This is a genomic window from Fodinicurvata sediminis DSM 21159 (assembly GCF_000420625.1).
In the GTDB taxonomy this organism is placed as follows: Bacteria; Pseudomonadota; Alphaproteobacteria; order Kiloniellales; family DSM-21159; genus Fodinicurvata; species Fodinicurvata sediminis.
On sequence record NZ_ATVH01000015.1, the window covers coordinates 341025 to 398073 of the forward strand.

Sequence of the window (57049 nt, forward strand, 5' to 3'; positions counted from 1 at the left end):
GGAGCGTGGCTTTCAGCGCCGTGTGGGTTTCGGGCGCAAGCCGGCCCTGGTGAGTGTGGACCTGGCAAACGCCTGGACGCGCCCCGGCAATCCCTTCACCTGTGACCAGGAGAAGATGGACAACGAGATCATTCCCGGCATGCAGAAGCTTCTGAAAGCCTTCCGGGCCAATGGCCTGCCGGTCGTCCATGTTACCACGGCCTACGAGATTACCGATCGAAACGCCGACTTCACGGATATGGGTCTGTGGCACAACAAGATCCCCGTGGAAGCCGTTAACCTGAAGGACGAAGACCTCTGGGCCATCGATAGCCGCATCGCACCGGTCGAGGGCGAGTACACCTTGCTGAAGAAGCGGGCGAGTTCCTTCCATGGAACGGAACTGGCCGGCATCCTGCGCGCCAACAACGTCGACACGATCCTTGTCACGGGTGTTACGGCTTGTGCCTGTGTGCGCCAGACAATCTGTGACGGCATTGCCGATGGCTTCCGGCCCATTGCGGTTCGGGAATGCATTGGTGACCGCGTGCCGGGCGCTGTTGCCTGGAACCTCTTCGACATTGATGCCAAGTTCGGCGATGTTCATTCCGTCGATGAGTGCGTTGACTACCTGAACAAGGTGAATTCCATGAACGCCGCTGCGGAGTGATGGATTAAGGGCGTCTGCTGAACCGCAGGCGTCTGTTCAGGACAGCCCCGAAAACCCCGCGCAAGTCACTTGCGCGGGGTTTTTCTATCGCAGCGCTTCGGGTGAGGGGACCTGTTTGCGGAAGACCTCGGGGGTCAGACCTTCGCGGTCGTGGAAGACGCGGATGAAGTGGGAGAGGTCGCAGAAGCCGGTGGAGGTGGCGATGTCGGTGATCGTCAACTCGGGCTGACGCAGCATGAACTTGGCCTGGGCCAGGCGCATGCGGGTACCGGCTTCGGCCGGGGTCAGGCCCAGGGCCTTGTGGAAGTGGCGTTCCAGCTTGCGGCGGCTGACCTGCAGGCCGCGAGCCAGTTCGGCAATGGTGAGCGGGTCGTCCATGGCCTGCTGCATGCGGATCAGTGCCTTGCGCACCAGCGGGTCGCGCGTGGTCAGCTCCATGGGCAGGCCGGGCTGGGGATTGTCGCCGGTCATGGCCTCGTCGATGATCATGATGTGAAGGCTTTTGCGGGCGGCGGAGCGTCCGATGTGACGATCCACCAGGAAGGCGGCCAGATGGGCCGAACTGGCCCCGCCCGAACAGGTCAGGCGGTCCCGGTCGACAATGAAGATCTGGTCCGAGATGGGGACCAGTCCGTCGAACTGCTCCAGGAAGTCGGCGTGGTGGAACCAGCTGACACAGCAGTGATAGCCCTGCATCAAACCGGCCCGGTGCAGGATGAAGGCGCCGGTGCATACCCCCACCAGCGGGACGCCCAGTTCGGCGGCGCGCCTCAGGTAGGTGACGTACTCGGGATTGAGCTTCTCGATCTCGTCGATCAGGCCACCCACCACGACGATGTAGTCGAAGCGCCGCGGATCCTCCAGGCGCTCGTCCGGCTGGATGGTCACGCCACAGCTGGAGCGCACCGGATTCATCGAGGCCGAGAGCACCTTCCAGCTGCAGTGGATCGGGCGGGAGCGGTCACCTTCGTCGGCCGCCAGGCGCAGGACATCCACGAAGTTGGCAAAGGCGGACAGGGTGAAGCGCCGGGCCAGCACGAAGCCGATGCGCAGGCGCGGTGTCGAGCCGTTCTGCAAAGCTGTGACCTCCGACAGGGTTGACGCAAATATAACGTCATCATGACGCATTAATACAGCCCTCGAAAGGTCTTTCTCTTCAACAATTCCACCTGTTTCGCTCTACGCACGAGGACCTTGCCATGACGCGATTTTCGGCGCTTTCCCTCCTGAAGAACGCCATGACCGGTAACAAGGACTGGGATCCTCAGTGGCCGGATTCCGAACCGAAGCAGGAATACGACGTCATCATCGTCGGGGCCGGCGGGCATGGCCTGGGGGCGGCCTATTACCTGGCCAAGGAGCACGGCATCACCAACGTGGCCGTGCTCGACAAGGGCTGGCTGGGCGGCGGCAACACCGGCCGCAACACCACGATCATTCGATCCAACTATCTCTATGACGAAAGCGCGCGGATGTACGATCACGCGCTGGACCTCTGGGAGGGCCTGAGCCAGGAGCTGAACTACAACGTCATGTTCTCGCAGCGCGGCGTGATGATGCTGGCGCACAATGTGCACGACGTTCAGAGCTTCCAGCGCCATCTGCATTCCAACCGCCTGAACGGGGTGGACAACCAGTGGCTGACCCCGGAAGAGGCCAAGGCCTATTGCCCGCCGCTCGATATTTCCAAGTCCGCACGCTATCCCGTGATGGGCGCGGCCCTGCAACGCCGGGCCGGAACCGCACGCCATGACGCCGTGGCCTGGGGGTATGCCCGCGCAGCGGCGGCACGCGGGGTCGACATCGTGCAGAACTGCCCCGTCACGGCCATCCGCCGTGATTCCAATGGCGCCGTGGAAGGGGTCGAGACGGCGCGTGGCTTCATCAAGGCCAAGAAGGTGGCGGTTTCCGCTGCGGGGCACACATCCGTCCTGATGGATACGGCGGGCGTGCGCCTGCCACTGGAAAGCTTCCCCTTGCAGGCCCTGGTCAGCGAGCCGGTCAAGCCCATCTTCCCCTGTGTGGTCATGTCCAACACGGTGCACGCCTATGTCAGCCAGTCGGACAAGGGCGAGCTTGTGATCGGCGCCGGCACCGACCAGTACACCAGCTATTCCCAGCGGGGCGGACTGCCCCACATACAACACACCGTGGCGGCCGTCTGCGAGGTCTTCCCGATTTTCACGCGCATGCGGATGCTGCGCAAATGGGGCGGCATCGTGGATGTGACGCCCGACCGCTCGCCCATCCTGAACAAGACCCCGGTCCAGGGGCTTTACGTCAACTGCGGCTGGGGGACCGGCGGCTTCAAGGCCACGCCGGGGGCGGCCAATGTCCTGGCCTGGACCGTGGCCAAGGACGAACCGCACCCGATCAATGCCCCCTTCCACCTGGATCGTTTCCGCACAGGACGCCTGATCGACGAGGCCGCGGCCGCGGCCGTGGCCCATTGACGGCGCTGCGCGAAGGAGAGAACCGATGCTGCTGATCCATTGCCCCTACTGCGATGAAGACCTGCCGGAACTGGAGTTCACCTATGCCGGCGAAGCCCATATCGACCGTCCTGCGGATCCCGCCAGCCTGGATGACGAGGCCTGGCGCGACTACCTCTTCATCCGCTCGAACGTGAAGGGCCCGCACTACGAGCGCTGGCGCCACAATCATGGCTGTGCGCGTTTCTTCAATGCCGTGCGGGATACCGTCAGCGACCGCTTCCTGACCACCTACCGGGTGGGTGACCCGCGCCCGGACCTGGCAAGCCTGACCGGAAAGGAGGGCAAGGAATGACGGCCTTTCGTGTTGCAGAGTCCGGACGTGTCCGCCACGACCGCCCCGTCGAGTTCCAGTTCGATGGACGCCGCTATCAGGGACTGGAAGGGGATACCCTGGCCTCGGCCCTGCTGGCCAACGGGGTCCACCTGCTGGGCCGTTCGTTCAAGTATCACCGGCCACGCGGCATCCTGACCGCCGGGTCGGAGGAGCCCAATGCCCTGGTCGGCACACGGCGCGGCCCGGACCGCTACGAGCCCAACACCCGTGCCACGGTGCAGGAGATCTGGGACGGGCTGCAGGCAGAGAGCCAGAACCGCTATCCCAGGCTGTCCTTCGACCTGGGGGCGATCAACGACCGACTCTACATGCTTTTCTCGGCCGGTTTCTACTACAAGACCTTCATGTGGCCGCGCAGCTTCTGGGAACGGGTCTACGAGCCGCTGATCCGCCGGGCCGCCGGCCTGGGCAAGGCGCCCCAGGAACCCGATCCCGATCGCTATGCCGAACGCTACCTGCACAGCGATATCCTGGTGGTGGGCGGTGGCCCGGCCGGTCTGTCGGCGGCGCACAGTGCGGCCAAGGCCGGCGCCAGCGTGGTCCTGGTGGACGAATCCGCCGAGATGGGGGGACACCTGCTGTCCGAGCCCGGCCTGGTCATCGATGGCCAGCCTGCCTGGGACTGGCTGGCCAGCATGCTGGAGGAACTGCGCCACCTGGGCGTGCGCGTCATGTCGCGGACCACGGCCATTGGCTACTATCACCAGAACTTCGTGGCGCTCTGCGAACGCTTGAGCGACCACCTGAAGGAGGCTCCCCCCAACCTTCCGCGCGAGCGCCTGTGGCAGGTCCGCGCCGGACAGGTGGTGCTGGCCCAGGGTGCGCTGGAAAAGCCCCTGGTGTTCGACGGCAACGACCGGCCCGGCATCATGCTGGCCGGGGCGGCTCAGACCTATCTGCACCGCTATGGCGTGCGCGTTGGGGACCGTGTCGTGGTCGCGACTTCGCATGATTCGGCATGGCATGCCGCCTTCGACCTGTCCGATGCCGGCAGCCGCGTGGAGGCCATCGTCGATACGCGGGCCAATCCCTCGGACGCCTTGAAGCAGGCGGCACAAAGCCGTGGCATCCGGGTCCTGGCGGGGCATACGGTCACCGGCACCAGCGGCCGCCTGCGCGTCAATTCGGTGCGGGTGAACCCGGTGAAGGATGGCCGGGTCGGGGCGGCCGAAACGCTTGGCTGTGACAGCCTGCTGATGTCCGGCGGCTGGACACCGTCATTGCACCTCTTCTCGCATACCAAGGGGACCCTGCGCTGGGACGAGGAAAGCGAGGCCTTTCTGCCGGATCAGCAGGCCGAGGCCTGTCACATTACCGGCGCCGGTCGCGGGCTCTGGGGTGTGGAAGCCGCGCTTCAGGACGGTGACCGGCGCGGGGCAGAGGCGGCCGAAGCCGCTGGCCAAAAGCCGGAAAGCGGAGCCTTCCAGGTCGAGCACGATCGCACCGGCAGCGGCGAGACGCATCGCGAACTGCCGAGCGACCGCAAGCCTGGGCGTGCGCGGGCCTTCGTGGACTACCAGAACGACGTGACGGCCAAGGACATACGCCTGGCCGTACGCGAGGGCATGAAGTCCATTGAGCACGTGAAGCGCTACACCACCAACGGCATGGCCACCGACCAGGGCAAGCTGTCGAACATGAACGGCCTGATGATCGCAGCGGATGCCGTGGGCAAGGCGCCGCCCCAGGTGGGCCTCACGACCTTCCGGCCGCCCTATACGCCGACGACCTTCGGCGCCTTTGCCGGCTATCACCGGGGCGACCACTTCGAGGTGGTGCGCAAGACACCCATCGACAGCTGGGCCGAGGAGAACGGAGCGGTTTTCGAGCCGGTTTCTCAATGGCGCCGTGCCTGGTACTTCCCCCGGCAGGGCGAGGACATGGAGGCGGCCGTGGCCCGCGAATGCCTGGCCACGCGCAAGTCGCTGGGCATCTTCGACGCCTCGACCCTCGGCAAGATCGAGGTGGCGGGTCCGGATGCGGTGGAGTTCATGAACCGCATGTACACCAACCCCTGGACGAAGCTGGCACCCGGACGCTGCCGCTATGGCCTGTTGCTGGGCGAGGACGGATTCATTCGCGATGACGGTGTGATCGGGCGCCTGTCAGATGACCTGTTCCATGTCACCACCACTACCGGCGGCGCCGCACGCGTACTGACCATGATGGAGGACTATCTGCAGACCGAGTGGCCGGACCTGAATGTCTGGCTGACCTCGACCACCGAGCAGTGGGCCACCATCGCGCTCAACGGTCCCAATGCGAGGCGTGTTCTGGAACCCTTCGTCGAGGGCCAGGACCTGTCGCCCGAGGCCTTCGTCCACATGTCCGTGGCCGAGTGCAGGGTAGCCGGTTTCCCGGCGCGCCTGTTCCGCCTGAGCTTTACCGGCGAGTTGAGCTTCGAGATCAACGTGCCGGCGCGCTACGGGCGCGACCTCTGGGAAAAGCTCTACGAGGCCGGACAGCAGTTCGACATCTGCCCCTACGGCACGGAGACCATGCACGTGCTGCGCGCCGAGAAGGGCTTCATCATCGTCGGTCAGGACACCGACGGGACGGTGACGCCGGACGATGCCGGCATGAGCTGGGCCGTGGGCAAGAAGAAGACGGACTTCGTCGGCATGCGTTCGCTCAGCCGCCCCGACCTGGTGGCGCCCGGGCGCAAGCAGCTGGTCGGCCTGCTGACCGAGGACGGCTCGGTGCGACTGGATGAGGGCGCACAGGTTGTGGCCGATCCGAACCAGTCGGTGCCCATGGCGATGATCGGGCACGTCAGTTCGTCCTATCACAGCGCCACGCTGGGCCGTTCCATTGCACTGGCCCTTCTGAAGGATGGCCGGAACCTGAAGGGGCAGGAGGTCTATGTTCCGTTGCCCAGCGGCCTGCACAAGGCCCGTGTGACCGACACGGTATTCTATGATCCCGAAGGCGAGCGCCTGAAGGTCTGAGGCGAAGGAGACGGCAGATGAGCAAAGCAAGCAAGATCAACACGGTGCGAGGGCCGGTCCAGCTGGAGGTCATGGAGCCGGTGGCGCGCTTCTCCCTGCGCGTGGGCAAGCAGGGCAGACAACAACTGGGACAGGCCCTGGGCCTGGAGCTGCCGGAGCGCATCGGTATGCGCAGCAGCCAGGGGGGCCGCGAGGCGCTCTGCCTGGGTCCGGACGAGTGGGTGGTTCTGGCGCCCGAGGCCGAGCGTGAGGCGCTTTTCACCGCTGCGCTCGAGGCCTATGCGGAGGTTCCGCATAGCCTGGCGGAGATCAGCGACCGCGAAATCACCCTGCGCCTCGAGGGAGAACGGGCGACGGACCTTCTGACCATTGCCTGTCCGCGCAATCTGGAGCTGATGCCGCCAGGAAGCGGCCGGCGAACCGTCATGGGCGGCATACAGGTCGTGCTCTGGCGCGACGGGCAGGATGCCTACCGCCTGGATGTCTGGCGCTCCTTCTTCGACTACATCCACTCGCTTCTGGAAACCGGGAACCGCGAATTCGCCGCGGAAGCCCAACTGGAAAGCCAGAGTGCCTGAGGCAGAACAGCAGGCCAGTATACGCCTGATGCAGGAGACATGAGATGTTCGAGATGACGGCCCAGCCGGGCCTGACGGACCAGGCCATAGCGGCGGCCATCGACCGGGAACTGGGGCGGCAGCAGAACCAGATCGAACTGATCGCGTCCGAGAATATCGTCTCGCCGGACGTCCTGGCGGCCCAGGGGTCGGTGCTGACCAACAAGTATGCCGAGGGCTACCCGGGCCGCCGCTATTACGGCGGCTGCGAATACGTGGATGAGGTCGAAACCATCGCCCTGGAGCGGGCGCGCCGTCTGTTCGGGGCGGACTACGCGAATGTGCAGCCGCATTCGGGCGCCCAGGCCAACCAGGCGGTCTTCCTGGCTCTGCTGCAGCCGGGTGATCGAATCATGGGCCTGTCGCTGGCCCACGGCGGGCACCTGACCCATGGCTCGCCGGTGACGATGTCCGGGAAATGGTTCGATGTGGTGTCCTATGAAGTGCAGCCGGACAGCCATCTGATCGACATGGCCGAGGTGCGCCGCCAGGCCCTGGAAACCCGGCCGAAGATGATCGTGGCCGGGGCCTCGGCCTACCCGCGGGCCATCGACTTCGCCGCTTTCCGCCGGATTGCGGACGAGGTGGGAGCCTGGCTGATGGTGGACATGGCGCACTACGCCGGGCTTGTCGCCGCCGGGCACTATCCCGACCCGCTGCCCCATGCACACGTGGTGACCTCGACCACGCACAAGACCCTGCGCGGTCCGCGCGGCGGGCTGATCCTCAGCAACGACGTGGAGCTGGGCAAGAAGTTCAACTCGGCGGTCTTCCCGGGGAACCAGGGCGGGCCGTTGATGCATGTGATCGCCGCCAAGGCCGTGGCCTTCGGCGAAGCGCTGGAGCCGTCCTTCCGTGACTACGCACGCCAGGTCATCGACAACGCGCGCGCCCTGGCCCAGGTGCTGCAGCAAGGCGGGCTGGGAATCATTTCCGGGGGCACCGACAGCCACATGGTGCTGGTGGATCTGCGTCCCAAGGGCGTGACCGGCAAGGTGGCCGAGGTGGCCCTGGAGCGCGCCGGCCTGACCTGCAACAAGAACGCGATCCCCTTCGATCCCGAAAAACCCTTCGTGACCTCGGGCATTCGCCTGGGCAGTTCGGCCGGGACCACCCGGGGCTTCGGGGAAGCGGAATTCCGCAAGGTGGGCGCGTTGATCCTGAAGGTCCTGGACGCCCAGGGCGGGGGTGAGGAGACAGCCGTCGAACAGGAAGCCGCCGTGCTGGCTGAGGTCCAGGCGCTCTGCCGCGCCCATCCCATCTACGCTCCATCGGGAGGATGATCCCATGTTCCTGTCGGTCAGCGATATCTTCAAGATCGGCATCGGGCCCTCGTCCTCGCACACCATGGGACCGATGACGGCCGCCGCAGGTTTCGTGGAAACCCTGAAAGAGGCCGGACTGCCTGGCGGTGAGGCCGTCCATCTGCAGGTGCGGCTGCACGGCTCGCTGGCCTTCACCGGCAAGGGACATGCGACCGACCGGGCGGTGATCCTGGGGCTGTGCGGACTGACACCCGATCGACTGGATCCCGATGAGGCCGAGGTCCTCGAGGCCCGGGTTTACGAGACCGAGACCGTGACACCGCCCGGGCTGCCCGCCATGGCCTTCGACCCGGTGAACGACCTGGTGTTCGACTATGGCCCACCCCTGCCCGGACACGCCAATGGCTTGGTCATGCGGGCCCTGAACAAGGACGGCACGGTCCTGCTGGAACGGACATACTACTCCGTGGGGGGCGGCTTCGTGCTGACCGAAGAGGAGCTGGCGCAGCTGGCCAACAGCGAGGACTCGGCCGTGGGGGAGAGCGAAACGGGCTATCCCTATCCCTTCGAGACCGCGCAGCAGATGTTGAAGATGGCCGCGGATGCCGGCATGACTATCGCCGAGATAAAGCGGATCAATGAGTTGGCCTGTCACCATGATCGCCTGGACGAGAAGCTGGACGCCATCTGGCAGGCCATGGACAGCTGCATCGAGCGGGGCTTGCGCATGGAGGGCGTGCTGCCTGGCGGCCTGAACGTCCGACGACGCGCCAGGGCCATATATGGCCAGTTGACCGCCGAGCGCGGGCGCAATACCGACCAGCCCCATGTGGCCAATGACTGGATGAGCGTCTATGCGATTGCCGTGAACGAGGAGAATGCGGCCGGCGGGCGCGTGGTCACCTCACCCACCAACGGGGCGGCCGGTGTGGTGCCGGCCGTGATCCGCTATTACCGGGATCACTGCATCGGGGCCAGTCACCAGGGCATTCGCGACTTCCTGCTGACCGCAGCGGCCATCGGCGGCCTGATCAAGCACAATGCCTCGATCTCCGGCGCCGAGGTCGGCTGCCAGGGTGAGGTGGGATCTGCATCGGCCATGGCGGCGGCCGGTCTCTGCGCTGCACTGGGCGGCACGAACGAACAGATCGAGAATGCCGCCGAGATCGCCCTGGAGCATCATCTTGGCATGACCTGCGATCCAGCGGGCGGTCTGGTCCAGGTGCCCTGCATCGAGCGCAATGCCCTGGGCGCGATCAAGGCCGTTTCCGCGGCCAGCCTGTCCCTGCGCGGCGACGGGCGTCACTTCATGCCGCTGGATAACTGCATCAAGGTGATGATGCAGACCGGCCAGGACATGAACGAGAAGTACAAGGAAACCTCGACCGGCGGCATCGCCGTGAACCTGGCGGAGTGCTGATCCGGTGCCCGAGGGATGCCGTCAGGCCGCCTTCGTCTTGCCCACGCTGTAGCGGCCGCGCTGCTCAAGCCACAGCAGGGTCAGTTTCATGGCCCCCATGGCGAAGAGAACCAGCAGCATGATGCAGACCGAGAAGGCTGCGGCCTGGGTGGTGAAACCCGCCTGATCCAGGCGCAGCACGGATACGGCGCCCACGCTGAGCGACGGTGTGATCAGGAAGATCACGGCCGACAGCGTCACCATGGAACGCATGAACAGGAAGAAGAAGACGGCGACGAGTGTCGGCAGCATGATGGGCAGGATGGCATCGCGCAGGCCCTGAAGTGGACTGCCCCCCAGGCAGGTCACAGATTCCTCGAGCGATTTGGGCACGGTCCGGATCCCGGCCACCATCGTCAGGAATCCCTGCGAATGGTAGTGGTAGAAATTACAGAAGGCGATCAGCAGCGCCGAGCCATAGAGCGCCCCCATGATGGTCCCGCCGACATTGAAGGACAGGACATAGGACAGGCCGAGCACCAGACCCGGCACCCCCACGGGCACGATGGCCAGAAGGTAGACGGCCTTGGCGGCCGCGCGCGGCAAGCCGCGCTGTGCCAGGACCAGGGCGAACAGCAGCACCACGCCGATCACCGCCGCCTGTGTGGACACCAGCAGGGATGTCCAGAGCGGTGTATAGCCCCCCTGGGTCGTGATGTTGTAGTTGTCCAGGGTCAGGCTCATGCGGTAGGGCCAGAGTTGGACAAAACTGGCATAGACGACCGTCGCGACGACCGCGATCAGGAAGAAGCCGGTGAAATGGGTGACGGTCCCCAGCGGGATATCGCGGGCCGGCAGGAAGTTGCGGCGCACAGGAATGGCGCTGTCCGAGCCGCCGCCGAATTGGCGCTGCGAGGCCACTTTCTCGATATAGAAGGCGACTCCCGTCGGGATCAGCAGGAAGATTCCGATCACCGCGCCCATGCTGAAATTCATCTGCCCCACGACCTGGGCATAGATCTCGGTTGCCAGAACGCGGTAGTCACCGCCGATGACGGCGGCGTTGCCAAAGTCGGTGATGGTCACGGTGAAGACCACGAAAGCCGCGCTCAGCAGGCCGAACTTGGCATTGGGCAAGGTGATGTCGACAAAGCGGCGCCAATTGGAAGCGCCCATCACCATGGCGGCATCGTAATAGCGGACGTCGGAATGCCTGAGCGAGGCCTGGATGATCATCACGGCCTGGGGTAGGGCGTACATGGTGTTCGCGATCACGAGGCCCCAGAGGCCATAGATCTGCATGTCCCAGCCGGTCGCCTGGTTCACCAGGCCATTGCGCCCGAACAGGAACAGCAGGCCCAGGGCCTGGACAAGCGATGGCGCCAGGAGCGGCAGGAGCAGTGCGAGCATGATGATCGCCCGTCCGACGATGGTCGTGCGCTGAAGCATGTAGGCGATGGCAAAGCCCAGCAGGATACTGACCACGGTTGTGATGGAGCTCATCACCAGACTGTTCGCAAGTACCCCAGGTATGTGCGACATGGCGAGGACGCTGGCAAAGTTGCCAAGGCCCAGCGACCCATCGCCCTGCAGAAAGCTGCGGTAAACCACCAGGGCCAGCGGGTAGAGAAAGAAGAGCGCAAGCCCCAGCATCGGCACGATGAAGGAGACCGAATGCAGCAGCCTGGCCTGGATAGCGCTGCCGCGCATGCCGGGGGCTTCCGCCGAATGATGGGAATGAGATGGCGAACTCATGCGCGGACCCAGGCTCCTGCATCCGGCTGTATCTCGAAGCTCACAGGATCGCCTGGCTGAAAGCGGCCATCGCTGTGGACCTCGGAAACCAGCTGCTGGTCATGCCATTCCATCGTGACGCGGCTGATATTGCCAAGGTAGGTGACCTGGGTAACGGTGGCCTCGCCCGTGCTGTCCGGGCGAAGGCCGATCTGCTCCGGGCGCAATGCCAGAAGCTGTGCCTCTGTGCCCTCGGGCTTGTGCGCCAGCAGGTCTGGTGACAGCCGGGCCGCCGTCTGCTCGTCGAGCAGATTGCTGATGCCCACGAAATCGGCCACGAAACGCGTTTGCGGCCGGGCGTAGAGGTCCTGCGGCGTGCCCACCTGTTCGATCCGCCCATCCTGCATGCAGACGATCCTGTCCGCCATGGTCAGGGCTTCTTCCTGGTCATGGGTGACCATGATGGTCGGAATGCCCAGGCGTCGTTGCACATCGCGGATTTCCGTGCGCATTTCCGCGCGCACCCGGGCATCGAGGGCGGACAGCGGTTCGTCGAGCAGCAGAAGGCCGGGATCCACGGCCAGCGCCCGGGCAATGGCGACACGTTGCTGCTGGCCGCCCGACAGTTCATGGGGGTAGCGCTCCGCGAGTTCGGGAAAGCGCACCAGTTCCATCAGCTCGCGCACCTTGGCGTCGACCTTGTCGCGGGGCCATTTTCTGATCTTCAAGCCATAGCCGATATTCTCGGCCACGGTCATGTTCGGAAAGAGGGAATAGGACTGGAAGACGATGCCGAAACCCCTGTGCTGGGCATCGATTTCGCGCAAGTCCCTGTCACCGATTTGCAGACGCCCTGAATCAAAGGGCTCCAGCCCGGCAACGATGCGCAACAGGGTCGTCTTGCCACAGCCGCTGGGCCCCAGAAGGCAGACGAATTCCTCGCTGCCAACCTCCAGGCTGACGTCGTGCAGCGCCTGAAATTGGCCGTAGAACTTCGAGACGTCCTGGATGAGAAGATGCATTGGAAAAGGGTCCTGAAAAAAAGCCCTCCGCAGCCTGGCCGCGGAGGGCATCGTCCGCGCAGGAATTACCTGCCTACGGTATCACGCCATTTGTTGATGATGGACTCACGCTTCTTGCCGGATGCCGCGAAGTCCATGGGGAACAGCACTTCATCCAGATTCTCGGGAAGGTTGGCATCGTCCGCCAGCGGAGAACGGGCAACGCCCGGAATTGTCACGACAGCCTTGTACTCGGAATAGACAGAGGTTGCACTGTCCGAAAGCGTCCAGTCCAGGAAGCGCTTGGCGTCCTCGGCGTTGTCCGTTCCGGCCATCAGGCCATTCGCCTCAAGTTCGTAGCCGGCGTAATCCTCGGGAATGACCATTTCCAGAGGGTAACCCTGGGAGATGCCCTGCATTGCCACGAAGGAAAGGGATGCACCTACAGTGTATTCGCCGACCTGGGCCATGCGGCAGGGGCGCGAGCCGGATGTCGTGTACTGGGCCATGCTCGCATCGAGATCCTCGATCAGTTGCCAGCCCTCTTCTTCGCCGAGGCCTTGGAGAATGGCAGCCACCTGCAGATAGCCGGTGCCTGAAGAGCCCGGGTCCGGCATGACGACTTCGCCCTCGAAAACCGGGTCGGTCAGGTCAGTCCATTTCCGCGGCATCTCGGCGCCGATCTCCTCGAGGCGGGGCTTGTTCACGCAGAAAGCACCCATGTAGCCGACCGGCGCGAACCAGCGATTGTCATCGGCCTTGTACTGATCGCCGAGTTTATCGAGACCGGCTGCCTCGTAAGGTTCCAACTGGTCGCTGATCTGGGGGTCGAGAATGTTCGTCACGGCGAAGCCCCAGAGCACGTCGGCCTGGGGGTTGTCGGCCTCGGCAATCAGGCGTGCGCCCAGGTCGCCTGTCGACAGGCGGAGTGCTTCCACCTCGATGTCGGGCAGGGCTTCCTTGGCCGCTTCCAGATAGGCCGCGACCTCCTCTTCCTCCAAAGCCGTGTAGACGGTGATCGTCCCGGCATGGGCCGTACCGATCATGGCGAGCCCAGTCGCGGCGCCCGCAATCCATTTCAGGTATCGCATTGTCATGAAGATAGCCTCCTTGTTGGTTGGTTATTGATCTTTTCCGAAAACGGTAGCGCATCCCCGTGATTGTGGCAAGATGTGGAAATATGCAAAAAGTGGTCATATGAATCAGAATGAATTGCGAAGGAAACATCTATGCCCCCGAATACGCCGCAGGATGCTGAGGAGTGCCTGGCCGAGACGACGGATTTCGCAGCTGAGCTGGCGCAGCGCGCCGGACGCCTGGCCTTGCAGTACTTTCGCCAGCGGCTGGATATCGAAGTGAAGGGGGACGACAGTCCCGTCACGATTGCCGACAGAGCGGTTGAGCGCCTGTTGCGGACAGGCATTCGCGAACGTTTTCCCGAGCATGCCATTCTTGGCGAGGAATTCGGACAGACGGGCTCGAACGAGGCTTTCACCTGGGTTCTGGACCCCATAGACGGCACGCGCAGCTTCATCACGGGTTGGCCGATCTGGGGAACCCTGGTGTCCCTGTTGCACAATGGCCGGCCGGAGCTGGGCATCATCGAGATGCCGGCGCTTTCCGAGCGCTGGATTGCAGAGCGAACCAGGGGCACGCGGTTCGAGAATGCCTCGGGGGCCACCTCCCGGGCCGTGACCAGCGGTACCAGGACCCTGGCCGAAGCCCGCTTCTATACCACCTCTCTGCTGTTCTTCGAGGGCGAGGCGCGCCAGCGCATAGAGGGCATTGCCCGGGCTGCACATACGGCGCGTTTCGGTGGGGATTGCTATATCTACGGGTTGTTGGCAAGTGGGCACGTCGACCTGGTCATCGAGAACAGGCTGATGCCTTATGATTTCCTGGCCACGGTTCCCGTGGTGGAGGAGGCGGGCGGCATCATCACGGATTGGTCGGGCCGGACCCTCGACGCCGAGTCGGATGGCCGGGTTGTCGCGGCAGCGACGCCCGAACTGCATGCAATCGCACTGAAGATGCTGTCGGCCTGAAGTCCGGCAGCTGTTCCAGGGTCGTGGACGGAAAGTGAGAAGGGAGGTTCTCCATGTGGCAGGAAGAACGGCGTCAGAGGATAAGATCGCGCCTTGCGACCTTTGGGCATGTCTCCGTGGACCAGGCCACGAGCGAGTTCGGCGTGTCGCGCGAGACCATCCGGCGCGACCTGATGGAGATGGAAGCGTATGGAGAGCTGCGGCGCATGCGCGGTGGTGCGATCCCGGTCGAGGAGGAGAGGGAGGCGCCCTACACCGTGCGCAGTTCCGTAAGGGTCAAGGAGAAGCGCTCGATCGCGGCCTGTGCGGCGCGCCTGATCGAGAGCGGGCAGACCCTTTTCCTGGATGCCGGAAGCACCACGGCGATCCTGTCGGAACGCCTGTCCGGCCTGAGCGGGCTGACCGTCATCACCAATTCCCTGAAGGTCGCCAGCAACATGACGGAACACGTGGGCTCGGGAACTCGTTCCAACCGCATCGTGCTCATCGGCGGCGAATTCAATTCCGAGCCGCCAGCCACCTTCGGGGATGTCACCATCAACGAGATCGGGCGCTATCATGCGGACCTGGCGCTGCTTTCCCCTTTTGGCCTGGATGCGGGCAAGGGGGCGACAAGTTTCGATCCGCGTGAGGCCGAAGTGGCTCGAAGCATGATCGCGAACGCAACCCGGACCGCGATCCTGGCGGATCATTCCAAGATGGGCATCGTCAGCCGGATATCCTTTTGCCCGGTGCCGGACATCGCACACCTGGTCGTCGACGCAAGAGCGCTCCAGAAAGCGGGCTTTTCCGCGATAGAGGCTCTGGCGCAAGACGTGATGGTCGGGACGCAATAGGCATTTCCGCCTGCCTGTCCAAATGAAGGGGGCGTGGCCGGCAGCGAGGGCTTACCCTGGGGAGTCACGGAACATGGACCAGTGGCCTGGCCACTCTGACACTCATGGGGGACTTATGAGTATCGCCTTTACCGAACGCGCACCGATCGAAAGCGGGTTTTCCGACGTCTTTCAGCAACAGCTGGCGCCCAAGCTGGAACAGCTGGAGCAGCAACGTCTGGCACACCTGGCCCAGGCAAAACGGCATGCCATGTTTGCCCTGGCCGCCGGGGGGCTTCTTGGCCTGCTGTTCCTGTTCTTCGGCACCTCGTCGTCGGGTGTGGGCGGCACGATAGCCAGTTTCGCCATTCCACTTCTGTTCGGCGCTGTGGGGGCATTCCTGCTCTGGAAGCGGCAGGCGGGAAAATGGAGTGGCTCCGCGGCAGAAAGCGTGATGCCGGCGGTTTGTGATTTCCTGGGCGACATGAGCTATGACCGCGAGGCGCACAAGGGCTTCCCCCTGGAGCGCATGCGCAAACTGGGCGTCATCCCCTCCTTCACCCGTTCCGAGCTCAGCGACCGGCTGGATGGGATCTATCGCAACACGGGCTTCGAGCTTGTCGAGGCGCGTCTGATCAGTGAGAAGAACAAGAGCAGTGGCAACAGCGACAATGACAGCAGCGACCGCTCAAGCCGAACGCTCTTCAAGGGGCTTCTCATGCGCGTGTCCGTACCCGAACCCATCCCCACACGCATCCTGATCGCCCGCGATTACGGTTTCGGCAACAAGCTGGGCGAGCTTCTGGGCGGCAGCTCGGGACGCGGCATGCCAAAGGTGGATACCGGCCACGGGCCCTGCGAGGAGAACTTCGAGGTCTATGCCGCCGACCCCGAGGTCGCGCGCCAGGTCCTGACCCCGGCCTTTCTGGACAATCTGATGAAGATCGCCGAGGCCGAAGGCGGGCGCCACGGGGCAAAAGGCCTGGAAGCCGGCTTCCACGACGAATACTTCTTCATGGCCCTGCGCCGCGACGACGATTTCCTGAAGATGGGGTCACTCACCACACCGGTCGACCAGATCGAGGACGACCTGCACAGCGTCTTCGACGATATCGCCCTGATGCGCCGCATCATCGACAGGCTGCATGGGGATCATCCGGATCAAGGCACGCCTGCGGACGCGGAGAAGGAGATGGCGTGAGTCTGCAACCTAGGCTATCTGTGTGCGCAAGAAAACTTTAGCGAAGTGAAGGTATGAGCTATAGCGTTTTCATTCATCGCGCAGATTCAATTTATGATGATAGGCCAGATGAGCGGTACCAGTTTCCAAGGCAGTATCTTGGAAGAGTAAAGCAAAGTGTTAACGATTGGATTGTTTATCTGGAGCCATCCAAGGTCCCCGGAACCCGTGGCTACTTTGCCATTGCCCGGGTTCAAGAGATCATAGAGGACCCCAAGGCGCCAGATATGTATCTGGCGCTGATCGAGCCAGGTTCTTACTTAGAATTTGCAAATGCGGTTGCATTCAATGATGAGGGTGGCCCCGTAGAACGGGGGCTTTTAAACGAGCATGGACGGCTGTCGGGTCGTGCGCAATCAGCCGTTCGGCCAATATCTCCCCAGGATTTTCTGCGTATCCTGGAGCATGGGCTCAAGGAAGTAGAGCCAACGTTACCGCGCATTGATGCTAATTCCGCGCCATTGGGATTGGAAGATGAGCAGGCGCCATCTGAATTCGCGGTACGGGATCGTGTTCAACAGTTTACAAATAGAGCTGTCCGGGATCGTGTTTTTCGCAAGATTGTAATTCAAGCATACAACGAAAGGTGCGCAATTACAGGCCTGAAGTTCATTAACGGCGGTGGAAGGGCCGAGGTCGATGCCGCACATATTCAACCCGTTCAGCACAATGGTCCGGATATTGTGAATAATGGCATTGCGCTTTCGGGAACAGCGCATTGGATGTTTGACCGTGGTCTTATCAGCTTATCAGACGATTTTGACATCCTCATTTCTCGCCAGGTGAATGACATCGAGAGTGTGCGCTCTTTCATCAGAAAGGACGGTCGTGCCTCTTTGCCATTTCGACCATCAGACCGACCACATGGCCGTTTTCTGAAGTGGCACCGAGAAAACTGCTTCAAGCATTAAGGCGAATGCCAGCTCTGGAAGAATTCAGTCCTTCGTTCCTTGGATCATACCCAAGGATCGCCACAATCGGATCAAGCCCCACCCTTGAAGACGGCTCTCGAAGCACTGACGGCAGAGAGTGAAAGGGTTGCACCCCTTCTCCTTCTTCCAACAGACATAATCCAAGAACCGGCTATCGGGGTTGAAAGAAGTTGAGTTGGCTATGGAACCGGTCGTGACGGACGCATTGGGGTCTACGCTTCGCTCCAACATTGACTCGGGTCATCCAAACGAAGGGTCTATGCCCAAGTCGTAGCTTCCTTTGAGTCTTGGAAGTCGGGAGGGGAGCAGCATACCATGCCCTATACCCAAGCCAGAGGATATCATGGCTACTCTCGAGAAGGTTACCATAGCCTTGATCGCCGAGCAGGCGGAATGTATCCGCGAGGCCGTGGAGGCTGGGGAATATGCTTCCACGAGTGAAGCAATTCGAGACGCTGTGCGAGAATGGCAGGAGCGCCGTGATCTACTCGGTTACACAACCGAAGAATTGCGCTCATTCGTTCAAGAAGGCCTGGAAAGCGGACCGAGCCAGTACGAGTCGATTGATGATGTAAGGATCGAGGGCCGTCGCAGACTGGAGATTGATACATGAAGGCGTTCATAGGACTGCCGCGCTAAGGGGCATTGTCTTGGCCCGCACATCCTTCCTGCTCATGACCGCCTGCCCAGCTTGACGGCTGCTGCCGGAGTTGCCACTTACAAACCTGACAGCTTTCATTCCGATCCTATCCAAACCTAGCGGCTTTCCGAGACCGGCTTTCGCCGTGTCGGGGCCGTAATTTCCGAGAGAGCCCCATGCCTGATACAGTCAACGCCGCGCCCACCGAGACACCCACTGTCATTCGCCGCGAGGACTACAGCGCGCCGGACTATGCCATTGACAGCCTGGCGTTGGAATTCGATCTGGCGCCCGAGGCGACGCGGGTGAAGTCGCGGCTGGCCGTGACGCCGGCGCATGACCAGGCATCGGCTGCCGAGGCGCGGCCGCTGAAGCTGGATGGCGAGGCGCTGAAGCTGCTGTCCATCGCGCTGGACGGGCAGCCGCTCGCCGAGGGCCGGGACTATCATATGGACGACAGCGGCCTGACGGTATCGGCGCCCCCGCAAGGGGCCTTCACGCTGGAAATCGAGACCGAGATCGATCCCAAGGGCAACAGCGAGCTGTCGGGGCTCTATCTCTCCAACGGCGTCTTCTGCACCCAGTGCGAGGCCGAGGGCTTTCGCCGCATCACCTTTTTCCCCGATCGGCCGGACGTGCTGACGCGCTATCACGTGACGATCCGGGGACCCAAGGAGGGCTGCCCCGTGCTGCTGTCCAACGGCAACCTGGCCGACAGCGGCGCCCTGCCGGACGGGCGGCACTATGCGGTCTGGGACGATCCCTTTCCCAAGCCCAGCTATCTCTTCGCGCTGGTGGCCGGCGACCTGGCCTGTCATGCCGACAGCTTCACCACGCGTTCGGGGCGCGAGGTGGCGCTGCGCATCTATGTGGAGCACGGCAAGGAAAGCCGCACCGGCTGGGCCATGGACTCGCTGAAGCGTTCCATGCGCTGGGACGAGACGCGCTTCGGCCTGGAATACGACCTGGACCTGTTCAACATCGTGGCGGTCAGCGACTTCAACATGGGTGCCATGGAGAACAAGTCGCTGAACGTCTTCAACGACAAGTACATCCTGGCCGACCCGGACACGGCCACCGACGGCGACTATGCCGGCATCGAGTCCGTGGTGGCGCACGAATACTTCCACAACTGGACCGGCAACCGCGTGACCTGCCGCGACTGGTTCCAGCTGAGCCTGAAGGAGGGCCTGACGGTCTTCCGCGACCAGGAGTTCTCCTCGGACGTGCGCTCGCGGCCCGTGGAGCGCATCCAGACGGTGCGTGCCCTGCGTGCGCGCCAGTTTCCGGAGGACGCCGGCCCTCTGGCGCATCCGGTGCGCCCGGATTCCTACATCGAGATCAACAACTTCTACACGCCCACGGTCTACGAGAAGGGCGCCGAGGTCATCCGCATGCTGCACAGCCTGCTGGGCGAGGAGGGCTTCCAGGAGGGCATGCGTCTCTACATCGCGCGCCACGACGGGCAGGCGGCGACCTGCGACGACTTCGTGGCCGCCATGGCGGACGCCAACGACGTAGACCTGGAGCAGTTCAAGCTGTGGTATGCGCAGGCGGGAACGCCCGAGCTGCAGGTCGAGGGGCACTACGACAGCGCAGCGGGCGCCTATGAAATGACGGTGCGCCAGCACTGCCCGCCCACACCTGGTCAGCCCGAGAAGAGGCCCATGCAGATCCCCTTCGCGGTGGGCCTGCTAGACGCCCAGGGCCAGGACATTCCCCTGAAGCTGGAAGGCGAGGGTGATGCCGCATCCGCAACCCGCGTGCTGGACCTGCGCCAGGCCGAGCAGCGTTTCCGTTTCCCGGATGTGCCGGAACCGCGGGCCATTTCACTGAACCGCGGCTTCTCGGCGCCTGTGAACCTGAAGAGCGAACAGGGGCCCGTGGAGCTGGCCTTCCTGATGGCGCAGGACGCCGATCCCTTCGCGCGCTGGGAGGCCGGACAACGCTATGCCCTGGACCTGCTGCTGAAAGCGGTGGAAACGATCCAGACGGGCGGTGAACCCGGTTTTGATGACGGCTTTGTCGAGGCCTTCCGCGAGATCCTGCGGGACCCGCAGCTGGACAAGGCCTTCGCAGCCGAAGCGCTGGCCCTGCCCGGTGAAAGCTATATCGGCGAGCAGCTGCGTCCGCTGGACGGGGAGGCCATTCATCAGGCACGCGAAGCCCTGCGCCGGCACCTGGCGGAGGCCCTGGGCGAGGACCTGCAGCAGGTCTATGCCGCCAATGCGGTCACAGAGCCCTACAGCCCGGAAGCCGAACAGGCCGGGCAGCGGGCCCTGCGCAATACCGCCCTGTCCTACCTCTCGGCCCTGGCAAGCGAGCCCGACACGGCCCTGTCGCGCCTGGTCGCGCATTACCACGACGCCGACAACATGACCGACCGCATGGCGGCCCTGCGCCTGCTGGTGGATATCGGCGGCGAGGCTTGCGACACGGCCCTGCAGGACTTCCACGACCGCTATCGCGACGACGACCTGGTGATGGACAAGTGGCTGGCTCTTCAGGCGGTTTCGGCCCGGCCCGACACCCTGGAGCAGGTCCGCGCGCTGGAAGACCATCCCGTCTTCTCGCTGAACCGGCCCAACAAGGTGCGCGCGCTGATCGGCACTTTCGTCTCGGGCAATCCGCTGCGCTATCACGCCGCCGATGGCTCCGGCTATCGCTACCACGCCGATCGCGTGCTGACTCTGGACGGCATCAACGCCCAGATCGCGGCGCGCCTGCTGACGCCCCTGGGGCGCTGGGCCCGCATGGGCGAGGCGCGCCAGGGGATGATGAAGGCCGAACTGGAACGTATTCTGGCCGAGCCGAACCTGTCCCGCGACGTCTACGAGATTGCCTCCAAGTCACTCGAGGGGTGAAGCCGCAGCCATCCGCTGTCCCGGGCACAAGAAATGTGAAAAGAGTCGCTTTGCATGTATTAAAGGATTGCCAGTCTGTGCACGGCATGATCATCTGAGCGAAATATGCGGCATTTTATCGATGCCGGCGGTACGGCCCGCCGACGTTCCGTTTGAGTCATGCCTGTAAAGAGGACCCGGCCGGGGCATCCGCTCCACTTGGTATCCACCCCTATTGGAATGTTGAGGCAGTCTATGGATAATGTGGTGATCCCCGAGGAGGTTCGTCAGCGCGTGGAATACCGGCGCGGCTCCCTGGCAACGATGGAGCGCCTGGACCTGTCGCGCACGGCGCTGCTGGTCATAGACATGCAGAACTTCTACTGGATGAAGGATCTACCGGTGGCCTATGCCCCGGACATGGCAAATATCGTCGATAATGTGAACAGGATTGCCGGGATCTCGCGTGCGCTTGGCGTGCCGGTCTTCTGGCTCCAGCACATGTTCACCGAGGGCTGGCGGAGCTGGTACGAGAAGACGACGAAGGGTGCGGTGGCCCGCGCCCTGATCGAGAACACGACTCCCGGCTCCCACGGTTTCGAGATTCACGATAGCATGGACGTGCAGCCCGGCGACCAGCGTGTTCTGAAGACGCGCTACAGTGCCATGCTGCCCAACTCCTCGGACCTGGACCTGCAGCTGCTGGCGCGTCGGATCGACACGCTGATCATCACCGGCGGCCTGACCAACTGCTGCTGCGAGTCCACGGCCCGCGACGCGATGATGATGGATTACAACGTGTTTTTCATAAGCGATGCCAATGCCTCGCGCTGCGAGGCCCAGCACCAGGCCACACTGTCCAGCATGGTGCAGCTCTTCGCCGATGTGCGCGACACCACCTCCCTGATCGAGATGATGGAGCAGAGCGTAGAGAGCTGTCCCTCCTGATCCGGCGTTCGAGGACGGCCGGACCGCTGTTCCTCAGTCGGCTCGTCCTCTCTGGCACGGCTGATCCGGGTGTGACACTCAGCCCTTCTTCTCGATCATGACCCGGTGCGGGTAGGGGATCGAGATGCCCGATTGGTCGAAGGCCGCCTTCACGTTCTTCAACAGCGCCCAACGTGCCTCCCAGAGGTCTTCCGCGTTGGTCCAGCCACGGAAGGTCAGTTCGATGCCGGATTCCCCCAGGCTGGCCACGCGCACCATGGGTTCGGGTTCCTTCAGGAAACGGCTGTCCTGGCGCGTCAGCTCCAGGACGATCTCCATGGCCCGGTCGACGTCGGCTTCGTAGTCGATCTCGAAGGTGATGTCGCAGCGCCGGGTGGGATAGGCCGAGTAGTTGGTGATGGCCGAGTTCCAGACCTGGCCGTTGGGCACCACGATCTTAACGTTGTCGACGGTGGTCAGTTCGGTCATGAAGAGATTCAGGTCCGTGGCCGTTCCCAGATGGCCGGACAGGTCGACAAAATCCCCGATCTTGAACGGCCGGATGAGGATCAGCATGACGCCAGCGGCAAAGTTGGCCAGGCTGCCCTGAAGCGCCAGGCCGATGGCCAGGGTTGCGGCACCGAGCACGGCGACGAGGCTGGTGGCCTGGAAGCCGAAGAGCTGCAGGACCGCGATCACCACGACCACGAGGATCAGGTAATAGACAATTGCGGCCAGGAAGCCGGCCAGCATGGGATCTATCCGCTTGTTGCGCTTCGGGCTGTTCTTCACGAAGCGTGCGGCCAATCCGGCGATCAGAAAGCCGATGACCAGAAAGACCAGGGCCTTCAGGACATTCAGCGCAAGCACGGCCCAGGGACCGTATTCGGCGGCAAGTGTATCCATGGAACTTCTCCCTACGGGCCCGCTGGCCAAGCCTGGCGCGAGCTGTGAATTCTATGACGGGGCACGACTGTCCCGGCGGCAAGTGTGCCCCAAACAAGGGTATTCCAATCCTCTTTTCCATCAAGGGGTATAAAGGGGAGGTGCTGACAATTCGTGGAAGTCGGGTTGAGCCGCCTGTGCCAGCATCTTTCGAGGGCCCCTACGGGGCCACCTCAAGATGAGGAAATTTTTTATATCAGATAGTTATATAACCACGTCATGCTGAGGTACTCGACCCGAAGGGGCGAGCCTCGAAGCATCCCGGCACAGTCGGGGGTCTTTTGGCACCTGTCCTCAGCGGATGCCGGCGCGCAGGAAGGCCTGCATGAACTGGCGCTGGAACAGCAGGAAGGCGATCAGCAGCGGGGCGATGGACATCAGGGTGGCCGCCGATATAACCACGATGCTGACCCCGCTTTCCGGCGCGGCAAAGAGCGACAGACCGACAGTCAGCGGGCGGGTGTCCGACGAGTTGGTCACGACCAGGGGCCAGAGGAAATTGTTCCAGTGCGTGGCGATGGAGACCATGGCATAGGCCAGGTAGGTCGGCCGGGCGGCGGGCATGTAGACGCGCCAGAGGATGCCCAGCCAGCCGCAGCCCTCGATGCGGGCGGCCTCCTCGAGCTCCTTGGGCACCTGCTTGAAGGCCTGGCGCAGCAGGAAGATGCCGAAGGCACTGGCCATGTAGGGCACGCCGATGCCCAGGATGCTGTCGAACAGGCCCAGGTTCGAGACGATCACGTAGTTCTCGACGATCAGAACCTCGGGCAGGATGAAGAGCTGCATCAGCACCAGGATGAACAGCACTTCGCGTCCGCGGAACTCGAAGCGGGCAAAGGCATAACCGGCCAGCGTGCAGAAGAAGAACTGCCCCAGCAGGATCAGGGTCACCAGGGCAAAGGTATTGAAGAAGTAGCGGATCCAGGGCGCGTCGAACCAAGCCTCGATATAGTTCACCAGGGTGAGCGGTGAGGCCAGGTTGAAACTGAGCGCGTCGCTGGCCGTGTGGAATGAGGCCCAGGCCGCGAAGATCAGCGGGGAAATCCAGACGATGGCCAGCAGCCAGGCTGCGATCGTCTCCAGGCCGCCGTCCTCCTGGAAGAATCCGGCCAGGAAACCCTGGGAAGCGTTCGTCGTCTCCACGTTCATCTGTAGTGGATCCTTCCTTCAAGCCCGCGGAACTGCAGGATTGCCACCAGGCCGAGAACGGCCAGGACAAGGACGGTCAGGGCGGCCGCCATGGGGCGGTCGAAGTACGAGAAGGCGGTTTCCCAGATCCAGTAGAGCAGAAGCTTCGAGGCGTTGTTGGGCCCGCCCTTGGTCAGGATGAAGAGGTGGTCGATCAGCTTCACCGAGTTGATCATGGCGTTGATCATGACGAAGAGGGTCGTCGGCATCAGCAGCGGCAGCACGATGCGGCGCAGATAGGTCCAGCGGCTGGCGCCCTCGATGATGGCCGCCTCGCGCAGGTCCGGAGGTATGGTCTGCAGTGCGGCCAGGTAGAAGATCATGTAGAAGCCGGCTTCCTTCCAGATGGTCACCACGATAATGGCCCAGAGTGCCGTTTCCGGCTGGCCCAGCCAGTTGACAGGCTCGGCCCCGAAGAGCCCCGTGATGCTGTCGATCAGGCCGATGTCCGGTGTGTAGAAGAAGAGCCAAAGATTGGCCGCCGCGATCATGGGCAGCATGGTCGGCGTGAAGTAGGCGATGCGCAGGAAGGTGCGTCCCTGCATCTTCGAGTTCGCCCAGAGCGCCATGCTCAACGCAATCACGATGGACACCGGAATGGTGACGCCGGCGTAGATCAGGTTGTTGGTGGCCACCTGCCAGAAGATAGGATCCTGGAAGAGATAGGTGTAGTTTTCCAGCCCGATGAACTCGGAGGGGTTCCGGCTGGTCTCGCGCGAGAAGAAGCTGCGCCAGAGCGCACTCACCGTCGGCAGGAAGGCAAAGGTGGTCAGCATGATGAGCGCAGGCGCCAACAGCATCCAGCCGTACATCGCCATGCGGCGGCGTTCGTGACGGTCGCTCGAGATCATGCTGCCCCTCGCTGAAATGGATAATTCGGGAAATAGGAAAACCGGCGGCAGCCCCAGGGACTGCCGCCGGAGACTGGTTCCCGGCTTAGCGGTAGGCGCGCAGCAGGCGGTCCGCCTTGGACTGGGCCTGGGACAGGGCTTCCTCGGGCTCGGCGCTGCCGGTCAGGACCGACTGTACCGCATTGTTGAGGGCCTCGCGTACGCGGCCGGTCTCGTAGGTGGACAGCTCGGCCACCGCCACTTCGAGTTGGTCACGGGCCACCAGGGCCTGCGGGAAATCGTCGACGTAGTCCTGCAGGGCCTCGGTCTCGTAGGCCGCCGGCGAGATGCCGACATAACCGGTCTCGATGGACCATTCGGCGGCACGCTCAGGGGCCGTCATGTACTTGATCAGCTCCATGGAGGCGCGCTGCTCTTCCTCGGTCGAGTCCTTGAAGACATAGAAATTGCCGCCGCCGGTGGGCGAGCCCTGGCGTTCGTTGGCCGGCAGCATGGCCACGCCGAAGTCGAAGTCGGCCTCGTTGCGCACGGCGGTGAGGTTGCCGGTGGTGTGCCACATCATGCCGGTCTGGCCTTCCAGAAAGGCCTGGCGCAGCGTACCCCATTCGATGGTTCCACCGGGCATCACGTCGTGCTCGGCCGAGAGATCACGCCAGTAGGCCAGGGCCTCGATGGCTTCCGGCGAATCGAAGTAGACCTCGGTGCCGTTCTCATTCATCAGCTCGATGCCGTTCTGGATGGCAAAGGCCTGGAACATCCAGTAGGGGTAGCCGGTGGAGGGCACCATGACGCCCCAGCGGTCGTCACCGCGCAGGGCCTTGCCGGCCTCGACCATCTCGTCCCAGGTCTCGGGCGGGTCCTCGGGATCGAGCCCGGCTTCCTCGAACATGTCCTTGTTGTAGTAGAGCACGATGGTCGAGCGCTGGAAGGGCACGCCCCATACCTTGTCGTCCACAGTGCCGTTGGACATCAGGGCCGGATAGAAGCTGTCCAGCCATTCCTTTTCCTCTTCGGTCTCGACCAGGTCGTCGAAGGGGACGATCAGGTCCTGCTCGAGCAGTTCATAGACGTCGATGGAGAACATGACCGACAGCTGGGCGGGCTCGCCGGATTCCAGCGCGGAAATGGCGCGCACCCGTGTGTCGTCATAGTTGCCCGCGTAGATGGCGTTGACGGTGATGTCGGGATTTTCTTCCTCGAAGCCCGCGATCATGCCGTCCACCACCTCGGTCAGCGGACCGCCGACGGCAATGGGGTAGTACATGGTCAGTTCGATGTCCTCCGCCGCGGCCGGTGCGGCCAGCCCGGCGGCCAGGACGCTGGCGCCCAGAAGGCCTGTAAGCTGCCTGTTCATGATCTTGATCCTTCCCTTACTCTCGAGTCTGCTTGTTTCGGCCTCACTGCGAGGCCAGTTGACCGACCGGATCGTTTTCGTCCTGACGGTCATGAATGCCAGCAGCCACGGGACCGCGGCTGTCGAGGCGTTGCCCTGTGGTTTCGTCGAAGAGATGCACGTGCTCCGCGTTCCAGGTCAGGCCGACGTTCTGGTGCGCGTCGAAATCGCTCCGTCCAGGAATGCGCGCGATCATGCTGCGTCCGGCGCAGTTGAGATAGATCAGGGTCTCGGCGCCCAGAAACTCGCTGTTCTCGACCTGGGCGCTCAGGCTTTCGGAACTGTCCGGGCCAATGTCCAGATTCTCGGGGCGAACGCCGACGACACAGCTGTCCGGCAGGTTGGTATCCGCCGGCTTCAATGCTTCGGGCAGGATCGTGATGGGGAAGAAGGTCATCGGCGGACTGCCCAGGAAACCGGCGGCGAACAGCGTTGCCGGCTGTTCGTAGAGTTCTTCCGGTGTGCCGATCTGTTCCACGCGCCCCTCGTTCAGCAGGACAATGCGGTCGGCCATACCCATGGCCTCGGTCTGGTCGTGGGTAACGTAGATGACCGTCATGCCCAGATCCTGCTGCAAAGCCCGGATATCCTGGCGCACGGAGTGGCGCAGCTTGGCATCCAGGTTCGACAGTGGCTCGTCCATCAGGCAGAGAGGGTGGTCAGCCACCACGGTGCGCGCCAGCGCGACGCGCTGGCGCTGTCCACCGGACAGTTGTGCCGGCTTGCGGTCCTCGAAGCCCTCCAGGCCCGTCATGCGCAGGGCGCGGGCGAGGCGCTCGGCGCGCTGGGCGGCCGGCATGCGGCGCACCTTCAGGCCGAACTGGATGTTTTCTGCCACCGAGAGGTGCGGGAAGAGCGCATAGGACTGAAACACCATGGACAGGCCGCGCTTGGCCGGCGGCACGGAGGTGACGTCGCGCCCGTCGATCCACAGGCGTCCTTCGCTGGGCATCTCCAGTCCCGCGATCAGGCGCAGCGTCGTGGACTTGCCGCAGCCCGAAGGGCCCAGCAGGACGATGAATTCGCCGCGCTGTATGCTGAGATCAAATTGCCTGAGGCCAACATGGTCGCCCCAGCGCTTGGCCAATCCCTCCAGGCGGAGGAAGGCGTCCGTACTCATTCGGTTGCTGTCTCCCCGGGCCTTGTCGTTATCATGCCACGGAAGCCGCCCAACCGGCCCTGTGGGCCAACTCCCTCGATCGCGGGGATTGTCCACGAGCCGCATGACATCGTCAAGGCGTTGGCGCCTGACTGAAAAGCGGTTGGACCGGGGCGTGCGGAGGACCTGGGAGGGCATTGGAATTAGAAGGTACCGAACTGATGAACTGACGGTCCCTTTCTGGCAGCCCTGCATGACAGGGATGTTTCAGCCCGATGACTCTTCCGTGATGTCACGAAATATGGGCGCAGTGCGTCCTACTCGGCAGCTTCCCGTGCCTGCTTCTCCGCCAGCCTGGCATGCCCCTCGCGGGTCTGCGGCAGCTTGCGCTCCAGCACCTGACTGGCGATGACGGTGCGCAGGATCTGGGCCGTGCCGCCCCCGATGGTGAACATGCGGGCATCGCGACAGATGCGCTCCAGCGGCAGGTTGCGCGAGTAGCCTCGTGCCCCGAAGAACTGCAGGGCGTCATTGGCCACCTTGATGGCCGTTTCCGAGGCAAAGACCTTGGCTTGCGCTGCCAGAAGCTGGTCGGGGAAGGGATCGGCGCCGGCGGCGGCATGGTGGATCATCAGGCGCGCTGCGGTCAGCTGGGTGGACATGTCGGCCAGCATCCACTGCAACCCCTGGAACTCGGCCAGCGGACGGCCGAACTGCTCGCGCTGACCCAGCCAGTCACGGCCCAGCTCGTAGCCGCCCTGGGCCAGGCCGAGCGCTACGGTGGCGGCGCCTACACGTTGGGCATTGTAGGCGTTCATCAACTCGGCGAAGCCGCGCTTGAAGCCCGAGGGTGGCAGCACGACCATCGACTCCGGAACTTCCAGATCCTCGAAGAACACTTCTGTTTCGGGAATGCCGCGCAGGCCCATGGTCGGTTCGCGCTGGCCAATTCGCAGGCCCTCGGCCTCGCCGCGCAGGGCCAGGAAACCGCCAATGCCCTGCTCCTCGCCTTGCTCGTCGAAGACCCGCGCGAAGATCAGGTGCAGGCGCGAGACGCCGCCGCCAGTGATCCAGTGCTTCTTGCCGTTGATGATATAGCTATCGCCGCGCTTGTCGGCGCGCGTGGTCATTTCGGTGGCGGCCGAGCCGGCCTCGGGCTCGGTGATGCAGATGGCCGGCTTGTCGCCCTCCAGAACCAGTCCGGCGGCCAGCTTCTTCTGTTCCTCGCTGCCATAGAGCATGACGGCGGAGATGGCGCCCATGTTGGCCTCGACCGCGATGCGTCCGGTCACGCCGCAGACCTGGGCCATCTGCTCGATGACCAGGCTGGCATCCAGGAAGCTTGCGCCCTGGCCCCCATAGTCTCGGGGAATGGTCATGCCCATGAAGCCGGCCTCGCTCAGGGCCTGAACATTCTCCCAGGGGTAGGCCTCGCTGCGGTCCACCTCGGCTGCCCGGGTTGCAATGACATCGCGGCCCAGTTCACGCGCGCGCTGGGAAAGCGACTGCTGTTCAGGGGTCAGCGCGAACTGTTGGGATTCCGACATTCTGTCCTCCGGTTACTTCGTATGATCCGAAGTGTGATCACCGCTTGCCGGGAAGACAAGGCCCATGGATGAGATCCATATCCGATGGGGTCAGTAGGTAGGGCTGGCAGGAGCGGAAGGGCCGGAACGGCAATGCAGCCGTCGTTGTCTTTAGCTCGTGCATGGTCCCTCTCACGTGCCGTGAGAAGCGCCAGTTTATTGAATTAACACTTATAGATTGTTGTTCATCGAAAGCCTATTGCAATCATGTAGAGTGTGTTATGGTTGTGTCCGCTCTTGATTCCGAAAATTTTTTCCCGGAAAATCAAGATCCACACAGGTTGTTGTGTCCGAAAGAGCCAAGAACAGCCAGGGCCAACACTTCACATTCCAATCATGGAACCACTGGGAGGATACAGGCATGATGAATCGCCTTTTGAGTACAGTTGCTGCTGCCGGACTGCTTGCCTCGGCTGCATCGGCACAGGCGCAGGAGAGTTATGATCTCCAGTTCCAGAGCAGCGACAACTCCGGTACCGCGGCCTTCGAAATCCAGCAGGACTGGGCTGAGAAGGTCGGCGAGATGTCAGATGGCCGGATCAACGTCGAGATGGTGTCGGTCGGCTCGATCGTCGAATACAACGAGACCCTCGATGCCGTGGGCTCGGGCATTCTCGACGGCCATATTACCGACAGTTCCTACTTCACCGGCAAGGACGCCGCCTTTGCGCTGATCGGCAATCCGGTCGGTGCCTATTCCAGCCCGGAGGAACTGCGCTCGTTCTTCAACGATGGCGGCGGGAGTGAACTCTACAACGAAATCCTGGGGCCCTATGGAGTCCACTTCATCGGCCCGGCCGCCCAGCCCGCCGAGGCGGTGCCGTCCACGGTGCCGATCGATTCGGTTGCGGATTTCGAGGGCGTGAAGATGCGTGCCCCCGAGGGCATGGTGCAGTCCGTTTTCGAGTCGGTGGGCGCCTCTCCGGTGAACCTGCCACAGTCGGAGGTCTTCACCTCTCTCGACAAGGGCGTGATCAGTGCAGCGGACGCGACGACCCTGGCCACCAACCATTCCATGGGTCTGCATGACGTTGCCAACCATCCGATCTGGCCCGGCTTCCACTCACTGCCGCTCAACGAGGTCTCCATCAACAAGGAAACCTGGGATTCCATGTCCGAGGAGGACCGTGAAATCCTGAACGAATCAGTCGAGTGGTATGCGCAGGAACTGGCGGATCGCATCAGTGCGCGTGACGAAGAGGTCGCCGAGGAACTGCGCGCGCGTGACGACGTCACCATTCATAGCTGGTCGGAAGAGGAAAAGAAGAAGTTCCGCCAGATTGCCCAAGAGCATTGGCAGTCCTATGCAGAGCGTTCGGAGAATGCCCAGAAGGTCTTCGATACACTGACCGAGCACCTGAAAAACGAGGGTCTTCTCTAAGCTCTGTATTGGTTTAAAACCGAACTTCACCCGAATACCGGGCGGGTCATAGCATGACCCGCCCGTTTTTCCCTTGGGGGAGGGTTCCATGGAAACCGAGGACAAAAGCCGTCAGGATTCCTTCCCGACCCAGGATCCGTTGTCGTCCTATCTGGTGTTTCTGGGTCGGCCCATTTCTGTCGCGTTCCTGCTGATTACCGCCTTTACCTTCTTCGAGGTGGTGATGCGTTATGTCTTCAACATGCCGACCCGCTGGGTGCATGAGACCACCATAGCGCTCTCAGCCGTCTGTTTTGCCTTTGGTGGGGCCTATTGCCTTGCCATCGACAAGCATATCCGCATGATCGTGGTCTACGATTCCGTCAGCCCCAGAGTTCGTCGCTGGCTGGACATCGGCATCTCGATGATCGGCTGCCTGTCCTGCCTGCTCATGGCCTGGGCCTCCTCTGGGCTGGCCTACAAGGCGTTCTATACTCCGACAGGGCAATTCCGGCTCGAAACCACGGGCAGTGCCTGGAATCCGCCCACTCCGGCCATCGTCAAGGCGGTCCTGTTCATTACCCTGTGCGTGATGGCTGGCCAGTTCGCATTGCAGTTCGTGCGGCACCTGCGGCGCGACCCCTCGGACGAGATTCGTCCCGACACTTCGGACTTGAGGCCGTCCGACAATGTTTGACCTCTCCGCTCTTGGCATCGGCCCCGGCAGCCTGCTGATGTTCGGTATGCTGCTGACGCTGCTACTCACCGGCCTGCCGCTTGCCTTCGTCACCATCCTGGTGGCCCTGTTCTTTGCGCTGGGCTGGTTCGGTCCGATGGCCGTGCCCATCGTGACCACCCGAATCTATTCCTTCATCACTCAGTACGTCTTCGTCGCCGTGCCGATGTTCGTGCTGATGGCCTCTATCCTGGACAGATCCGGGATTGCACGTGATTTGTTCGATGCCATGCGTCTGGTGGCCGGCAGGTTGCGCGGTGGCGTCGGGGTGCAGACCCTGCTGGTCGCCGTGGTGCTGGCGGCAATGTCGGGGATCATCGGCGGAGAAATCGTGCTGCTGGGTCTGCTGGCCCTGCCGCAGATGCTGCGACTGGGCTATGACCGCCGGCTGGCCATCGGAATCATCTGCGCCGGTGGGGCGCTGGGTACGATGATTCCGCCCTCCATCGTGCTGATCATCTTCGGGCTTTCGGCCAATGTATCCATCGGCGACCTGTTCACCGCCTCCTTCGTGCCGGGTGTCATGCTGGCCACGCTTTACGCCTGTTACGTGTTGGTGATCGGCTATTTCTTTCCCGACAAGGCGCCGGTGCCTCAGGAGGAAGAAGAAATGCCATTGGCGCGCAAGCTCGCCTTGCTGAAGGGCTTGATTCTGCCGCTTATGGTGGTTGTCTTCGTTCTGGGCTCGATCTACGGCGGCATCGCCTCGGTTACCGAAGCTTCGGCGATCGGCGTGGTCGGTGTCGTGCTTTCCACGGTCCTCCGCGGCGAGTTCAGCCTGAAGATGTTATCGGGTGCGGCTCTGCAGACACTCAGGACCTGTGGCATGATCGTCTGGATCGGTGTCGGCGCGACTGCGCTGATCGGTGTCTACAACCTGATGGGCGGGATCGATTTCATCAAGCAGCTGCTGTTGGGCGTTTCGGATACGCCGATCATCATTCTGCTCGTGATGATGCTGATTCTGGCGGTGCTGGGGATGTTCCTGGACTGGGTCGGGATCGCACTTCTGACCATTCCGATCTTCGCCCCGATCGTGGTCGAACTTGGCTACGACCCCATATGGTTCGGGGTGCTGTTTGCCCTGAACATGCAGATCTCGTTCCTGTCGCCGCCGTTCGGTCCGGCAGCTTTCTACCTGAAGAGCGTGGCGCCGCCGGATATCAGCCTGGGGACCATCTTCGTATCGCTTCTGCCCTTCATCGGGCTGCAGATCATCGCCTTGACGTTGGTGATCCTCTTTCCGGAAATCGCGCTCTGGTCCATGTAGGCGACCTGGGGACCGGCGGCGGTGCGCCGCCGGTCCGGGCCGTCATCTCAGACGGAAATCACGGTCTGGCGCTGGCTGCCCAGGCCGGTGATGCCCAATTCCATCACGTCGCCGGCATTGAGGAACTGTTGCGGGTTCATGCCCATGCCGACACCCGGCGGCGTGCCGGTGGGGATCACGTCGCCCGGCTCCAGGGTCATGAACTGCGAGACGTAGGAGACGATGAAGGGCACGTTGAAGATCAGCGTGCGCGTGTTGCCGGTCTGGCGCCGCTCGCCGTTGACGTCCAGCCAGAGGTCCAGGACATGCGGGTCCCCCACCTCGTCACGGGTCACCAGCCAGGGGCCCAGTGGGGCGAAGGTGTCGTGACTCTTGCCCTTGGTCCATTGGCCCTGGCGCTTGGCCTGGAACTCGCGTTCCGAGACGTCGTTCATCACCGCGAAGCCCGCAATATGATCCATGGCGGCTTCTTCCGTGACATACTTCGTGCGTTTGCCGATCACGATCGCCAGTTCGACTTCCCAGTCCAGGGACTGGGAATTGCGCGGTTTTTCCACGTCGTCGTAGGGACCGTTCAGGGACGAGACCGCCTTCGTGAAGATGATCGGCTCGCTCGGGACCGGCAGGTTGCTTTCGGCTGCATGGTCGGAATAGTTCAGGCCGATCGCCGGGATCTTGCTGACCCGGCCCACGCAGGGGCCCAGCCGGGGTGTGCCCTCGACCGCCGGCAGACTGGCCGGATCGAGACTGCGCAGGCGCTCCAGTCCGGCATCCGACAGAACGTCTCCCGCTATGTCGTCAATCTGGCCGCTCAGATCACGGATCGTCCCGTTGTCGTCCAGCAGTCCGGGTTTCTCGCGGCCCTTGTCTCCGTAGCGCAACAGTTTCATTGGCTTTTCCTTTCTTCCTCTCAGTAGACGGCGCGTCCGCCGGATATGTCGAAGACGCCGCCTGTGGTGAACGAGCATTCCTCGGATGCCATCCAGGCGATCATGGCCGCCACTTCCTCTGGCTCGAGGAAGCGGCCCATGGGAATCTTGGACAGCATGAAGTCGATATGCTCCTGGCTCATCTGGTCAAAGATCGGGGTGCGCGCCGCCGCGGGTGTCAGGCAATTCACCAGGACCCCCGTTTGCGCCAGCTCCTTGCCCAGGGATTTGGTCAGTCCGATCAGCCCGGCCTTGGAGGCCGAGTAGTGGGAGGCATTGGGGTTGCCCTCCTTGCCGGCAATGGAGGCCACATTGACGATACGTCCGTAGCCGTTGCCCATCATGTGCGGCACCAGGGCCTTGCAGGTCAGGAAAGGAGCGATCAGGTTGACCTCGACGGTGTGGCGCCAGACGGCCGAGTCTAGTTCCCAGGTCTTGGCATTGCCGCCGGTGATGCCGGCGTTGTTGACCAGGATATCGATCGGGCCATTGGTGATGGCCGCCTCTGCGGCCTTGGCGACAGCCTGCTCGTCCGTCAGGTCCAGGGCCTGGCCGGAGGCTTCTTGACCGAGCTGTTCGACAGCGGCCTCTACCCCATCGGCGTTGATGTCCCAGACGATGACGCGGGCTCCGCTGGAGGCCAGGCGTTCGGCCGTGGCCAGGCCAATGCCCTGTGCCCCGCCTGTGACGATTGCCGTGCGGCCTTGTAGGTCGATGGTGTTCATGGCTGTCCCTTTCCGTCCTGAAGCATGTGTTGGGGCCGAGATATCCTTCCGGCCCCGTTGCCCATCAGGGTTGCTGATTCCCTCGGAGCTGCAATGACGCTTCTACAGCGACCAGCCGCCGTCGATCAGCTGTGTGGTGCCGGTCACGAAGGCGCTCTCGTCGGCAGCCAGCCAGACCGCCAGCTCAGCCACTTCGTCCGCCCGGCCGAGCCGGCCCATGGGTTGACGTTCGATGAACATCTCTCGCGCCTTGTCCGCACCACCGACGTTCTTGCCAAGCTCGGCGATCCGGCCTTCGAGCGAAGGCGATTCGATTGTTCCGGGGCAAATCGCGTTGCAGCGAATGCCATCACGGATGAAGTCGATGGCCACCGAGCGCGTCATTCCGATCACGGCCGCCTTGGTCGCCATGTAGACGTAGCGGTTGGGCGCAGCCTTTATCGAGGACGCCGCCGATGACATGTTGATGATGGACCCTCCGCCGGCCTCGCGTATTTTCGGCAGAAGGCCGCGTATCATGTGGTGCATGGCATTGACGTTCAGGTCGAACGAGAAGTTCCAGTTCTCGTCATCGCAATCCAGGATCGTGCCGTGATGCACGTAGCCGGCACAGTTGAACAGGATCTGAGGCGCCGGCAGTGAGGCGACATAGTCAGCAACCGCGTCGGTATCGGTGACGTCCAGGGCTGTCGTATGGGCTTCACCCAGGTCCTCCAGTCCCGCCAGCTTTCCTGCGTCCAGGTCCGATGCATGGACCGTGGCGCCTTCACGCAGGAAGGCTTCGGCCACTGCGCGGCCAATTCCCTGTCCGGCGGCCGTGCAGACCGCTGTCTTGCCTTTCAGTCGCATATCCCCTCTCTCATGTTGTCCGGTCAATGATTGTCGCGGGGCACAGGAGGTGCCTTGCCGTCGACACCGCCCTGTGCAATGCGGCGGTAGGCCGTGGCCGGCTCAAGCACCATGCCGCTGTCGAATTGCGAGACGACGCCGCGTTGCAGTTCCTGCCAGGGGGTCTGGTGCGGCGGATAGGGATAACCGCCCTCGGCCTCCAGTTTCTGCCGGCGCGCGTCCAGTTCCTCGTCGGAAATCAGCATGTCGGCGCGGCCCTTGCCCAGATCGATCCGCACGCGGTCCCCGGTGCGCAAAAGCGCCAGGCCTCCACCAACCGCTGCTTCCGGAGAAGCGTTCAGAATGGAGGGCGATCCCGAGGTCCCCGACTGGCGTCCGTCGCCGACACAGGGCAGTTCGGTAATCCCCTTGCGGATCAGATAGTCGGGGGCGCGCATGTTCACCACCTCGGCACCGCCTGGATAGCCGACAGGGCCGGCGCCCCGCATGAAGAGGATCGTGTTCTCATCTATGTCCAGTGCCGGGTCGTCGATGCGTGCGTGGTAATCCTCCGGACCATCGAAGACGGCGGCCTTGCCCTCCAAGGCCAGTGGGTCGTCGGGGTCCGACAGATAGCGTTTGCGGAAATCGTCGGAGATCACCGACATCTTCATGATCGCGCTGTCGAAAAGGTTGCCTTTGAGTACGCGAAAGCCGGCATCCGGGCGGAATGGCTGCTCATAGGGATAGATCACGTTGGTGTCTGCGATCTCGGCGTTTCGGCAGTTCTCGCCAAGGGTCCGGCCATTGACGGTCAGGGCATCCTCGTGGATCAGCCCCTGGCCGATCAGCTGGTTGATCACCGCCGGCACGCCGCCGGCGTGATAGTAGTCTTCGCCCAGGTACTCTCCGGCGGGCTGCAGGTTGACCAGCAGCGGTATGTGCTCGCCGTACTCCTGCCAGTCGTCGAGTGACAGGTCGACACCCATGTGCCGGGCGATGGCGTTGAGGTGGATCGGTGCATTGGTGGAGCCGCCGATGGCCGAGTTGACCCGGATCGCGTTCAGGAAGGCCTCGCGGGTCATGATGTCGGAGGGCTTCAGGTCCGCGTGAACCATGTCGACGATGCGCCGGCCGGTATAGTACGAGATCTCCTGGCGGTCGCGATAGGGGGCCGGGATCGCAGCCGAGCCGGGCAACTGCATGCCCAGGGCTTCGGCCAGCGAGTTCATGGTGGTGGCCGTGCCCATGGTGTTGCAATAGCCGGTGGAGGGCGCCGAGGACGCCACCAGCTTGATGAAACCCTCGTAGTCGATCTCGCCTGCGGCCATCAGCTCGCGAGCCTTCCACACGATCGTGCCCGAGCCGGTCCGCTCGCCGCGGAACCAGCCGTTGAGCATTGGTCCGACCGACAGTGCGATGGCGGGAATGTTCACCGTTGCGGCCGCCATCAGGCAGGCAGGCGTGGTCTTGTCGCAGCCGATGGTCAGGACCACCCCGTCAATGGGATAGCCGTAGAGTAGTTCGACCAGTCCCATATAGGCCAGGTTTCGGTCGAGTGCCGCGGTGGGACGCTTGCCGGTTTCCTGGATCGGATGGACCGGCACCTCCAGCGGGATTCCGCCGGTTTCACGAATGCCATCGCGCACGCGCTTGGCCAACTCGATGTGATGGCGGTTGCAGGGGCTGAGATCGGAGCCGGTCTGGGCGATGGCGATGATCGGTTTGCCCGACTGCAGTTCTTCCTGGCTGAGGCCGTAGTTCAGGTAGCGCTCAAGATAGAGGGCCGTCATGTCCGGGTTTGCCGGATTGTCGAACCACTCACGCGAACGTAACTGCTTTTTCTGGGTCATCGGGCCTCCCGCATAAATTGCAACGCGCTCGATCGGCACGCTTTCAACACAACGTACCATTGCCGGCAGAGGGGTTCAATCAGCGGCGGCATCCCAGGATTCCTCAGGGTCAAATGGCGGACGAGCCCTTTGCCGGTCCGGCCTGCCTTTCCGGCAGTTTCAGCGGTATTCCACCTCGATGAAGCTGAATTCCTTGCCGCTGGCGTTGATGACGTTGTGTTCCACGCCAGTCTGCTTGTAGTAGGGCTGGCCCTTCTTCAGTTCGGCATGGTGGGTGCCGTCCGTGCTTTCCAGCTGAAGCACACCATCGTCCATGGGCAGGACCACGTAGTCGAATTCGTGGCGATGCCAACCGGTTTCCGCACCCTCGGCAAAGCGCCATTCGGTGACGATGGTGCGTTCATTGTCGATCAGTTTCGTCGGTACGGCCTGTGGTCTTGCAGTTTCTGACACGTCCTTGCCTTTCCTCTTTGTTCCAGTGGCGCCTTTGCGCTATCCATCGCCACCGAGTTTACGGGGCCGGCCGGCCCGACGACAAGGACCGAGTGCCAGAAGGCAGGATGGAAGACCAGGTGACAGCCAAGGCAGCCATAGAACTGCGGGACGTATCCGTCCGGCTTGGCGGGCGCGTCGTCCTGCAGGACATCGACCTGTCGATCCCCCAGCTGCGGGTTGCGCTGGTCGGGCGCAACGGTTCGGGGAAATCGACGCTCGGCCGGGTCATGAAAGGCCTGATCCGGCCGGACAGCGGTCAGGTGTCGGTGCATGGCCTGGACCCCGCGGCGCGCAGTTTCGAGGCCCTGTCGGTGGCAGGCTACCTGTTCCAGAACTCCGATCACCAGATCCTCTGCCCTTCGGTGCTGGAGGAGATCTCTTTCGGCCTGCGCGAGAATGGCTGGTCGCGTGCGGAGGCCGAGACGGAAAGCCTGGAATTGATGAAGTGCCATGGCATAGGGGATTGGGACGCGCGCGCCGTTGCCAGTCTGTCCGAAGGGCAGCGCCGGCTGGTCTGCCTGCTGGCCATTCTGGTCATGACCCCTCGCGCCCTGATCCTGGACGAGCCCTTCACCGGCCTGGATATCCCCACACACCGGCGCCTGGAGACCTTTATCGCTGAACTGCCGCAACAGGTCGTGACCATTTCGCACGAACCGGATGCCCTCTGGCAGTATGATCGGGTCATCTGGCTGGAAGAAGGCTGCCTGAAAGCCGACGGCACTCCAGAGCAGGTGCTGCCCGGTTTCCTGGACGCCATGCAGTCGGCAGCCGAGGGAAGGGGCGCATGGTAAGCCTGTCGATACACCGTCCCTGGATCCGGGCCATCCCGGCCAGTCTCAAGCTGGCGTTCCTGGCGCTGGTCAGTATCGCCCTTTTCCTGCTTCAGGATCCCGTGGTTCTTGCCGTCATCCTGTTGCTTACCCTGGTCCTGCTCGCCCAGTTGCGCGCACTTGCCCTTTTGCGGACCCTGCGCCCTGTCGGATTCATGCTGTTGTTGGCCTTTGGGGCGCATCTGCTGTTGGGGGACTGGCTGCTGGGCCTGGTGGTCGTACTGCGAATTGCCGTCCTGGTGCTGTTGGCCACGATCGTCACGGCCTCGACGTCCCTGTCGGAGATGCTGACGGTCCTGGATCGCCTGCTCGCGCCCTTGCGCTGGATGGGCCTGTCGACACGGCCCGTGTCTGTCGCCATCGTCATGACCCTGCGCTTCGTGCCCCTGCTGGCGGCGCGCTGGCAGGAACTCGCGCGTGCCTGGCGTGCGCGCTCACCCCGGCGTCCGACCTGGCGCCTGGTGACACCCTTCTTGCTTTCTGCCCTGGATGATGCCGACCATGCGGCTACGGCTCTGGCTGCCCGGGGTGCCTTCAGACAGGAGAATGATAAATGGAAAAAACAGTCGCCCGTGTCGCCCTCTTCGCGGCACTGATCGCCGCCCTGGGCCTGGTGCCCCAGATCATGCTGCCCTTTGCCGGCGGCGTGCCGATCACGGCCCAGACCCTGGGCGTCATGCTGGCCGGTTTGGTTCTGGGCCCCTGGCGCGGCACGCTGGCGGTGCTGCTGCTGATCGTCGTGGTGGCCCTGGGGGCGCCTGTGCTGGCGGGCGGACGCGGCGGTCTGGGGGTTTTCGTCGGCCCGACGGTCGGATTCCTTCTGGGTTGGGCTGCGGCGACGCTGGTGATCGGCTGGTCCTATCGGGTGATGGCCAGCCGCGGGGTCTTCCTGGCCGGCCTGCTGGCCTCAGTGCTTGGCGGTATCGTGGTGCTCTATGTCTGCGGGATTGTCGGCCTGTCGCTGGTCACGCAGATGCCCTTGATACAGGCCGCAGGTGTGGTCCTGATCTTCATTCCCGGCGACATCATCAAGGCGGTCCTGGCCGCCTTGCTGAATCGGGAGATCCGGCGCGCGCGGCCAGGTTTCGCGGAGTGAAAGTGTTTGCCGGCTGATTCTCAGGCGACGACCGGCAGCGGCGTGATGCGATAGCTGTGGCGAATGCTGCGGTCCGCGGCCGGGTCGTGCAGTTCCATGTGGAATTCCGCCGCCGGCCGCACGCCGCCCTGGACACCGAAGGTGCCGCAGAGCATGGCGGCGGCCTGCTCGCCTGCCGCGGCCAGCAGGCCAGCCCCCTTGATCAACTCCTCCAGAGGACGAATAGAGGCAAGGGTTCCTTCCTGGTACAGGGTCTTCTTGCCGTTCTCGACAATCCAGGAGCGCAGCTGCAATTCGTCCAGGCGCTCGGCAATCGGCGCGAATTCCCAGAGCTCTCCGGCACAGGGCTTTGCGCAGACCTGCTTGGAGTGGGCCACCGAATGGGCTTCCAGAGTGCGGTCGGTATGATCGGAGGCCAGGCCGATGTAGGTCTTGCCGTTGTTTCGCACCAGCAGGGGCTCCACCTCGCCGGAGGTGTTGTCGCCCACCACCTGGATATCCGCCTTCTGGGTCAAGAGATCGGGGGAGACACGATAGTACAGCGGCACGGCCGAGGGCGGCGTGACGCCGATGGCGGCCAATTCCTCGATGTGATGGTCGATGGCCGTACGGTCACGCCCGGTCCAACCGGCAACCGTGCAGTGGGCAATGTCGATCTTCAGGGGGGTGCCATTGCAGGTGAAGTGCATGATATTCCTTCCGGGTCAGATGATGGAGGGTAGCCAGAGCGCCAGGTCCGGCAGCAGGACCAGCAGGGCCACCATCAGCAGCATGACCAGGACGTAGGGTATGGCGCCGACCATGACCTCGCCGAGGTTGCCCTTCTGGCGCGCGCCCTGGACCACGTAGAGATTCAGGCCCACCGGGGGCGTGATCAGCGCCATCTCGATCAGGACGATCAGCAGGATGCCCAGCCACAGCTTGTCGAAGCCCATCTGGGCCATGATCGGCACGATGATGGGGATGGTCGCCACCATCAGGGAGAGCGTCTCGATGAAGAAGCCGAGGACGATGTAGATGCAGATGACCAGCAGCAGAGTGCCCATGGGGCTTAGATCGTAGGCATTGATCAGGCTGGTGAGCTCGCGGCCCAGGCCGGCCGAAGCCAGGGTGAAGTTCAGGAAGTAGGCGCCAATGATGACCAACATGATCATGGCCGTGATTCGCACGGTTCCCAACAGCGACAGGCGCAGCATATCCAGGTTCACACCGCGGTTTCCCGCTGCGATCAACAGGGCCATGGCAACGCCGACGGCAGCGGATTCCGTGGGTGTGGCCCAGCCGGCATAGATCGAGCCGACGACAACGACGAACAGCAGCAGGACCGGCAACAACTGGGTCAGGCTGGCCAGCTTGTCGCGCCAGGAGAAGCTGCGGCTGGGGCCGCCCAGGGAAGGGCGAAACCAGCAGATCACGGCCGTCACCAACACGAAGATGGCGGCCATCAACAGTCCGGGCACCAGTCCCGCCACGAAAAGCTTCGGAATCGAGGTTTCGGTCAGGAAGCCGTAGACGATCAGGTTGATCGAGGGCGGGATAAGGATGCCCAACGTGCCGCCGGCCGCGATGGCGCCAGAGAAGAGGCGCGGATCATACCCCAGCTTCTCGGCCTGCGGCATGGCGACCGTGGCGACCGTGGCGGCGGTGGCCACCGAGGAGCCCGAGGTCGCCGAGAACATGGTCGCGGTGCCGATGTTGGCATGCACCAGGCCGCCCGGCAGCCAGGAAAACCACTTGTCCAGCGCGGCGTAGGTGCGTTCGGCAATACCGCCGCGCACCAGGATCTCACCCAGCAGGACGAAGAAGGGAATGGCGATCAGGGTCGAGCTGTTGGAGGACGACCAGACCACCTGGCCCAGTCCCCGCATGAGGGGGAAGCCGGAAAAGAACTGGTCGATGCCGAAGCCCAGCAGAAAGAGCACGATGCCGACGGGGATGGAGAGCGCAAGCAGGACCAGCAGCGCCAGGCTGACAAACCAGATCATCGTGCTGCCTCTTGCTCGCTGTCTTTCGCATCGGCTTCGGACACCGTGCCGAACTGGTCATCGAAGGACTGCAGCCGTCCGCTGGCCAGCAAGCCTATGGCACAGAGCAGCATCAGACTTGCCGTCAGGGCGAACCAGAGCCAGCCCGAAAACCATATGGTCTGGGGTATCCAGAGCGGTGTTTCCAGGGGGGTGTTGGCGCGCGCACTGCTTTGCAGACTCTTGCCCAGCACGGGCCAGGTCTGCACGGCAACCACAATCGTGGTTACGGCCAGGCTGCCGATCGCCAGAAGGTCCATGACGATCCGGCCCCAGGTCCGAAAGCGCAGGCGCAGGAAGTCGATCCGCACGTGTGCCAGCTCGATCAGGGCGAAGGACAGGCCCCAACTGGCCGTGGCGGCCATGACATAACCGGAAATCTCGCTGGAGCCACCCAGAGAGGCGCCCAGCTGGCGCAGGGTGATGTCCAGCAGAATAAAGGCGACGGTCAGCGCCAGAAGGACGCCGACCGTCAAGGCTACTCCATGATTGATGCGCCGGAGGAGAGTCAGGATCCGCTCAAAGATCATCGCATCACCAGCCCTGTCCTCCGGCGCTCAACACGTTTTCCAGTCAGAGCGGAATCTGGACGCCGACGGCCTTGCCAACGGACTCGTTCCAGCGCTCGGCCCAGTCCTCGCCGGCACGATCAACCCATTCGGGAAGCACCGTTTCGGTCAGCACCTGGTGGGCTGTCTCGCTGTCTTCCTCTGTGGGCTCGACCAGGACCATGTCGCGGGTATCGCCCCGGCTGCATTCGCCATTGCCCGTCAGGCAGGCGATGTCTTCCTCGAACGCACCCTCAGCGTCGGCCCAGACTTTTGTCTCGAAGTCTTCCTTGATGGTGGTCTGGATCAATTCCTGATGCTCTTCAGACAGGCTGTTCCACTTGTCCAGGTTCATGGCCGTGACCACGGAATCCCAACCGCCCAGCGGCAGGGTCATAAGGTGAGAAGAAACCTCCCACCAGCCGGCGCTGTAACCTGAACCGGCACCTGTGACAGCACAATCGATGACGCCGCGCTCGAGTGCTCCCGGGACCTCGGCGAAGTCAACGTTCACACCTTCGGCACCCAGAGCTTCGAGAAACTTGGTGGTCATGCGGCCTGAGCCGCGAATCTTCAGGCCTTCCAGGTCTCCAAGGGAGCCCACCTCGGCGTCGCAGAACACGACCTGTGGCGGATAGGGTGCGATTGCGAGCAGTTTGGAGTTGAAGCTGTCGCGCATGATATCTTCGACCATCGGGCGGGCCGCATCGACCATTTCTTCGGCCTCGCTGGCTGTGGTCGCCACAAGCGGCACGTCCAGCCCCTCGAGCTCCGGCGCGTCACCGACGGTGTAGTCGGCCACAGTCATGCCCACGTCGAAAACGCCGTCACCCAACAGGCGATAGACGTCAGAGCCGGCGACACCCATCTGGTCAAAGGTTGTCATCTCGACTTCGATTTCGCCGTCGGATGCCTCGGGCAGGGTTTCCGTCCAATAGGGTTCCTCATAGTTCTGGTAAAGCGGCAGGCTGCTCCAGCTGCCCACGACCGAAAGGTTCTCGGCCAGAGCTGGAGAAGCGGCCAGCATGAAGGCCGAACCGGCCAGAAGTCCTGTACGTAGGTATGTCCTCATGAGTCTGTCCTCTCTGTTCCTTGTTGTTAAGGGTTTGGTGAGTCCGCATGGCGGAAACTGCCCAGGCCCGACAGCCTGGTTTCCGCAGTCGAGGAGGGAAGGTCGGTCACCAGCATGTGACCTGGTGCGTGGGTGATCGCGAGGTCCGCACCACAGTGCCTGAGCGCCAGTTGTGGTGTGACACCGCAGGCCCAGAAGACCGGGATGTCACCTTCCTCCATGTAGGGTGGGTCGCCGAAATCGGGAACGTCGATGTCCTCGATGCCGATCTGTGAGGGGGCGCCTATGTGGACAGGGGCGCCGTGCGCCAGGCGGAAACGGTCGGACAGCAGAATGGCATGGATGGCATCCCATGACGGGAAGGTACGCATGGACACCACCAAGGGTCCTGAAAAGTCTCCTGCCGGCACGGTATCGATGGAAGTGCGATACATGGGTACATTGCATCCCGCCTGCAGATGACGCAGGGGGATACCGGCCTCCTGCAGCGCCTCCTCAAAAGAAAACGAGCAGCCGATGACAAAGGAGACGAGGTCGTTGCGCCAGAGCGGGCCCAGGTCGTTCACCGTGCCTTGAGGAATGCCGTTCCGGAAAACGCGATAGGCCGGCAGGTCGCTGCGAATGTCTATATCCTGGCCCAGTTCGGGCAGGGTGACCGCGCCGGCCTCGGCCAGGCCGATAATGGGGCAGGGTTTGGGATTGCGCTGGCAGAACAACAGAAAATCAAAGGCTTGCGCTTGCGGCAGTATGGCCAGGTTGCCCTGCAGGTAACCCGGAGCAAGGCCCATGGTTGGGCTCTTGTGTTCCTGCCGGCGGATCATCTGTCGGAGGGCTTGGGGCGAAAGGCCGCGAAGCTCCGCAGTCTCGGGGTGCGGTGCCGGCTCCTGCGGATGGGTCATATCCATCATGCCATTCAGCCTCCTTTACCAGTGGCAAGAATTCCAGAGGCATGCGATCCTGTCAATCGATCAATTTAGTCCATTTATGATCTTATATATAGATCATTTTGATCAGCTTCCCGGGCGGCTGCGGTGATCAGTTCTCCGGCCTCGCGATTGCGTGCCGGCAGGTAGCAGACCACGAAATTGAGGTCGGGGATGCGTGCTCCGTCTTGTACGGGCAGGCGAACCAGCTGTTTTTCCTGCGCGCGAGCGCGTCCGACGGCCTCGGCCATGCGCGTGGGCAGCAGGCCGATCCCGAAGCCATCGCCCACCAGATGCAGGACGGTGAACAGCGAGGCCGACCCATGCAGAATGGGGGCGGCGACCTGGGAAGAGGCAAAGAGCTGTTCCAGTTGCCGATAGGGCGTCGTGCTCTTGGGAAAGGTGACCACGGGGTAGGCCGCCAGTTCGGAGATCGAAAGGGGGTGCGAGGTGGGCACCATGCCATCGCGGGCATACCAGTCGAGCGTGATCGGCTTGAGTGGGGTCGCCAGGGAATCCCTGGGCTGGTACTCCGGCATGAGGATCGCGATGTCCAGTTCGTCTTCGACCAACTTGCGCGCCAGTTGTTCCGAGGTGTCCACTGACAGTTCGAAGCGCACGTTGCCGTGATCGCGGCGCAATGCATTGAGCATGGCGGTCAGGATGGTGTGGACGATTGTTTCGGCTACGCCGATGCGGATCGTGCCGTTCAGGCCGCTGCTCTGGGTCAGTTCCTGGACGATGCGGTCGCGATTCTGGATCAGGCGTTCGGCCTCTTCCAGGAAACGCCGTCCAGCCATGGACAGGCGCACCTGCCGCCCGACACGGTCGAAGAGTGTCAGGCCAAGGCGTTTCTCCAGTGCGGCAACGCGCGCCGAGATGGCGGACTGGGCCAGGCCGCTGCGTTGTGCTGCGGCGCGGAAGCCGCCGGCCCGGACCACTTCGCGGACAATTTCAACATCGCGGAAGCCGAACATGCTGACCTCTAAAAACGATCTTTGAAAACGATCGATTTGATCTTCCGGACGAATACGCCCGTCAGGCCTGCTCTGTAAAGACGATCCTGAGCCCGAAGGCGATCAGCACCGATCCGGTGATGCCATCCAGGGTCCGGGCCACGATGGCCCGGCGCAGGAAACCGGCGGCCGGGCGGGTCGCCAGAGTGATGAAGGCAAACCAGAGGACGCCAAGGCCGGCATGGATGGCGGCCAGCAGCACACTGAACAGCACCACATTGCTATCTGCCGGGATGAACTGCGGCAGGAAGCTGACGTAGAAGACACCGACCTTGGGATTGAGCAGATTGGTCAGGGCCCCGCGCACAAACCAGCGCTGTCCGCTGATGGCTGTCGAGGCGGTCTGGTTCTGGAGGGTGGAGTCCTGGGGCCCTTTTCCAAGAGCATTGCGAATGAGCAGCGCGCCGAGATAGAGCAGATAGAGTGCACCGACGATCCGCACCAGATTGTAGGCGGTTTCCGAGACGGCGAGGACAGCTCCCAGTCCCACGGCGGCAAGAAGTCCCCAGGCCAGCACACCTGTGGAGACGCCGAGACCAGCCATCATGGCACTGCGCGCATTTTCCACGAGCGCCGTACGCAGGACCAGAGCCGTGTCGATTCCAGGTGTCAGTGTCAGCAGCGCGGCAGCCAGCGTGAACGCGAGGACGGCTTCAAGAGGGCCCATGGCGATGTTCCAACAGTTCGACAAACTGCACGCAAAATAGTCGTGTGAGGCTGGTTCACACAACCTTCCCAGTGAAGCCGCCTATACCACAAGCCCATAGATCACTCCGGCCGTCAGGGAGCCCGAAAGCGCAAGGGCTACGTAGGCCAGGAAAACCGGCAGGCGGGCCAGGGCAAAGACCGCGATGGCCGCAGGGATGCTGGTGATGCCGCCGGCCACCAGAAAAGCCATGGCCGCGCCGGGGGCCATGCCCTGCTGCACCAGGCCACCCACCAGCGGCAATGCCGCATAACCATTGAGATAGGCCGGCACGCCGATCAGCGTGGCGCTGGCCAGCGAGAGCCAGGAGTCCGTGCCCACAAGGTCCACCACCATATCTGCGGGAATGTAGGCAAGCATCAGGCTTTCCAGAAGGAAGGCCAGCAACAGCCACTTGCCGAGGAACAGTCCGTTCTTGTAGCTCTCTTTCAGAAATCTGCTCCTGCGCTCGGGATGCGGCCAGAACTTCCAGACCACCTGGTTCGGTTGGCGTATCTGATTGCCCGCGCAGCCCCCGTCCCCGACGTCGGGACGCAAGGGATCCGCGAAGACGCCCGAGCGTTGGAGCAGGTGAATAACGTATCCGCCCAGCAGGCCAATGCCCATGGCCGCAAGTGTCTTGCCCACTGCGAAGGGCAGACCCAGCACCCCGAGAGTCAACAGGAACATCGAGGGATCCATGACGGGGGATGCGAGCCAGAAAGCCATGACGGCGGACAGGGGCACACCCATGGCCAACAGTGCCGCGACCAGGGGGATGACACCACAGGAACAGAAGGGTGAAATGGCCCCCAGCAGAGCCGCCGAGGCAATCATGAGGATTGCTTGACCCTGGAAAGCGCGGGCAATCAGGCTGTCGGCTCCCGTGGCTCTTGCTGCTGCGGCTATCAGGATCGAGAACAGCAGGAAGGGCAGGATATTCAGCAGGTTGCGTAGAGTGAAAATCAGCGTGTCCGCAAGCTGGTCGGGTACCAGAAGAGCGAGTGCAGAGATCACGGCCAGGCTGGCTGCCAATGCCGCGTCAAAAGGAACGGAGGGGACGAGAGGGCAACGTAGGCTGAAGGATTGAAGTTTCATCTATCGAAATCCCTAGAAAAATAGTTATATTGAAACAAAAAAATTCAGGCGGCGTCGTCCTGTCGCTCGACCTTCAGTCCCGTGCAGCATTCGTCGGTCAGGTAGCCAACGAGGCTTACAGTCAACCGGAAGTCAACGCGGGAAATCACCTCTCGGCCCTGACGCTCCTGAGTCACTAGGCCCGCACGGGTCAAGGTGGAAAGATGATGGGCCATGGTCGAGGCAGGGATTTCGAGCATGCGCTGCAGGTCGCCCACGGTGGCGCCCTCTTCACCGGCCCGCACGAGCATGCGGAAAAGCTGCAAACGTGTGGTGTTGCCCAGGGCGGCAAGGGCCTGAGCGGCTGTGCTGTCCTGCATGGAACACTCCAAATTACTAGATAACTATATAACTAGAAATATAGATACAATCAACTGTCTTTTTCGACACCAAAGAAGGTCTTGGAGAGTCAGGACATGCCCGTCTGGCGAGGCGGTTCGGCCGGAGCTTGCCGCAGAAGCTGCGCCAGCTGATCCGGCGGCACGGGATGAGAGATGAGGTAACCCTGGATCTCGTCACACTGCAGTTGTTTCAGGTATTGCCGTTGGCTCTCGGTCTCGACGCCTTCTGCCGTGACCTGCATGCCCAGAGTATGTCCCAGGCCAATCATGGCCTCGACGATGGCGGAAGGTGTCTGGTCCTGGCCAATGTCGCGTACGAAGGACCGGTCGATCTTCAACCGGTCCACGCGGTATCGGTACAGATAGGCGAGCGAAGAATAGCCGGTTCCGAAATCATCCACCGCGATGCTGATACCAAGGGCATGCAGCCGCTGCAGCATGACAGCAGCCTGCTCCATGTCCCGCGCCAGCATGCTCTCGGTCAACTCAAGTTCCAGGTATTTCGGAGACAGCCCGGAGTGTTCAAGCTCGCTACCGAGCACATCAACGAGTTCGGCACGTGCAAATTGGGCGAAGGACAGATTGACGGCGACGCGCAGGGGCTGTCCGCTCTTCTCCCACTGGGCCGCCTGGTGGACGGCCTTGCGAAAGACCCAATGGCCGATTTCCTGGATCAGTTCGCTTTCTTCCGCGACTTCTATGAAAGCCCCGGGGGCAAGCAGGCCACGTTCGGGGTGGCGCCAGCGCAGCAAGGCTTCGACACCGACAATCTCGTTGGTCGCAAGGCAGATCTGAGGCTGGTAGAGCACTTGCAGTTCATCTCGGTTCAGCGCGGCATAGAGTTCTTCCCTCAGACGCGTGCGGTGGCGCAGGCCCTCGTCGATCTCGGCCGAATAGAAACAGTAGCTGAGGCCTGGATCCTGCTCGGCCCTTCGCAAGGCCAGCTCGGCATTGCGCAGCAACTGGCCCGTCTGGCGTCCATCCTGGGGAAAAAGCGTGACGCCAATACTGACCTGACAGTGGATCAATGTTTCCTGCTGCATATAGGGCGGTATCATGGCGTCCAGAAGGTCCTGGGCCAGCTTCATGGGCCCATTGATACCGGTTTCATAGGGCAGCACGATCACGAATTCGTCGTTTCCGTAACGTGCCAGGAAGCCGCCTATGGGGATCGTATCCTTAAGGCGCCGTGCCGTTTCGATGAGGACGGCATCGCCGGTTTCATGGCCCCATGTCTCGTTGATCCGGCCGAGTTGACTGATATCCAGCAACAGGATCGCGAAAGAGTGCTCATTGGCACGACTGCTGCTGGCCAGATCGGTTATGTGCTCGTTGAAAGCCGTCCTGTTGGGCAGTCCGGTCAGCAGGTCGTGTCGCGAGAGGTGCATCAGGCGCTCTTCCGCTTGCTTGCGCGCCGTTATGTCCTCTTGCACCGCTATGAAATGGGTAACGCCGCCACCGCCGGCTGCATGAATCGGGGTGATGGTCTGGTATATGCTGACCAGGGTCCCGTCCTTGCGCCGGTGCACCAACTCGCCCTTGAAGGGTTTGCCGGCCAGGATCGTGCGCCAGAGGTGATCCTGTTGCCTTGCCTCTCGATCATTCTGCCGAAGTTGGGTCATGGGGTGGCCCACGACCTCATGGCTTTGGAAGCCCGTCATCCTTTCGTAAGCACGGTTCACCCAGAGTACGTTCCCCTCGGAATCGGTCATGACGATGGCATTGGCGATTTCGGAAAGCGCCTTGTCCTGCAGCAGCAGGCGGCGGTCCTGCTCGTTGGCCTGCCAGGCAACCGCGATACTGCGCGCCATGTCCTGGAAGATTGTCTTCAGGCGTCGTGTGGCCAGGTTCGGCGCGCTTTCGAAGCAGACCAGAACGCCAAATGCTGAGTCATCTGTGGCGAGCGGGAAGAGTGCGGAGATGCGTGATAAAGGAGTTTGCCTGCCCGTCTGGTGAGGCTGCTTTGCTGGGAGCGCTTCATCGCCCAGGATCACGGCGCGATTGTTCTGCAGCACCTCATGCGCTTTTTCCAGGACGATCGGATCATTGCTTCTGGTGTGTCTGTGGGCCGCGCCAGTTCCCTCGGCGATAATGGACAGACGCCCGTCCTTGTGCTTCTGCAGAATCCAGACATCCTCTAGCCTGTAGGCGTGACAGAGGCGGCTGGAAAGGTCGGCAAGCATCGGGGCGAGCGCGCTTTCGGTCAGCACATCGTCCAGTAGCTGTCCCACAATGCGTTCCGCAGCGTAGCGTTCTTCCAGTTCGTTGCGGCGTGCCATCAGCATGCGCACAAGCAGGTAGATGGCGCCGGTCATGACCAGGACAAAGAAGATGCCCTTTCCGGTCTGGAGCGCCGCGCTGTCTTCAGGAAAGGCCAGCTCCACCAGCTGATCCGAGAAGACGATCCAAGCCGTAGAGGCCGCGAGGTAAAGAAGTGCGGCCTTGTGAGCTACATGCGAACGCCAGAACACATCGTCTCCTTTCCGGAAACCTATATTGATAGACTATATATCAGTTCATATGCGCGCGCCAAGATTGTAACTTTCGATACAGCGTCGACGGATTGACCTCCAGATAGGCCGCGGCACGAGGTATATTGCCATTACAGACCTCTATGGCCTGAAGAATTGCCTCCTGCTCGACCTGATGCAGCGGGCGGATGCTGGATGGGGTTTCGTTCTCTTTCTCTGCATATCCTGACAAGCCGGACTGTGTCTGAGGATTCTTGGGCCATTGCGCTCCAGTCGCAGGCGCAAAAGCCTGTTCCAGCATTGGGACCGTGACCGCCTCGCCCTCATTGAGAACCACCACGTTTCGGATGACGTTCTGCAGCTCCCGAATGTTGCCGGGCCAGGAGCGGCTGCGCAGAAGCTGTTCCGTCTCGTTGGTATAGTGCAGAAGTTGCTTGCCCTCTTCCGCAGCGAACTGTGCCAAGTAGTGGCGCGCAATCTCGAGAATGTCATCGCCGCGCTCACGCAGGGGCGGCAGGTGGATGGGGATCACATGTAGGCGGTAATAGAGATCTTCCCGGAAGCGGCCGGACTGGACTTCCTGCTGTGGGTCCCTGTTCGTTGCGCAGATGATGCGGATATCCGACTGCTCCGAACGTGTCCCGCCCAGGCGCTCATAGTGGCCGGTCTGGAGGAAGCGCAGCAGCTTGCCCTGCAGGTCCAGTCCAAGCTCGCAGATCTCGTCCAGGAACAGTGTTCCACCGTCGGCCCGTGCCGCGGCGCCTGCCCGGTCGGCGATGGCGCCCGTGAAGGCACCGCGGACATGCCCGAAGATTTCGCTTTCCATCAATTCGTGGGGAATGGCCGCACAGTTGATGGCCACGAAGGGGCCGTCTCTGCGCGGACTCTGCTGGTGAAGCGCTTCGGCGCAGATCTCCTTGCCGGTTCCGGATTCTCCGGTGATGAAGACGGTGGCCCGGCTGGAGGCTGCGTTCTCTATGACTTCATAGACGGCCTGCATGGGAAGGGAATCGCCGATAAAGCCATGAAAGCGTGGCTGTGCGATGCGAGCACGATAGGTCTCGACCATTTCCTGCAGACGCAGGCGTTCCAGGGCATTGCCGACTGTGACCAGAAGCCGGTCAGCGGAAAAGGGTTTGACCAGGAAGTCGTAGGCACCGCGGCGCATGGCCTGGACAGCCAGGTTCACAGAGCCGTCCGCCGTCATGACAACGACTGGCGTGCCGGGAGTTTCCTGTCGGATATGGTCCAGGATCTCCAGACCATCGATGTCCGGTAAGCGGATGTCCAGAAGGACCAGGCTGGGGGGCGATTCAGCCAGGGCCTTCAGGGCCGCCTGGCCGTTCGTGACCGCAATGACATCATGGCCCTCGCGTGTCAGGTATTCCTGGTACACGGCAGCCAGGGCGGCGGTGTCCTCAATCATAAGGATCGAAGGATGGGTGGCGGCCTCGGCCTTCGTGTCCTGGTTTGTCGCGGTGTCCCTGGCGGTGGACATGGCAGCTCCTGGCCCTTTCGGTCGTGGCACAGTTTAGACCAGGCGGCTTCAAGAAGGAATGTCAGGCAATCCCGCCGATGTGGCTCCAATGGCCACCCAGAGGCCCAGAGCGAGGAACAGCAGGGCCGCGAGCGTGCGTATCCAGCGCAGGTCGACTCGCCCCATGGCAATCCGGCCCATGTAGATCACGGGTACGTTCGCAAGCATCATGCCCAAGGTGCTGCCAATCACCACGGCGAGCAGATTCTGGAATTGCGCGCTCAGCGCGATGGTCGCCACCTGAGTCTTGTCGGCCATCTCGGCCAGGAAGAAAGTGAAAAGCGTTGCCCAGAAGGCGCTGCGGCGGTTGGCGGCCGCGCCGTCCCCCGTCTCGTCAAGCTTGTCAGGAATCAGGCTCCAGGCGGCCATCGCCAGAAACGAGCCGGCCAGCAGCCAGCGCAGCGCCTCATCCGGCAGGTATTCGGCAACCAGCACCCCGAGCGTTCCAGCCAATGCGTGATTGGCCAAGGTTGCCAACAGGATGCCGGCCATGATGGGACCTGCGGCTCGATAACGTGTGGCGAGGACGAAGGTCAGAAGCTGGGTCTTGTCGCCAATCTCCGCGACGGCAACGGCAAGTGTCGATACGAGGAAAGCTTCCATGTGACAACGGCTGTGGGCCGGGTGACGAACACACCAGTGACATTGCCGTTCCCACCCGACCCCCGGTTGCGGAACGGCAATGTCAAAGGTCTCACCAGGCGCGGAAAGTGGGATTCCGGCTGCCTGCACCACGGCCAGATCACAGGATGTTCCGGCCAAGTCTGTTGATACAGGCCCCTCTTGGGACAGGAGGTTGGTTACTCCCCAATGACGGGGAGGAAGATAGCCAGCAACCCCTTTTGTTGCAACGCCGCCTTCAATGAATGTCCTGTGGCGATGCAGTCGGGGCCAGACCTGCCTCGATGGAGGCGGTCTGGATGGCACGCACGGCCTGGGCATAGCGTCGTTCGATCTGCCCGCGATCACGTGCTTCGGCCACATTGCGCCGGCCGGCACCGACCAGCATTGCGGCCTGGTCCAGCATCCGATCCCTGTGAACCGGCAGGTGAATGTAGACCGACAGCTTGGCCAGGGCTTCGAGCATGCGGATCAGAATGTCCGGCCGTTCCGCACCATCCTGCCGGATCTGGTCGAAGGCCGTCCCGAGAATGCTGGAAAAGTCCGATACCGGGATGACAAGCCGGGCAGCGCCACGCGAGTCATGGTAGGTTTCACTGTTGGCGCCATAGGCCATGATACGCGCCAGCGCCAGTGTCAGGCGGTCAATGGCGGCAATGGCAGTGTTCGGATCATTGATGCTGGACGACAGCCCGCGCAGGGCGACGTCCACCAATTGTCGCGCGGCGAATTCCAGGTCCTGGGTCGGTGTGCGCTCGTCGCCGGTCACGACAGCTTCCCTGAGATGCTGCAGCAGCCGCTTGCTTGCATTTTCAGATGGGACGACGCGGATGTGTGCACCCTTGGGCAGCACATGATGGCCGGGGCGGAAGGTCAGTTCGGCACAGGCGTCGGCATGCTTCAGGGCGGCTACCATCTTTTCGTGGTTGATGGTCTGGACATAGCCGCCCTTGTCCAGGGGCAGTTCCACCGCTGCGCCGAAGGATGGCGCCGGTACTTGCTTGTTCTTGTTCTTCTCGTGGGAAATCAGGTGGGCAATGGTGGAATCGAAGGTGCTGCCGACCCTCCGGATAATGGTGTCCGCCACGACCGAGCGCGAGAGGTGGTGGACGAAGATCAGCAGCAGCAGGACGCAGAAGAGAAACAGCAGGGCCCCCAGACTGACGGCCAGGTCTGGTACCTGGTCGGTCTTCCAGTCTCCACTGATCGCCTGCAGCACCAGAAGCAGGTAGACAATAGTGCCCAGAAAGAAGCCCAGGATGGCCTGGGTACGGCGATCCGCGATGAAGGCCCGAATCATGCGCGGCCCCATCTGGCTGGCCGCAATGCTCAGGACGACCATGGTGATGGAGATGGCCAGGGTCGTCATGGTGACCAGCGAAGAGAGCAGGGTGGACAGCAGGTTCTGGGCATCCTGGGCGCTGCCGTTGTGTAGCCACCAGCGAGGTGCATTGTCCTGGCTGAAACGTGGCGCATCCAGCATCAGCATCAGGTTGGCACCCACAAGTCCGGTCAGGATCAACAGCGCGGGCAGGAACCACAGGCTGGAGCGAACGCCCTGCCAGAAATTCAGGAGTCTCTCGATCACACAGGTCCCCATAGGCCAGAACAAGAAGGCTACAGGATACGCGTCGAATCACGCTTGTCCAAAAGCCTTTATCGTGAAGCGGTCCGTATCCCGAATATTGGGCAAAGCCGTTGCACTGAGGAGGGAAAGCGGTTGATAAGGTCGAGAAGCGTTCTCTCGTGGTTACTTTGCCAGCGCAGGAGACGCTGTTCGGTTACGAGGTGAAGTGTGACTCCCCAGGATATCCAGGCCCGTGTGCTCTACCGTGACAAGCGGATACTGGTGGTCGACAAGCCGGCCGGCCTCTCGGTCCATGCGGGGCCTGGCGGAGGGGCAAGCCTGGAAGACAGCTTCGAGGCCTTGCGTTTCGGCCTGCCGCATCCACCGGCTTTGGCCCATCGCCTGGATCGGGACACCAGTGGCTGCCTGGCACTGGGGCGCACTCGCAGCGCCCTGCGCCGTCTCAATGCGCTGTTTGCCGAAGGGCGGGTCCGCAAGACCTATTGGGCCCTGGTCGTGGGACAGCCGGCGGAAGCGCGGGGTAGGATCGACCTGCCGCTCAAGAAGGTGAATGGGCCGCAGGGCTGGCGCATGAAGGCCACGGCCGATGGACAGCCAGCGGTGACGGATTATCGCGTTCTGGCGCGCGGTCCCAGTCATGCCTGGCTGGCGCTTTATCCGCGGACAGGGCGCACACACCAGATACGCGTTCATTGCGCGGTGAGCGGGTGGCCCATTCTGGGCGATCCTCTCTATGGAACGGGCATGACCGATCCCGACCGACATGGGTTGCAGCTTCACGCCCGGGCGCTCAGCCTGCCGGTTTATCCTGATCGCGAAGCGATCGAAGTGGAAGCGCCTCTGCGAGCGGATATGGTAGAGAACTTGCGTGCGCAGGTCGGCCTGCAGGAGGAAGAACCATGAAAGCATCTGTTGCCTTGATGCTGCTGGCCCTCGCCGCCTGTGCCCAGGTGCCGTCACAGGAAGCGGACAGGTTACGGATGCGGGGACATGTGGCGCAGAGTGGGCAGGGGTTCGTTTTCCAGGCCTGTGACAGCCAGTCCTCCCCGCAATCCCTTCAGGACAGTATCTCGACCGTCTCGCTGGAAGAGCTGATGGGCCAGTTGGGCTACGGCGACGACGCGATTGTCTTTATCGACATGGTGTTTCAAACAGAAAGCAGTGATCTTGAAGCCACAAGGCTGATCCATGCCGCCCACGGCGAAACACGGGGCTGCGATGAAAATCCGGATTTTCTCTGGAAGGCTGGCGGTAACGAGCCTTTCTGGTCGGTTCATGTGGGAGAGGATGAAACCCGGGTGTCACGCCTGGCGGAAACCACCCGGGAATGGCGCTTTCCGACCCCTGTTGCCGAGGCACAAGGACAGCTCTTGCGTTACAGCCTGGGTGAAGCGGATGGCGCGCCGGTGGAGCTTGAACTCAACCGCAATCCCTGCCGCGACAGCATGTCGGGGCACTACTTTGCCTATGATGCAGTGCTCGGGATAGGCGCTGAACAGTTGACGGGCTGTGCCCGGACCGGGCTGGAACTTCCCATGCCCGGTCCGAAGGGACAGTTCTGAGCGCCCCGTCTCAGGCCGCCTGCCTCGGGTCCACGCTGCGCTGGCGGAAGAGGGCCGTCAGGGGGCTATCAGGTTTCAGGAAAGTGCGCTCGTTGACCAGGGCATGCGCCAGAGGTTCTTCCCCGCCGCGCAGAGCGGCTTCGATCAGGGTCAGGTCGATGATGTCCCTCTGTGCATGACTCCCGCCGAAACGGGCGGCCTGGTTGCGCACCGGCCTCAGCAGGCGAAGAACGGAGGTGTAATCCCCTTCACCAAAGGCTTTCAGGGCCAGGCAAAGGGGCCGTCCGACAGCGCGTGTGAAGAGCGCATTGTCCGCATCGCTCTCCATGGCCTCAATCTGCGTATCCAGAAGGGAGTCCATCAGATCGCTGCGTCCAGCGCCCACGAAGGCCATGGCGGCATGTGCATCGTTGAAGGCGTAGTTCGGAGCAGTGACGAGCGGCTGCCAGAGCCGGGCCAGAGCCGTCCAGCGTTCCCCCAGTTTGACGCCACGCAGATGCAGACGCCAGAGCAGGGCCGAGGCATCCACCAGGTCCAGGACCACCTGCGAGCCATTGCCAGCGATCGGGCCATCATAGAGCGCGAGCACAGCGTCGATGTCGCCTTGTTCCAGGTAGAAGAGTGCAAGGTGCCACCAGTTGTGTACGGCAAAGAAGTTGTCCTGTGACCAAGCATCGGAATCTCGGGTCATCCAAGAGATGCCGTCCTCGTAACGGTTCTGCATCTCCATGACGTGGGCCACGGCATGCTGGGCCCAGCCATCACGCCGCTCCAGCTCGATGGCGCGACGACCATAGGCTTCTGCACGCCCATAGTCGGCGGTTTCCTCGAGGCCGAAGGCCTGCATGCTGAGGACAGCGTGATAGCCCGGCCGTTGCGCATCCCAGAAGGGCATCACACGGGCGATGCGATCACGCAACATGCGGGAGTTTCCGGTATAGAAGTCCACCAGATGACCGGATTGCAGTGCCAGCAGGTCATGGGGGTAATCGTGGACGATGTCCTCCAGCACCCGCCCGGCAGCATGCCACTTGCCATCGGCCAGCAGGCCTGCTGCCTTCAAGTGAGCTTTCTCACGCATGTTGGCCGGAAGTTCGGCTGCCGCTTCCAGGCTGCCCCGCGCGACTTCGAGGCCGTCTGGCTCGGTGCCCAGCAGGTGAAGCCAGGCCTTCATGGCATGGCCCATGACGAAGCTCGGACTGTCTGCCAGGGCTTGGTCCAGAGTGGCGAGTGGATCATTGCGATAGAGCAGCAGTTCATGGACTGCGATTTCGTAGAGTTCGAGACTCTTTGGAGAGGCCCCCGTTGCGGACCGGGTCCAGGTGTCCTTGTGTGCCATAAGATTTTTCCTTTGATTCCAGCTTCTTGAAAGAGGGCTTCTGCCCGGATACGCGGCGGAGATTAGTGCGGTCTTTCCGGGCGATATAGCCGTCACGTGGTGCAGTCTTGCCGAAAGTCTGAAAGCCGCGCATAGTCAGGCTTTCAGGGGCACAATTGGCGGCGGCGCAGGGATGTTTTCCTGCATTTGAGGCAGCCAACTGGACTCGTGGTACAGTTCATGACACTGCAAACGCAGTCGAAACGCGGCGCAGCACGCGGGCGCATTCTGGATCAGGCGGAAATGTCCGTCCTGGAAAAGGGGTTTGCGTCGACCTCGATCGAGGAGCTGATCACAGGCGCCGGCGTTACCAAGAGCGCCTTCTTCTATCATTTCCGGGATAAGAACGAATTGGCGCGGGCCATGATGGAGCGGTACATCGCTCATCATGATGATATGCTGGCCGACATCCTGCATCGCGCGGATGAACTGCACGAAGACCCGCTGCACAGCTTCCTGGTGGCCATGAAGCTGTTCGAGGAGATGATGGCCGACCTGCCGGGTTCGCATCCGGGTTGCCTGGTGACCTCGTTCGTATATCAGGACCGCCTGTTCAGCCGGGATGTGCGGGCATTGACGCTGCAAGGCTTTCTGGGCTGGCGAGAACTGCTTCGTTCACGTCTGGAAAGGATTGCAGAGATCTATCCCCCCTGCATCAAGGTTGACCTGGAGGACCTGGCCGACATGGCCCAATCCCTTGTGGAAGGTGGAATCGTTGTGTCGCGCCTGACCGAGGATCCCCAGGCCCTGCCACGGCAGATCCAGTTGTTTCGCAGTTTCGTGCGAATGGTTTTCCTGCCGCAAGCGCAGGTGCTGTAAGCACCCCTCGATCCATCGCCCGGCCCTGTGGTTCGCTCCCGTGACCCAGTGCTTGCACAGGGAACTGTTAACTTCTCCTTATGACAGAGGCGCGTAGACTCAAGCCACGCCCTTGCCGCGACCTAGATGTGTCTTTGCAGTCTTTAGGCGAAACCTGTTTCGAGAGAGCCATCCGGATTCCGCATGTCCCTTGCATCCCATCTGCCGCGCCTTCTGGCCTTTTCCTTCGCGGGGGCCGATCTGCTGCTTGAAGCAG

53 protein-coding genes and 1 riboswitch (2 of these 54 only partly in view) are annotated in these 57049 nt (G+C 62.5%); of the genes, 24 read left to right on the forward strand and 29 right to left on the reverse strand.

What is annotated here, in order from left to right; translation table 11 throughout:
- Positions 1-649 carry the 3' portion of an isochorismatase family protein gene (locus tag G502_RS0112010; RefSeq protein ID WP_022728918.1) on the forward strand. 74 nt of this gene lie to the left of the window's left edge, so the window shows 649 of its 723 coding nt (coding positions 75-723); its start codon lies off the left edge, out of view; it ends in the stop codon at positions 647-649.
- Between the two features lie 84 nt (positions 650-733).
- Here the strand turns inward: G502_RS0112010 and G502_RS0112015 are convergent, their stop codons facing one another.
- Entirely contained in the window at positions 734-1777 is a 1044-nt protein-coding gene (locus G502_RS0112015) for a GlxA family transcriptional regulator (protein WP_022728919.1), read from the reverse strand.
- A gap of 71 nt (positions 1778-1848) precedes the next feature.
- Between G502_RS0112015 and G502_RS0112020 the strand changes: the two genes are divergently transcribed.
- Genes G502_RS0112020 through G502_RS0112045 form a run of 6 tightly spaced genes read left to right on the forward strand, consistent with a single transcriptional unit; the run spans position 1849 to position 9728 of the window.
- Complete coding sequence (locus G502_RS0112020; RefSeq protein ID WP_022728920.1) at positions 1849-3102, forward strand: sarcosine oxidase subunit beta family protein; 1254 nt, start codon at positions 1849-1851, stop codon at positions 3100-3102.
- A 25-nt stretch (positions 3103-3127) separates the two neighbouring features.
- Positions 3128-3436 (forward strand): sarcosine oxidase subunit delta, encoded by a 309-nt coding sequence (locus G502_RS0112025; protein ID WP_022728921.1) that lies wholly within the window; start codon positions 3128-3130, stop codon positions 3434-3436.
- Positions 3433-6426: a sarcosine oxidase subunit alpha gene (locus tag G502_RS0112030; protein WP_022728922.1), complete on the forward strand. Its 2994-nt coding sequence runs from the start codon at positions 3433-3435 to the stop codon at positions 6424-6426. Before G502_RS0112025 ends, G502_RS0112030 begins: the two co-directional genes overlap by 4 nt.
- A 17-nt stretch (positions 6427-6443) precedes the next feature.
- Positions 6444-7004, forward strand: a complete 561-nt coding sequence (locus G502_RS0112035; protein ID WP_022728923.1) for a sarcosine oxidase subunit gamma — start codon at positions 6444-6446, stop codon at positions 7002-7004.
- Positions 7005-7048: 44 nt separating this feature from the next.
- Positions 7049-8326, forward strand: coding sequence for a serine hydroxymethyltransferase (gene glyA, locus G502_RS0112040; RefSeq protein ID WP_022728924.1), 1278 nt, complete (start codon positions 7049-7051; stop codon positions 8324-8326).
- A gap of 4 nt (positions 8327-8330) precedes the next feature.
- Positions 8331-9728 (forward strand): L-serine ammonia-lyase, encoded by a 1398-nt coding sequence (locus G502_RS0112045; RefSeq protein ID WP_022728925.1) that lies wholly within the window; start codon positions 8331-8333, stop codon positions 9726-9728.
- A gap of 21 nt (positions 9729-9749) precedes the next feature.
- Here G502_RS0112045 and G502_RS19980 read toward each other — a convergent pair whose 3' ends face one another.
- The 3 genes from G502_RS19980 to G502_RS0112060 form a co-directional block, all read right to left on the reverse strand.
- Positions 9750-11462 (reverse strand): ABC transporter permease subunit, encoded by a 1713-nt coding sequence (locus G502_RS19980; RefSeq protein WP_022728926.1) that lies wholly within the window; start codon positions 11460-11462, stop codon positions 9750-9752.
- Positions 11459-12463, reverse strand: a complete 1005-nt coding sequence (locus G502_RS0112055; protein WP_022728927.1) for an ABC transporter ATP-binding protein — start codon at positions 12461-12463, stop codon at positions 11459-11461. The genes G502_RS19980 and G502_RS0112055 overlap by 4 nt, the downstream gene beginning before the upstream one ends.
- Positions 12464-12528: 65 nt before the next feature.
- Positions 12529-13539, reverse strand: coding sequence for an ABC transporter substrate-binding protein (locus tag G502_RS0112060; RefSeq protein WP_022728928.1), 1011 nt, complete (start codon positions 13537-13539; stop codon positions 12529-12531).
- 132 nt (positions 13540-13671) lie between these two features.
- Between G502_RS0112060 and hisN the strand changes: the two genes are divergently transcribed.
- From hisN to G502_RS19985, 7 genes are all read left to right on the forward strand, one after another.
- Complete coding sequence (hisN, locus tag G502_RS0112065; protein ID WP_022728929.1) at positions 13672-14487, forward strand: histidinol-phosphatase; 816 nt, start codon at positions 13672-13674, stop codon at positions 14485-14487.
- 53 nt (positions 14488-14540) lie between these two features.
- On the forward strand, positions 14541-15323 hold the full coding sequence (locus tag G502_RS0112070; RefSeq protein WP_022728930.1) for a DeoR/GlpR family DNA-binding transcription regulator: 783 nt from the start codon (positions 14541-14543) through the stop codon (positions 15321-15323).
- A gap of 115 nt (positions 15324-15438) precedes the next feature.
- Positions 15439-16503, forward strand: a complete 1065-nt coding sequence (locus G502_RS0112075) for a DUF3137 domain-containing protein (protein ID WP_022728931.1) — start codon at positions 15439-15441, stop codon at positions 16501-16503.
- Positions 16504-16556: 53 nt separating this feature from the next.
- Entirely contained in the window at positions 16557-17453 is an 897-nt protein-coding gene (locus G502_RS0112080) for an HNH endonuclease (RefSeq protein WP_022728932.1), read from the forward strand.
- A 364-nt stretch (positions 17454-17817) separates the two neighbouring features.
- A complete protein-coding gene (locus tag G502_RS0112085) occupies positions 17818-18087 on the forward strand; it encodes a ribbon-helix-helix domain-containing protein (RefSeq protein ID WP_022728933.1) in 270 nt (89 codons plus the stop codon).
- A 203-nt stretch (positions 18088-18290) separates the two neighbouring features.
- Entirely contained in the window at positions 18291-20978 is a 2688-nt protein-coding gene (gene pepN / locus G502_RS0112090; RefSeq protein ID WP_022728934.1) for an aminopeptidase N, read from the forward strand.
- 234 nt (positions 20979-21212) lie between these two features.
- A complete protein-coding gene (locus G502_RS19985; RefSeq protein ID WP_022728935.1) occupies positions 21213-21905 on the forward strand; it encodes a cysteine hydrolase family protein in 693 nt (230 codons plus the stop codon).
- A 78-nt stretch (positions 21906-21983) separates the two neighbouring features.
- Here the strand turns inward: G502_RS19985 and G502_RS0112100 are convergent, their stop codons facing one another.
- The 6 genes from G502_RS0112100 to acdA all read right to left on the reverse strand — a co-directional run bounded on the left by G502_RS0112100 (position 21984) and on the right by acdA (position 28907).
- A complete protein-coding gene (locus G502_RS0112100; RefSeq protein ID WP_022728936.1) occupies positions 21984-22790 on the reverse strand; it encodes a mechanosensitive ion channel family protein in 807 nt (268 codons plus the stop codon).
- 333 nt (positions 22791-23123) lie between these two features.
- Positions 23124-23978, reverse strand: a complete 855-nt coding sequence (locus tag G502_RS0112105) for a carbohydrate ABC transporter permease (RefSeq protein WP_022728937.1) — start codon at positions 23976-23978, stop codon at positions 23124-23126.
- On the reverse strand, positions 23975-24868 hold the full coding sequence (locus tag G502_RS0112110) for a carbohydrate ABC transporter permease (RefSeq protein ID WP_022728938.1): 894 nt from the start codon (positions 24866-24868) through the stop codon (positions 23975-23977). Before G502_RS0112110 ends, G502_RS0112105 begins: the two co-directional genes overlap by 4 nt.
- A gap of 85 nt (positions 24869-24953) precedes the next feature.
- On the reverse strand, positions 24954-26222 hold the full coding sequence (locus G502_RS0112115; protein WP_022728939.1) for an ABC transporter substrate-binding protein: 1269 nt from the start codon (positions 26220-26222) through the stop codon (positions 24954-24956).
- A 43-nt stretch (positions 26223-26265) separates the two neighbouring features.
- Complete coding sequence (locus G502_RS19990; RefSeq protein WP_022728940.1) at positions 26266-27381, reverse strand: ABC transporter ATP-binding protein; 1116 nt, start codon at positions 27379-27381, stop codon at positions 26266-26268.
- Positions 27382-27677: 296 nt separating this feature from the next.
- Positions 27678-28907 (reverse strand): 3-sulfinopropanoyl-CoA desulfinase, encoded by a 1230-nt coding sequence (gene acdA / locus G502_RS0112125; RefSeq protein WP_022728941.1) that lies wholly within the window; start codon positions 28905-28907, stop codon positions 27678-27680.
- Positions 28908-29307: 400 nt separating this feature from the next.
- Between acdA and G502_RS0112130 the strand changes: the two genes are divergently transcribed.
- The 3 genes from G502_RS0112130 to G502_RS0112140 all read left to right on the forward strand — a co-directional run bounded on the left by G502_RS0112130 (position 29308) and on the right by G502_RS0112140 (position 32312).
- Complete coding sequence (locus G502_RS0112130; protein WP_245560759.1) at positions 29308-30327, forward strand: TRAP transporter substrate-binding protein; 1020 nt, start codon at positions 29308-29310, stop codon at positions 30325-30327.
- 88 nt (positions 30328-30415) lie between these two features.
- Positions 30416-31003, forward strand: coding sequence for a TRAP transporter small permease subunit (locus tag G502_RS19995; protein ID WP_022728943.1), 588 nt, complete (start codon positions 30416-30418; stop codon positions 31001-31003).
- Complete coding sequence (locus G502_RS0112140) at positions 30996-32312, forward strand: TRAP transporter large permease (RefSeq protein WP_022728944.1); 1317 nt, start codon at positions 30996-30998, stop codon at positions 32310-32312. The genes G502_RS19995 and G502_RS0112140 overlap by 8 nt, the downstream gene beginning before the upstream one ends.
- A gap of 47 nt (positions 32313-32359) precedes the next feature.
- Here G502_RS0112140 and G502_RS0112145 read toward each other — a convergent pair whose 3' ends face one another.
- From G502_RS0112145 to G502_RS0112165, 5 genes are all read right to left on the reverse strand, one after another.
- Positions 32360-33202, reverse strand: coding sequence for a fumarylacetoacetate hydrolase family protein (locus G502_RS0112145; RefSeq protein WP_022728945.1), 843 nt, complete (start codon positions 33200-33202; stop codon positions 32360-32362).
- A gap of 20 nt (positions 33203-33222) precedes the next feature.
- Positions 33223-33966, reverse strand: a complete 744-nt coding sequence (locus G502_RS0112150; protein WP_022728946.1) for an SDR family NAD(P)-dependent oxidoreductase — start codon at positions 33964-33966, stop codon at positions 33223-33225.
- 102 nt (positions 33967-34068) lie between these two features.
- Positions 34069-34815 carry an SDR family oxidoreductase gene (locus G502_RS0112155; protein ID WP_022728947.1) on the reverse strand — a complete coding sequence of 249 codons (747 nt, stop codon included), beginning with the start codon at positions 34813-34815 and terminating at the stop codon, positions 34069-34071.
- Positions 34816-34838: 23 nt separating this feature from the next.
- Complete coding sequence (locus G502_RS0112160) at positions 34839-36647, reverse strand: IlvD/Edd family dehydratase (RefSeq protein WP_040488237.1); 1809 nt, start codon at positions 36645-36647, stop codon at positions 34839-34841.
- Between the two features lie 159 nt (positions 36648-36806).
- The gene (locus G502_RS0112165) at positions 36807-37100 is read right to left on the reverse strand and encodes a cupin domain-containing protein (protein WP_022728949.1); all 294 of its coding nucleotides are present in this window, start codon (positions 37098-37100) and stop codon (positions 36807-36809) included.
- A gap of 119 nt (positions 37101-37219) precedes the next feature.
- Here G502_RS0112165 and G502_RS0112170 point away from each other — a divergent pair, with 119 nt between their 5' ends.
- From G502_RS0112170 to G502_RS0112180, 3 genes are read left to right on the forward strand one after another with little or no spacing between them, the layout of a single operon-like run.
- Positions 37220-37936, forward strand: coding sequence for an energy-coupling factor ABC transporter ATP-binding protein (locus G502_RS0112170; protein ID WP_245560760.1), 717 nt, complete (start codon positions 37220-37222; stop codon positions 37934-37936).
- Positions 37930-38571, forward strand: coding sequence for a CbiQ family ECF transporter T component (locus G502_RS20000; RefSeq protein WP_022728951.1), 642 nt, complete (start codon positions 37930-37932; stop codon positions 38569-38571). Before G502_RS0112170 ends, G502_RS20000 begins: the two co-directional genes overlap by 7 nt.
- Complete coding sequence (locus G502_RS0112180; protein ID WP_022728952.1) at positions 38529-39071, forward strand: biotin transporter BioY; 543 nt, start codon at positions 38529-38531, stop codon at positions 39069-39071. Before G502_RS20000 ends, G502_RS0112180 begins: the two co-directional genes overlap by 43 nt.
- 20 nt (positions 39072-39091) lie before the next feature.
- On the opposite strand, the gene G502_RS0112185 is transcribed toward G502_RS0112180, so the two are convergent.
- The 13 genes from G502_RS0112185 to G502_RS20015 all read right to left on the reverse strand — a co-directional run bounded on the left by G502_RS0112185 (position 39092) and on the right by G502_RS20015 (position 53034).
- A complete protein-coding gene (locus G502_RS0112185) occupies positions 39092-39760 on the reverse strand; it encodes a DUF2848 domain-containing protein (protein WP_022728953.1) in 669 nt (222 codons plus the stop codon).
- Positions 39761-39775: 15 nt separating this feature from the next.
- Positions 39776-41056: a TRAP transporter large permease gene (locus G502_RS0112190; RefSeq protein WP_022728954.1), complete on the reverse strand. Its 1281-nt coding sequence runs from the start codon at positions 41054-41056 to the stop codon at positions 39776-39778.
- Complete coding sequence (locus G502_RS0112195; RefSeq protein WP_211217833.1) at positions 41053-41571, reverse strand: TRAP transporter small permease subunit; 519 nt, start codon at positions 41569-41571, stop codon at positions 41053-41055. The genes G502_RS0112190 and G502_RS0112195 overlap by 4 nt, the downstream gene beginning before the upstream one ends.
- 97 nt (positions 41572-41668) lie before the next feature.
- Complete coding sequence (locus G502_RS0112200; RefSeq protein ID WP_051152185.1) at positions 41669-42715, reverse strand: TRAP transporter substrate-binding protein; 1047 nt, start codon at positions 42713-42715, stop codon at positions 41669-41671.
- 26 nt (positions 42716-42741) lie between these two features.
- Positions 42742-43623: a putative hydro-lyase gene (locus tag G502_RS20005; protein ID WP_022728957.1), complete on the reverse strand. Its 882-nt coding sequence runs from the start codon at positions 43621-43623 to the stop codon at positions 42742-42744.
- A gap of 74 nt (positions 43624-43697) precedes the next feature.
- Positions 43698-44615 carry a LysR family transcriptional regulator gene (locus G502_RS0112210; protein WP_022728958.1) on the reverse strand — a complete coding sequence of 306 codons (918 nt, stop codon included), beginning with the start codon at positions 44613-44615 and terminating at the stop codon, positions 43698-43700.
- Between the two features lie 61 nt (positions 44616-44676).
- Positions 44677-45321, reverse strand: a complete 645-nt coding sequence (locus G502_RS0112215) for a LysE family translocator (RefSeq protein ID WP_022728959.1) — start codon at positions 45319-45321, stop codon at positions 44677-44679.
- A gap of 81 nt (positions 45322-45402) precedes the next feature.
- Positions 45403-46437, reverse strand: coding sequence for a permease (locus G502_RS0112220; protein WP_040488126.1), 1035 nt, complete (start codon positions 46435-46437; stop codon positions 45403-45405).
- A gap of 44 nt (positions 46438-46481) precedes the next feature.
- Positions 46482-46796 carry an ArsR/SmtB family transcription factor gene (locus tag G502_RS0112225; protein WP_022728961.1) on the reverse strand — a complete coding sequence of 105 codons (315 nt, stop codon included), beginning with the start codon at positions 46794-46796 and terminating at the stop codon, positions 46482-46484.
- A gap of 89 nt (positions 46797-46885) precedes the next feature.
- A complete protein-coding gene (locus G502_RS20010; RefSeq protein ID WP_022728962.1) occupies positions 46886-49288 on the reverse strand; it encodes a putative bifunctional diguanylate cyclase/phosphodiesterase in 2403 nt (800 codons plus the stop codon).
- Positions 49289-49328: 40 nt separating this feature from the next.
- Positions 49329-50786 (reverse strand): sigma-54-dependent transcriptional regulator, encoded by a 1458-nt coding sequence (locus tag G502_RS0112235; RefSeq protein WP_022728963.1) that lies wholly within the window; start codon positions 50784-50786, stop codon positions 49329-49331.
- Positions 50787-50834: 48 nt separating this feature from the next.
- Positions 50835-51428, reverse strand: a complete 594-nt coding sequence (locus G502_RS0112240) for a TMEM165/GDT1 family protein (protein WP_022728964.1) — start codon at positions 51426-51428, stop codon at positions 50835-50837.
- Between the two features lie 68 nt (positions 51429-51496).
- Positions 51497-51646: riboswitch (yybP-ykoY riboswitch) on the reverse strand.
- A gap of 38 nt (positions 51647-51684) precedes the next feature.
- Positions 51685-53034, reverse strand: coding sequence for a DUF2254 domain-containing protein (locus tag G502_RS20015; protein WP_162140977.1), 1350 nt, complete (start codon positions 53032-53034; stop codon positions 51685-51687).
- 207 nt (positions 53035-53241) lie between these two features.
- Here G502_RS20015 and G502_RS0112250 point away from each other — a divergent pair, with 207 nt between their 5' ends.
- Together G502_RS0112250 and G502_RS0112255 are read left to right on the forward strand one after the other, a co-directional pair.
- Positions 53242-53937, forward strand: a complete 696-nt coding sequence (locus G502_RS0112250) for an RluA family pseudouridine synthase (protein ID WP_022728966.1) — start codon at positions 53242-53244, stop codon at positions 53935-53937.
- A complete protein-coding gene (locus tag G502_RS0112255; protein WP_022728967.1) occupies positions 53934-54596 on the forward strand; it encodes a hypothetical protein in 663 nt (220 codons plus the stop codon). The genes G502_RS0112250 and G502_RS0112255 overlap by 4 nt, the downstream gene beginning before the upstream one ends.
- Positions 54597-54606: 10 nt before the next feature.
- Here G502_RS0112255 and G502_RS0112260 read toward each other — a convergent pair whose 3' ends face one another.
- A complete protein-coding gene (locus G502_RS0112260; RefSeq protein ID WP_022728968.1) occupies positions 54607-55935 on the reverse strand; it encodes a tetratricopeptide repeat protein in 1329 nt (442 codons plus the stop codon).
- 219 nt (positions 55936-56154) lie between these two features.
- Here G502_RS0112260 and G502_RS0112265 point away from each other — a divergent pair, with 219 nt between their 5' ends.
- Positions 56155-56793 (forward strand): TetR/AcrR family transcriptional regulator, encoded by a 639-nt coding sequence (locus tag G502_RS0112265; RefSeq protein WP_022728969.1) that lies wholly within the window; start codon positions 56155-56157, stop codon positions 56791-56793.
- 183 nt (positions 56794-56976) lie between these two features.
- On the forward strand, positions 56977-57049 hold the start of the coding sequence (locus tag G502_RS21535) for an EAL domain-containing protein (RefSeq protein WP_022728970.1). 1589 nt of this gene lie beyond the right edge of the window; 73 of the gene's 1662 nt are visible here — the first part of the coding sequence; the start codon lies at positions 56977-56979; the stop codon falls past the right edge of the window.

Coding starts and splice junctions, on each gene's coding strand:
- G502_RS0112055 (WP_022728927.1), bottom strand. CDS start 12,463: ATGCATCTTCTCATCCAGGACGTCTCGAAGTTCTACGGCCAATTTCAG.
- G502_RS20005 (WP_022728957.1), bottom strand. CDS start 43,623: ATGATGGATATGACCCATCCGCAGGAGCCGGCACCGCACCCCGAGACT.
- G502_RS0112075 (WP_022728931.1), top strand. CDS start 15,439: ATGAGTATCGCCTTTACCGAACGCGCACCGATCGAAAGCGGGTTTTCC.
- G502_RS0112030 (WP_022728922.1), top strand. CDS start 3,433: ATGACGGCCTTTCGTGTTGCAGAGTCCGGACGTGTCCGCCACGACCGC.
- G502_RS0112060 (WP_022728928.1), bottom strand. CDS start 13,539: ATGACAATGCGATACCTGAAATGGATTGCGGGCGCCGCGACTGGGCTC.
- G502_RS0112085 (WP_022728933.1), top strand. CDS start 17,818: ATGGCTACTCTCGAGAAGGTTACCATAGCCTTGATCGCCGAGCAGGCG.
- G502_RS0112035 (WP_022728923.1), top strand. CDS start 6,444: ATGAGCAAAGCAAGCAAGATCAACACGGTGCGAGGGCCGGTCCAGCTG.
- G502_RS0112080 (WP_022728932.1), top strand. CDS start 16,557: ATGAGCTATAGCGTTTTCATTCATCGCGCAGATTCAATTTATGATGAT.
- G502_RS0112140 (WP_022728944.1), top strand. CDS start 30,996: ATGTTTGACCTCTCCGCTCTTGGCATCGGCCCCGGCAGCCTGCTGATG.
- G502_RS0112020 (WP_022728920.1), top strand. CDS start 1,849: ATGACGCGATTTTCGGCGCTTTCCCTCCTGAAGAACGCCATGACCGGT.
- G502_RS19995 (WP_022728943.1), top strand. CDS start 30,416: ATGGAAACCGAGGACAAAAGCCGTCAGGATTCCTTCCCGACCCAGGAT.
- acdA (WP_022728941.1), bottom strand. CDS start 28,907: ATGTCGGAATCCCAACAGTTCGCGCTGACCCCTGAACAGCAGTCGCTT.
- G502_RS0112200 (WP_051152185.1), bottom strand. CDS start 42,715: ATGAGGACATACCTACGTACAGGACTTCTGGCCGGTTCGGCCTTCATG.
- G502_RS0112225 (WP_022728961.1), bottom strand. CDS start 46,796: ATGCAGGACAGCACAGCCGCTCAGGCCCTTGCCGCCCTGGGCAACACC.
- G502_RS0112190 (WP_022728954.1), bottom strand. CDS start 41,056: ATGATCTGGTTTGTCAGCCTGGCGCTGCTGGTCCTGCTTGCGCTCTCC.
- G502_RS20000 (WP_022728951.1), top strand. CDS start 37,930: ATGGTAAGCCTGTCGATACACCGTCCCTGGATCCGGGCCATCCCGGCC.
- G502_RS0112110 (WP_022728938.1), bottom strand. CDS start 24,868: ATGATCTCGAGCGACCGTCACGAACGCCGCCGCATGGCGATGTACGGC.
- G502_RS0112150 (WP_022728946.1), bottom strand. CDS start 33,966: ATGAACACCATCGACCTACAAGGCCGCACGGCAATCGTCACAGGCGGG.
- G502_RS0112215 (WP_022728959.1), bottom strand. CDS start 45,321: ATGGGCCCTCTTGAAGCCGTCCTCGCGTTCACGCTGGCTGCCGCGCTG.
- hisN (WP_022728929.1), top strand. CDS start 13,672: ATGCCCCCGAATACGCCGCAGGATGCTGAGGAGTGCCTGGCCGAGACG.
- G502_RS19985 (WP_022728935.1), top strand. CDS start 21,213: ATGGATAATGTGGTGATCCCCGAGGAGGTTCGTCAGCGCGTGGAATAC.
- G502_RS0112130 (WP_245560759.1), top strand. CDS start 29,308: ATGATGAATCGCCTTTTGAGTACAGTTGCTGCTGCCGGACTGCTTGCC.
- G502_RS0112115 (WP_022728939.1), bottom strand. CDS start 26,222: ATGAACAGGCAGCTTACAGGCCTTCTGGGCGCCAGCGTCCTGGCCGCC.
- G502_RS0112160 (WP_040488237.1), bottom strand. CDS start 36,647: ATGACCCAGAAAAAGCAGTTACGTTCGCGTGAGTGGTTCGACAATCCG.
- G502_RS0112265 (WP_022728969.1), top strand. CDS start 56,155: ATGACACTGCAAACGCAGTCGAAACGCGGCGCAGCACGCGGGCGCATT.
- G502_RS0112045 (WP_022728925.1), top strand. CDS start 8,331: ATGTTCCTGTCGGTCAGCGATATCTTCAAGATCGGCATCGGGCCCTCG.
- G502_RS0112220 (WP_040488126.1), bottom strand. CDS start 46,437: ATGAAACTTCAATCCTTCAGCCTACGTTGCCCTCTCGTCCCCTCCGTT.
- G502_RS0112210 (WP_022728958.1), bottom strand. CDS start 44,615: ATGTTCGGCTTCCGCGATGTTGAAATTGTCCGCGAAGTGGTCCGGGCC.
- G502_RS0112015 (WP_022728919.1), bottom strand. CDS start 1,777: ATGCGTCATGATGACGTTATATTTGCGTCAACCCTGTCGGAGGTCACA.
- G502_RS19990 (WP_022728940.1), bottom strand. CDS start 27,381: ATGAGTACGGACGCCTTCCTCCGCCTGGAGGGATTGGCCAAGCGCTGG.
- G502_RS19980 (WP_022728926.1), bottom strand. CDS start 11,462: ATGAGTTCGCCATCTCATTCCCATCATTCGGCGGAAGCCCCCGGCATG.
- G502_RS0112155 (WP_022728947.1), bottom strand. CDS start 34,815: ATGCGACTGAAAGGCAAGACAGCGGTCTGCACGGCCGCCGGACAGGGA.
- G502_RS0112235 (WP_022728963.1), bottom strand. CDS start 50,786: ATGTCCACCGCCAGGGACACCGCGACAAACCAGGACACGAAGGCCGAG.
- G502_RS0112260 (WP_022728968.1), bottom strand. CDS start 55,935: ATGGCACACAAGGACACCTGGACCCGGTCCGCAACGGGGGCCTCTCCA.
- G502_RS0112185 (WP_022728953.1), bottom strand. CDS start 39,760: ATGCACTTCACCTGCAATGGCACCCCCCTGAAGATCGACATTGCCCAC.
- glyA (WP_022728924.1), top strand. CDS start 7,049: ATGTTCGAGATGACGGCCCAGCCGGGCCTGACGGACCAGGCCATAGCG.
- G502_RS0112145 (WP_022728945.1), bottom strand. CDS start 33,202: ATGAAACTGTTGCGCTACGGAGACAAGGGCCGCGAGAAACCCGGACTG.
- G502_RS0112240 (WP_022728964.1), bottom strand. CDS start 51,428: ATGGAAGCTTTCCTCGTATCGACACTTGCCGTTGCCGTCGCGGAGATT.
- G502_RS0112255 (WP_022728967.1), top strand. CDS start 53,934: ATGAAAGCATCTGTTGCCTTGATGCTGCTGGCCCTCGCCGCCTGTGCC.
- G502_RS0112180 (WP_022728952.1), top strand. CDS start 38,529: ATGGAAAAAACAGTCGCCCGTGTCGCCCTCTTCGCGGCACTGATCGCC.
- G502_RS0112025 (WP_022728921.1), top strand. CDS start 3,128: ATGCTGCTGATCCATTGCCCCTACTGCGATGAAGACCTGCCGGAACTG.
- G502_RS0112100 (WP_022728936.1), bottom strand. CDS start 22,790: ATGGATACACTTGCCGCCGAATACGGTCCCTGGGCCGTGCTTGCGCTG.
- G502_RS0112105 (WP_022728937.1), bottom strand. CDS start 23,978: ATGAACGTGGAGACGACGAACGCTTCCCAGGGTTTCCTGGCCGGATTC.
- pepN (WP_022728934.1), top strand. CDS start 18,291: ATGCCTGATACAGTCAACGCCGCGCCCACCGAGACACCCACTGTCATT.
- G502_RS0112070 (WP_022728930.1), top strand. CDS start 14,541: ATGTGGCAGGAAGAACGGCGTCAGAGGATAAGATCGCGCCTTGCGACC.